Origin of the sequence: Pseudaestuariivita atlantica, from assembly GCF_001205715.1 — a bacterium.
GTDB lineage: Bacteria > Pseudomonadota > Alphaproteobacteria > Rhodobacterales > Rhodobacteraceae > Pseudaestuariivita > Pseudaestuariivita atlantica.
In genome coordinates this window covers 221,162-278,617 of sequence record NZ_AQQZ01000005.1, presented here as the reverse complement: position 1 = coordinate 278,617, position 57,456 = coordinate 221,162, and the positions used below count along the sequence as shown (strand labels likewise).

Sequence of the window (57,456 nt, the reverse complement as noted above, 5' to 3'; positions counted from 1 at the left end):
CGTGAATGTGCCTTTTCGGCGCAAACCGCGTCGGTCATCACCAGATCCCTCGAAGCGGATGGTCTGATCGCGTTCGGCGATCCGGTGAAGGGCAAGGTGGGCAAGCCGTCTGTGCCCGTGGCCCTGTCGGCGGAAGGGGCCTATGCGTTCGGTCTGCGGATCGGGCGGCGCGGGGTGGAGATCATCCTGCTGGACCTCCTGGGCCAGATTCGCGGCTCGGAACGGTCGGAATACGATTTCCCGACGCCCGAGAAGGTCGACCAGTTCGTCGAGGGCGCGATCGGGCGGTTGTCGCAGAGGATACCGGCGGCGCGGCGTGACCGGATCGTCGGGATCGGTGTCGGTGCGCCGTTCGAATTGTGGAACTGGCTGGACCTTGTGGGTGCCCCGATCCGCGAGATGGCCGCGTGGGAAGGTCATTCGTTCCACGAGGCATTCGCGCGCTTCACCGACCTGCCGGTACTGGTGGGCAACGACGCGACGATGGCGTGCAACGGGGAGCGGGTCGCCGGGATCGGCCGTCACAAGCCCAACTTCGCCTACATCTATATCGGACCGCTTCTGGGGGGCGGGATCGTCCTGAACGGGGAATTATTCGAAGGGGCCTCGGGCAACGCGGCGGCACTGGGCAGCTTGCCTGCGGGCGGTGCGGGCGCGGGACAGATCAACCGGTATGGTTCGATCCTTCTGCTGGAGCGTCACCTTGCCGAACAGACCGGCAAGCGCGTGTCGCTGTGGGGGAACGCGGCCGCTTGGGCCGAACATGCCGAACTGATCGAGCCATGGATCCGCGCAACGGCGCTGGCGCTGGCGCAGGCGGCGGTCACCGTCAGCTCGATCCTCGACTTGCAGGACATCGTGATCGACGGGAGCTACCCGCGCGACGTGGCCCAGCGGATCGCGTCAGACACGCAGGCGGCGTTGACCGAGTTCGATACGCGCGGCATCCATCCGCCCAGCATCCTGTGCGGCACGCTGGGTGCGCGGGCCGGTACGCTGGGCGCGGCGCACCAGCCGATCATGGCCGCGCATTTCCTTGACGGATCGCAGATCGCCGCGCGCTAGCGGTACTTGGCGGCGGTGATGAATTCGCCGAACGCCTCGCACCAAATCAGGACGGTGGTGTAGGCGGTGATGTCGATGCCCGCCGGCACATCGAGGATCAGGCCGTCGAAGGTTTTCACGTCCCCGACGATCACGGATGCGGATTTGAGCGGGGCGAATTCCGCCTCGTCCTCGACGAATTCGGGCACGAGGTACAGCTTGTAATCCGGTCCCGGCGCCAGCTTGCCTTCATGCACGATGCGATCGGCGCCTAGGCTGATCTTGCCTTCGCCCCAATGCAGGAAATCGCTGCCCTTCAGGTCGCGCGTGAACTCTGCCGTGAACTCGGCATCCTGCGCCATTTCCTGCAGCATCGCGCGGTCGGGCGAGGGCGGAGCGGTGAGGATCGGGAGAAGGTAGACGCCAAGCGCGAAACCGATGGCGAGCGCGATACCGTGGGTGACAATTCGAAAGAGGAAGCGGACCATGCGCGGCAATCCTTATGATACGAAAACGCCGCGACTATGCCGGTGGACCGGCCACGCGTCCAGTCAGCGCATCACGAAGGGATTGGCCATCGGCGCGTCCGAGGTGTTGATCCATGTCGTTCGGGTGCGGGTGTAGTCGTGGATCGCCTCCATCCCCGCCTCGCGTCCGTAGCCCGATTGCCCGAACCCGCCGAACGGCGCGATGGGAGAGATCGCGCGGTAGGTGTTGATCCAGCAGATCCCGGCGCGCAGGCGGTTCGACACGCGGTGCGCGCGGGCGAGGTTCTGGGTGAACACGCCTGACCCGAGGCCGTACAGGCTGTCATTGGCCAGCGCGATGGCGTCTTCCTCGGTGTCGAAGGGCAGGATGGACATGACCGGGCCGAACATCTCGGTCTTGAGCGTGGCGGTGTCGGGCGAGGTGCATTGCACCAGCGTCGGCGCCATGTAGTTGCCGGGCCGGTCGACGGGCGCACCCCCGGTATGGATCGTGGCGCCCTGGTCCTGCGCGGTGGCGAGCGTCGCGACGATCCGTTCGATCTGCGCGCGGGTGCACAGGGGGCCGACATGGGTGTCGGATGCCAGCGGGTCACCGATGCGGATGTCGCGGGCGCGGTCGGTCACGCGGGCGATGACCTCGTCCACGATGCCACGCTGCACCAGCGCGCGGGACCCGGCGACGCAGGACTGCCCCGACGCGCCGAAATTGCCCGCGATCAGGCCGTTCACCGCGCTGTCGATATCGGCATCCTCGAAGACGAGGATCGGGCTTTTCCCGCCGAGTTCGAGCGTCGTGACGGCGAAATTGTCGGCCGAATTGCGCACGACGTGCCGCGCCGCATCCGGCCCGCCGGTGAACGCGATGCGGTCCACGTCCGGGTGGCGGGTGAGCGGGATGGCGCAATTCTCGGCGTCGCCGGTGATGACCGACACGACACCGGGCGGAAAGCCCGCCTCGTGGATCAGCCGGGCGAATTCCAGCATCGGCACGGGTGCAAGCTCGGACGCCTTCAGCACCACGGTGCACCCGGCAGCGAGGGCCGGGCCCAGCTTGGTCGCCGTCAGGAACATCTGGGCGTTCCACGGCACGACAGCGGCCACCACGCCGATGGGCACCCGTTTGGTGAAGACGTGCATGTCGGGCTTGTCGATGGGCAGCACCGCGCCTTCGATCTTGTCGGCGAGGCCCGCGTAATAGCGGTAATAATCCGCCACGTATCCCGTTTGCGCCGCCGTTTCGGTCAGGAGCTTGCCGCTGTCGGTCGTCTCCAGCCGCCCCAGCGTATCGGCATTGTCGGCGATCAGGTCGGCCAGCCGTGACAGCATGCGCCCGCGCGCCGTCTGCGTCATGTCGCGCCATGCCGGATCTTCAAGCGCCGCGCGGGCGGCGGCGACGGCGCGTTCGACGTCACCGGGTGCGGCGCAGGCAAAACTGGCCCATGCCTCGCCCGTGGCGGGATTGGTGGTTTCCATCCGCGCGCCGGTACTGCCTTCGCAGAATTCACCGGCGATGTAGAGCGGGTAATGGGGCAGGTCGGTCATCGGGGTGTCTTTCACTTGTCAGGCAAAGGCCGGCATCACGTCGTCGATGAACCGCGCCAGCGAGGAGCGCTTGCGGTCGTTCGACATCCCACTGTCGATCCAGAAGGAGAACTCGTCAAACCCGAGGTCCTCGTACCGCTTGATCCGGTCAATCACCTCCTGGGCGGTGCCGATAGTCAGGTCGCGGCGCATGGCTTCGGGGGACATCATCGGGTTGGCCGCGATCTCGTCATCCGTCAGGGGCGCGATCTGGCCCTGCGACACGGGGCGCTTGTTCTGGAACCACGCGCCGAAATAGCAGTAGAACCGGTTCAACTCGTCCGCAGCGCGCGCGGTGTCGTCATCGTCCGCTGCGACGTAGGTATGGTGCAAAAGCATGATCTTGGGCCGGGGTTTGCCGTGGTTGGCGACGGCATCGGAGAAACGGCCCATCAGCGTCTCGATTTCCTCGATCCCCTGCCAGAGCGGCGTGACCTGCACGTTGAAATCGTTCGCCACGGCGAAATCGTGGCTGGCGGGGTCGCGGGCGGCGATCCAGATCGGCGGGCCGCCCGCCTGAACCGGTTTCGGGGCCGAGGTGGTGGCCGGAAAGTTGAAAAACTCGCCTTCATGCGCGCAGTCGCCGTTCCAGAGCGCGCGCAACAGCGGCGCGGTTTCGCGCATCCTCTGCCCGGCTTCCCACGCATCCATGCCGGGGCGGAGGCGTTCGTATTCGAAGGAATAGGCGCCGCGCGCGATCCCCATTTCCAGCCGCCCGCCGGTCATCAGGTCGGTCGCTGCCGCTTCACCCGCCAGCTTGATCGGATGCCAGAAGGGCGCGATCACGGTGCCGGTGCCCAGCTTCACGTTTCGCGTGTGGTGGGCGAGGTCGACGATGGACAGGAACGGGTTGGGCGCGATGGTGAACTCCATCCCGTGATGCTCTCCCGTCCAGATCGCGCGCATCCCGCCGTCATCGGCCATGCGGCAGAGGTCGAGGAAATCGCCGTACATCTCGTCATGCGCCTGTCCGGCATCGCGGCGTTCCATGTGGGCGAAGAGCGAGAAGTCCATGGTCTAGGCTCCGGTGAAATGGCGGGTCAGAAGGGGAGTCAGCGTATCGGCATGGGTCATGGGCAGCATGTGCGCCGCCCCGTCGATCACGTGCGCCGTGCCGCCGGTCGCCGAGGCGAGCGCGCGGGACATGTCCGGGGTCGAGTTCGGGTCGTCCGACCCGGTGACGCACATCACGGGCGCCTTGATCGCGTGGAGTGGGACATCGCCCGCATCGTGATGCGCGAAAAGCGTGTAGGCCTGATTGTAACCGGTTGCCGGGGCGGCGCGCAGCCACCGCTCGCACGCGTCGCGGGCGGCGGAGGGCACGGCACCGAACCAGCGATCCAGCGGGGCAGAAGGGTCGGGGGGCGCGTCGTCCGACATGGCGGCGGCCCGCGCCCGGATCGCGCGGGCGGCATCGGGCGGGCGCTGGTAGACCGCGTTCACCGCCGTCACGGATCGCGCAAGGTGCGGATAGCGCGCCGCAAGATCGAGCGCGATCAGGGCCCCCATCGAATGACCCACGAGGTGTGCGGGGGTGTCCAACGCCTCTGCCACGCGGTCCGCGTAGTCGGCAAGCGCGGGCGATTGGCTGAACCCGGCGCTATGCCCATGCCCCGCCATGTCCGGTGCGATCACTGTATGGCGCGGCGCAAGGGCGTCGATCTGGGCGGCCCACGCCTCGGCCCGCAATCCCACGCCGTGCAGCAGCAACACGGTTGGTCCTTCGCCGTCGCGGATCGCGGCAAGCTGGCCGAAAGCGTCCCGCGGGCGGTCGCGCCATGTGGTGTCGGGTGCCATGCGGCAACCGTGCAAAGCGCGCCGGTGATTTACAAACGACGGATTGTCGGTCAGAGGTATTAGCAAAGCTAATGACAAGGTTGATGCTGTGGCGCGCGCCCTTCCCCCGCTGTCGTGGTTCCGCAGTTTCGAGGCATCCGCCCGGAACCTGAGCTTCACCGCCGCGGCAGAGGAGCTTGGCCTCACGCAATCCGCGATCAGCCAGCAGGTAAGGCACCTTGAACAGCGGCTGGGTGTCACCCTGTTCCAGCGCCAGCCGCGCGGATTGGCGCTGACGGACGATGGACGGCGGCTCTTGCCGTCGGTCGGGCGGGCCATCGACGGTTTGCGCGCCGCCACGCAGGCGTTCGAGGCCGGGCCGACGCAGGATCTTGTGACGGTGGCGACCTCGGTCAGCGTGGCGCAATGGGTGATCCAGCCTGCGCTGTCGGGTTTCCTGTCGGACCATCCTGACGTGCGCCTGCGCCTCGTTAGCACGATCTGGCCCGATGATTTCACCCGCGCCCTTGCCGATGTCGAAGTGCGGTTCGGCAGCGCCGCGCAGGTCGGCGCGGGGGCCGAACCGTTCGGGTCCGATCGCCTGATCGCGGTGTCGCGGTCGGGGGCACAGGCAGACCTTGAGCGATTGCCGTTGATCGAGGCGGTCGGCGTCTCCGCCGGGTGGGCGCAATGGCCCGACCCGGTGCCGCAAGCGCCGCGCGTACACGTGGACAGCTATGGCGCGGCGCTGGACCTTGCGGTGCAGGGGGTTGGGGCCGCCCTGACCTCGCAGCTTCTGGCCGAAGGGCCGATTGCACGGGGAGGGGTGCGGCGCATCGGGGAGACCGCGATGCCGGGGGTCGAGCGGTATTTCCTCGCCTGCCGCAGCACTGCGCCTGCTGCCCGCGCCTTCGCCGCGTGGTTGCAGGCACGCGCCTGATCTTTCACATTGCGCGCCATGCTCCGTTTCTCTGCCAATCTCGGGTTTCTCTGGGCCGACCGGCCCCTGCCGGAGGCAATCCGCGCGGCGGCACGGGCGGGGTTCGACGCGGTGGAATGCCATTTCCCCTATGCCGACCCGGTGGACGATATCCGCGCCGCACTGGATGAAACCGGTCTGCCGATGCTGGGCCTGAACACGCGTCCGGGCGACCGGGATGCCGGTGAGTTCGGCCTGTCGGCCCTGCCGGGGCGGGAGGAAGAGGCGCGCGAGGCAATCGACCAGGCGGTTGATACGGCTCTCGCGCTTGATGCCGGATCGGTGCACTTGATGGCCGGTCGCGCGCGTGGACCCGCCGCGCGGGAGGCGTTCCTGCACGCGCTGGACCACGCCGTGACGCGCATGCAGGGCACCGACCTGATGCTGCTGGTCGAACCGCTGAACGCGGGTGACGTGCCGGGCTACCACTTGGGCACCACGGCAGAGGCAGCAGACGTGATCCAATCGGTAAACGCGCCGAACCTGCGGCTGATGTTCGATGCCTACCACGTGGCGCGGACCGAGCGGGATGTCGTCGCAACGCTGAACGCCGTGGCGCCGCTGGTCGGACACATCCAGTTCGCCGACGCGCCGGGACGGGGAAGGCCCGGTAGCGGAACGCTCGATTTCGAGGGGTTTTTCGCGGCGGTCGCGGCGCTGGGGTGGTCACGCCCGATTGGCGCGGAATACCTGCCCGGCGGGCCGACCGGTGACAGCCTTGACTGGCACCGCGCGCAGCTTGCCGCGCGCTGACCGTCACCCGAATTGCGATGAAATGGTCGGAGTGGCGAGATTCGAACTCACGACCCCTGCCTCCCGAAGGATCGGGCCTGACCTTAAGTCTCTGTAATCATTGTTGTATAGTCTCATTTATCTGCTCCTTTGTTCACGTTTGTACCGATCTATTTCCGGATTTGATCCGGACATCAGATTGCGTCCGCTGCGCCTCGCTGGTGGTCCGGGTGATGATGTCCATAGTTCTTTTCGAGCGTCTCGAGGGTCATCCCGAGAAAGCCACAGGCGTCCCACTTGGGCGCGCCCTTCTGCATGAGCCAAGTTGCGCAGGTGTGCCTCAAGATGTGCGGCACGACTTTCCGGTCTCCGTCGGTCTCGAGACCAGCGGCTACAACGGCCGTCCGAAACGCACGTTTGATGTTCTGCAATGACTTTCCGCGATGCGTGATGACGAATTCGTCCTCAGGAAATCGCCTACGCCTGCGCAACAGGTATTTCCTCAGGCGCGCGGGCAACCTTGAGCTCGGGCGCTCTTTTTTGGTGCGTCGTCGACCGATCGGGTTCCAGTAGATGATGTTGCTGTCGAAATCGATGTCGGACCAGCGCAGGGACAGGATGGCTTCCTTCCGCTGGCCGGTCAGCAATCCGATCCGGAGAAACAGGGTCAAGTGTTCGGTCTTCGACTCCGTCGGCACACCGTCCTGCAAAGGACTGTCGAAGCTCCGCGACACCCGGATCAGCGTTAGCGCTTCTTCGCAGGTCAGAAAGCGGATGCGTCCCTCGGGCTTTGGCGGAAGCCGTACCGCGATCTTGCGCGTGATCAGCTGGTCTTCTTCGGCCCGCCGGATCGCGGTGGACAACAAGCTGAGCTCTCGCCTCAGAGTTCCGTCTTTGAGCCCCTTGTCGCCCCGACCCTTTCGGCGTTTCTGGCAGTACTCCTTGATGAGTGCATCGTTGATGTCGCCCACGGAGTACCCATCAAAAAACCGAATGATCGGCTTGGCAGCATTGGCCAGTCGCTCCGGGTCGGTGACGTCATCAAGCCGCTTCGCAAGGTAGTGCGAAATGGCGTCGGCAACATAGAATTCATGCGGCTCGACCGCACGCTCCGGCCTGAAGCGTCTCAGCTTCCATTCTGCGAAGTAGAGTTCAGCCTGGTCGCGATCCCCAGTGCCAGTCGAGTGCTCGCGGCTGCGTCTCCCCTCGGTCCAGTAGATGTACCAGTTGCCCTCGGACGGGCGCTTGCGGTCACGCTCGAGGCGCGGCGGGGATGATCTTCTTGGCATGCCTTCACCGTGAAATTGTCAACGTATCGCTCCCATGCGCCGGAAGGGATCTTCGGGTTTCGGCGTCCTGGGGCCGTATAGATGTGGTCCAGCATGTCCTCGCGGATCAGGTAACGCACATTGGACACCGGAATGCCGATGCGCTCGGCCAGTTCTTTTGGGGTTTCCAAGAGCTTTTGCACGTTTCGCCTCCTCAAACTTTGTGCTCACAAATCGAGGCAGGCGATTTCATTTTGCGTTCAGAATGAAACAAACATACGCTGATCTTACGTGAATCGAGCGCATTGCCGCGATTTATGGTCATATGTGATTCATATAACCAGCTTTGTGGTCAATGCAACCAATAAGAAGGTTGTGTATGACAGTTCCCGGCTTGGGGTACCGCCTTGCGGCTGTGCGAGGCGAAGCAAACCTCTCCCAAGAGGAGATGGCGCAGCGCCTCGGCACTAGTCGAAGCGCATACCAGTACTATGAGCGCGGCCAACGTGATTTGACGGCCTCCTTGCTGCTGAAAGTCTACGAGGAATTCGACGTCGATCCACTCTGGATGCTTGAGGGCGACACCACTGACGGCAAGAACCGCAGGCACGAACAGATCGCCGCCGCCAATCGAAAGATCGGCATCGCCGTTGAGCGCCGGATCATTGATCGCGGACTGACCGTGACCCCCGAAAAGAAATGGGACGCCATCGATTTCCTCTTCGATGAGTTCATGAACACCGATGTCCTGGCCGCAGGCGGCGAGGAACCGGACACCACGCGAATTGACAGCGTTTTGAGGTTGGTAAGCTGATGCTGGACGAAAAACTCCCCGACGACGTGAAGAACCTACGCCCACGAAAGCTACGGCTCAGCAAGGATGCGGAACGCCTGCTTGCAGGCGTCACCGAGGCAGAAGCCGACCCAAAGCGCCAACAACGGGCTAGTGGCTTGCGCCCAAACGCCGATAGCGTCAATGCCGCGCGCTGCGTTGGTTGTGGCCAGATCGAATACATCACGCGTGAGTATTGTCGCTGCGGGCACTACCTCGCTGGCCAGATCGAAGATGAATACCTCGCGTGGGAACAGAACCTGGCCGAGACGCATGAGCGTTTAGTTGAAGAGGCCGAGCAACGGATGAAGCCAGTCAGATGGGCCGCTTCAATTTCATTTCCGTTCCTACTTTGGCCGCCCCTTCAGCTCCTGCTGTATGGTGAAGGCATGCCATTTTCTACCTGGCTATGGATTATCCCTGGCGCGGCCATCTTGGGACTGTTTGCCGTGGCGGAAAAGCTCATCTCCGCAAAACGTGACGCCAGCGCCCTCGAAGTCCAAACAGCTTCATTCGAGGGCTTTCTGAATGAGCGGCTGCAGATGGGCAACGGCGCTAGTTTCCAGATGGGGGCGGAATGAACGGCCTCAGCGAACGAGATATTTGCAGCAAGTTCGTCACCCCGGCCCTTGTGGCAGCGGGCTGGAACCTGAATTCTCAAATCCGCGAAGAAGTGAGTTTGACGGCAGGTCGCATTATAGTTCGCGGCAAGCTGACTTCGCGCGGACAACAGAAACGCGCAGACTACGTTCTCTATCACAAGCCCAACATCCCGATTGCTGTAATCGAAGCGAAAGATGCGACGCACTCGGTGGGCGCAGGCATGCAGCAGGCGCTAGAGTATGCCGAATTGGTCGACGTGCCGTTCGCCCTTTCGACGAACGGTAGAAGCATCCTGATGCACGACAGGTCGGTTTCGGACGGCACCGTCGAACAAGAAATCTCGCTCCAAGAAATGCCTTCGCCCGAACAACTTTGGCAGCGTTACGCAGCCTGGAAAGGCATCGCGTCTGCGCAAAATCCTGTCATCAATCAGGACTATTTTGATGACGGTTCCGGCAAGGCCCCGCGCTACTACCAAACGCTTGCTGTCAACCGCGTGATCGAAGAAACAGCAAAGGGGCGTGATCGGCTTTTGCTCGTCATGGCGACGGGTACGGGCAAGACGTACACCGCATTCCAGATAATCTGGCGCCTCTGGAAGGCCGGTGCCAAGAAACGCATCCTGTTCCTTGCGGATCGCAACATCCTCGTTGATCAGACCAAGACGAACGACTTCAAGCCATTTGGCGGAGCGATGACCAAGATCAGCAATCGCCAGGCCGACAAATCCTATGAAATCTACCTTTCGCTTTATCAGGCGGTCACGGGAACCGATGAGGCGGCGAACATCTACAAGCAGTTTTCGCGTGATTTCTTTGATCTGGTGATCATCGACGAGTGTCATCGCGGAAGTGCCGCTGCAGACTCTGCCTGGCGCGAAATCCTCGAGTACTTTTCCAGCGCGACACAAGTCGGGCTGACCGCCACGCCGAAGGAGACAAAGGACGTCTCCAACATCGATTACTTCGGCGAACCGGTTTACACCTACTCACTGCGCCGAGGTATTGAGGACGGCTTTCTCGCTCCTTACAAGGTCATCCGTTATGACTTTGACAAGGACCTCACCGGCTACCGACCGGAAGCCGGAACGCACGACAGGTTCGGTCACGAAGTCGAGGATCGCATCTATAATCAGCGCGATTTCGACCGGACCTTGGTGCTGGATCGGCGCACGAAACTGGTTGCCGGCAAGATCACTGAACTCCTCAAAGCAACGAACCGGTTCGACAAGACAATCGTCTTCTGCGAGGACACGGAACACGCCGAACGCATGCGTCAGGCACTCGCCAATGCGAATGCCGATCTGGTCGCTGAAAACCATCGCTACGTCATGCGGATCACCGGAGACGATGCGCTTGGCAAAGCCGAACTGGACAATTTCATCGACCCGAAGGCCCGCTATCCTGTCATCGCCACAACGTCGAAACTGCTGACAACCGGAGTCGATGCAAAGACCTGCAAGCTGATCGTTCTCGATCAGCGCATTCAATCCATGACCGAGTTCAAGCAGATCATCGGGCGCGGCACGCGCATCGATGAAGAGCACGGCAAGCATTATTTTACGATCATGGATTTCAAACGGGCAACCGAATTGTTCGCCGATCCCGACTTCGACGGTGATCCGGTACAGATTTATGAGCCGGGCGCAGACGATCCACCGCAACCGCCCGATGACGACGATGTCCCAGTCTCGCCAGGCGAAATCGACGAAACCGATCAGCCTGAGATCATTGGGGGCGTGCTGGGTAATCCGTTTGGTGATGAACCGCCGCCGCGCAAGTTCTATGTCGATGGTGTCGAGGTGAATGTGCTGTCCAAGCGCGTCCAGTATCTCGGGCCCGATGGTAAGCTGATCACGGAATCGCTGCGCTCCTACGCCAAAAAGACACTGCAAAAGGACTACAAGACGCTAGATGAGTTCCTGCGTCGGTGGACCGATGCGGAGAAAAAGCAGGCAATCATCGAGGAACTGGAATCACTTGGTGTTTTGCTGGATGGGCTTCGTGACGAAGTGAAGAATGGCGAGACCTTCAGTGCCTTCGATCTCTTGTGCCATGTTGCCTACGGCCAGCCGCCGCTTACCCGCAAGGAGCGGGCCGAACAGGTCAAGAAGCGCAACTATTTTGCCAAGTACGAGGGCAAGGCGCGCGCGGTGCTGGAGGCGCTGCTCGACAAATACTCAGATGAAGACTTTGGGCCGCTGGAAAACGCCAAGGTGTTGCAGCTGAAGCCCTTCGATGAGATCGGCACCCCGGTTGAAATCGTGAAAGGTGTCTTCGGGGGCAAATCAGCTTATGAGGCGGCGGTCAAAGAACTACAGCAAGAACTGTATCGCGAGGGGGCGTAAGGCGTGTCGAATGTATCGGGAGTAATCAAGTCCATCCAGGACATCATGCGCAAGGATGCCGGTGTCGATGGTGACGCACAGCGCATCGGTCAGCTGGTCTGGATGTTCTTCCTGAAAATCCTGGACGACCAGGAAGAGTCGCTGATGTTGCTTAGCGACGACTACAAATCCCCGATCCCGGATCAACTGCGCTGGTCTACTTGGGCGACGGACCCGGAAGGCATCACAGGTGATGCGCTGCTGGATTTCGTCAACAACCAGCTTTTTCCGAAGCTGAAAAACTTGCCGATTGAAGGTGAGGAGCGCAACCGCGCGATCGTCATCCGAACCGCCTTCGAGGATGCCTACAACTACATGAAGAACGGCACCCTGATCCGGCAGGTGATCAACAAGATCAACGAGATTGACTTCAACAGCACCGGCGACAAGCATGCCTTTGGCGATGTCTACGAGCAAATCCTGAAAGACCTGCAGAGCGCGGGCAATGCTGGTGAGTTCTACACGCCCCGCGCAGTCACCCAGTTCATGGTCGATATGCTCGACCCGAAGCTGGACGAGATGGTGCTTGATCCAGCGTGTGGTACGGGCGGATTTTTGGCCCATGTGATGGACCACAAGTCAGATCATTACGTGCAATCGACTGATGATGCCGAGACCGTCCAGAAGACCATCTTTGGCGTGGAAAAGAAGGCGCTGCCGCATCTGCTCTGCGTCACCAATATGATGCTGCACGGTATCGAGGCCCCAACCAACATCGCGCATGACAACACGCTCTCCACGCCACTCAAGGACCACAAGTGGCGCGGCAAGGTCGATATCATTGTCACCAACCCGCCCTTTGGCGGCATGGAGGAGGATGGCATCGAGAAAAACGTGCCGCAGGCCTTCCAGACCCGTGAAACGGCAGACCTGTTTCTGGTTCTGATCATCGAATTGTTGAAGGAAGGCGGGCGAGCTGCCGTGGTCCTGCCCGATGGCACGCTGTTCGGCGAAGGCATTAAGACGCGCATCAAGGAAAAGCTGATGACGGAGTGCAATCTGCACACCATCGTCCGCCTGCCGAATGGCGTCTTCAACCCATATACGGGCATCAAGACGAACCTGCTGTTTTTTGAAAAATGCGAGCTCGACGGAGACAAGAAACCGAAAAATCCGACAAGCGAGGTCTGGTTCTATGAGCACCCCTATCCAGAAGGCTACAAGAGCTATTCAAAGACCAAGCCGATGCGAATCGAGGAATTCGAGGGCGACGGCAGCGAAAAGGCCTGGTGGGGCGATCTGAAAACGCGAGACGGCCGCAAAGTGAATGACCGTGCCTGGAAGGTGAGTGTCGAAGATATCAAGGCCAATGGGTTCAACCTCGACATTTCCAACCCCCATCTGGAAGAGGAAGGGCACAAAGACCCGGCTGAGTTGCTCGAAGCTTGGACCGAGAACCGCAAACAACTCGTTGCCACCCAAGAGAAGCTGAAAGCCGCTCTGGCTGAGGCGCTCACCAAGACTTCGGCTGCATGATGCATTGGGAGACCTTTCTCAGAGAGTTTGCTCCGTTAGCAAGTGGCCCCGGCGGGGTCCAGAAACTGCGTGATTTAGTGCTGCGATTGGCAGTGCGCGGCAAACTCGTGCCGCAGGATGCTTCTGAAGAGGATTCGAAAACGATTCTCGAAGAAATCGAAAACGAGGCAGATTCAGCCGTCAAGAAACGCATTGTCAAATACGCAATCCCCGATCCAATCTACCAGGTTCCTAGCAACTGGGTCTGGACGGCAATCGGTAGAATGAGCCGCGATTGGGGGCAAAAAGTCCCTGAAAAGCCATTTCAGTACGTAGATGTTGGCGGAATCGACAACCTCAAAGGTCAGATTGGTCAAAGTCTGAAACTGATACAGCCCGAAGACGCCCCGTCTCGGGCTCGCAAGCTCATCAGTCGCGGCTCGGTCATCTACTCGACCGTTAGACCGTATCTTAAGAACATCGCGGTTGTGAACCGCGAATTTGCGCCTGAAGCAATCGCAAGCACTGCCTTTGCAGTTGTGCATCCGCTCGGTGGCATCATCCCTGAGTATGTCTTCTACTATCTTCGTTCGCCTGAATTCGTCCGGCATGTCGAAGGCCAGATGATGGGAGTTGCATATCCAGCCATCAACGATGGCAAATTCTTCGCTGCCCCGATTCCACTCCCACCCCTTGCCGAGCAAAAGCGGATTGTCGCCAAGGTCGATGAGCTGATGGCGCTGTGCGACGAGCTAGAGGCACGGCAGGCGGAAGAAACCGGGCTGAAACGCACGGCCGCCGCCTCCGCCCTGCATCACCTGACCGAAGCCAAGACACCCGAAGAGACTGCTAACCGCTGGTCCCTCTTCGCTCCCCGGTTCGGCGAACTGTTCGACGATCTGGAGACGATCAAGACGTTGCGGGGCGCGATATTACAGTCCGAAACAGCGCCGGACAACGCTGCTTTGTGCAAAGTTGGAGAGGTGTGCGATATCCAGAATGGATACGCATTCAAGAGCAGCGAATTCGAGAAGAAGGGAATCCGGCTCGTTCGAAACATAAACATTGGGCACGGCCAAATCGACTGGACCGAGGCCGCATTTCTAGACTCCACGCGAACAAGTGAATTTGAAAGATTCCTGCTAAATGAGGGCGATGTCGTCCTTACTTTGGACCGTCCGGTAATCTCAACCGGCTTGAAATTCGCGGTAGTTACAGAAAATGACCTGCCGTCGCTTTTGCTACAGCGAGTCGCTCGGATTAGCCCAAAGCCTTTGGCCCTGGACCGGGCTTACTTTTGCTACTGGCTGCAATCGGCGAATTTTATCGACAAAATTGATCCGGGAAGAAGCAAAGGGGTGCCACACATCTCCACTAAGGAAGTAGCCAATCTGGAGATCGTCCTTCCACCCCTCGCTGAACAGAAACGCATTGTGACCAAGGTCGATGGGCTTATGCTGCTATGTGACCGGTTGGAGAAGCGGGTGCGCGAAGGAGATCGGCTGAACGCCGAGCTGATGGCCTCGCTTGTCCATGCGCTGACTGAGACTGACCCAGATGGCGGCGGCGCTGTGGAACCCGTGGGCTTGCAAGTGCCTGCGTCCGAAGTTGCCGCAACGAACCAGGCCAATCGGGAAACACCCGAGAGACCTGAGACGGAAAGCACGCTAGGCCCTGTGCGACCTGAGCTGGGAGTCCAAACCGCCCCGGATCGGGCACCGAGCGTCGATACCAAGTTCCAAGAGGCCGTGCTGGTCGCAGCCATCGTCAACACGTTCTTCCAGGCTGGCGGCGAACCAATCGGCAATTTCCGCCTGCAGAAGGCCGTCTATTTCGCTCGCCGCAGGATGGGCGAGCATGTGGACGAGATGGCCTATCTCAAGAAGGCCGCAGGCCCTTACAACCCGTCCATGAAGTATTCCGGCGGCATCGCCATCGCCAAACAGAAGAACTGGCTGCGCGAAGCGCGTGGCCGCTTCGGCTTCGGCCATGTGCCGGGACCAGACGTTGGCGAGGCAGGCGAATGGATTGACACCTACGGCTACGCTGCCCCGGCCCGCTGGGTGGCCGAGCATTTCCGCTACAAGAAGAACGAAGAATGGGAGACGCTCGCGACCGTCGATTATGCCATCGAGCACCTACAGGCGCACGGTATCGAGCCCGACGCCGCGCAAATCCTCCAATACATCGCCAGCGATTCCGAATGGCGCCCGAAGATCGACAAGCTGGGGCTAACTGAGATGTCGGTTGGAACGGCAATGCTTGAAGTGAAGGCGCTATTCAGCGCGCAAGGCGAGGGAGGCGCAGCGTGATCATATCGCCGTTGGAATATGCGCACGATTTTCAGAAGGTCTTTGGGCTAACGCGGCTGGCGACGACCCTCGACAAGGCAGAAGCAGCGTTGGAGACCCTTGAACCGGAAACCATCGACTACTGCAAATGCGTCATCGAGATCATCTGCAAGCACATCCTCTCTGAGCGGGGAGAACCCTATGAGGACCTCAAGCTGCCCAAGCTCGTCAAACAGGCCCTGGCATCATGCGGCTTCGAAAATGACGGGATTGCCGGCAACTTGTCCGGGATAGTCGGCGCTTTGGCTGAAATCCGCAACCGCACCAGCATCGCAGGACATGGCCAACACGATAGCCAGGAATTGCCGTCACAAACGGATATCCGCATCTTCGTCTCGATTTTCGAGAGCGTAATCAGCCTTCTCTGGCACGCCTTTAACAAGTTCAACATCGACCTGACCCTGACAAAGCTGCGCTTCGACATGATCGAACAACGCCTGGAGCTTGCCACGTTCAACGAGTCTTTGGACCTGACGACATCGATAGCCTACGATCAGGATGAAGGGCGTATCTATATTAACGGCAAGGAAGTGAGGCCATCTGAGCTTCTGTTCATTTTTGACCGGAACTCATACTCGGAGGAGCTCAAGAAGTTCCGGATTTCTGAGGTCAATTCTGAAGCTGTCGAAGTTGCAGAAAGCGCCTGATCGATGACTGGGCTCTCCCGTGAGCAATCCCGTTCGTTTCCCGATTCGTCCGTTGCGGGGACGCCTATTGAAACTCAATCGATGATCCGTCCTCATGCATCTCGGCGGCCTGAGGCGCTGCCAGGCGGCCAGCCCGACGTTCGCCGCTGGCGGTCTAGGTGCAACCGCCCAACCAGTCGAAGAAGAAATCTAGGTCAATTGTGGCAATGCATCTTCTTGAATCGCGCGCGTCGACATGGATTCCATAAATTCGGCCTGAAGGTGACTTGTGCGAATGCAAATTCCTTGTGCAGCAAAGACTTACGTAGCACCATAGACGCACGCGGAAAAAGCCATGGATCGATTGGCGGTCGATCAACGAACAAGAATGGGAATGATCATGACCGATCCAAATGACGCGGAAGCTGAAACTTCGAAGTTCATAGAAGACTTCGTGCAGCAGCACTGGGACGAGCAAGGTTCCGCATGCTACTTGAGTAACCTTGGCTTCAGGTTGAAGAACGATGTGCCCGAGAGCCAGAGGGTTATTGCCGATGGCCTTCACGAATTTCTTCGGCGAAACCCTGTAGTCAGAGTAGTCCAGCATCCTGAAATCCCTCAAAAGATCGGTGCAGTTCCATTATCCGTTGCGGTTCCTGACCAGATCGAAAATTTGTTTTCGAAGAAGGTAGGCTCAGGTTCCGATAAGAAATGGGGATCATATGAGCAGGTCTTCTGGGATGCGTTCATTAAGCCGATCGACGGCGAGGCCCGTTTTGTTTGTCTTGATGACACAGGATTCGAAGTTTCTGATGGGCAGGCTTCTGAAATGAAAGAGGGTTGTTACGAAATCACCCCGCAAGACCTAACAAAGGACCTCGTTGGGGCGACCATTTCGGAGCGTGTTGCGGCGACGCATGAAGCGATAAACGCTTGGTTGGAGAAGAACTCTCTCCAGCAAGAAGCGTTCTCAGCACCCAAGAAGAACCTTCGACGACGCGGTGGTGATCGGCTGGATGATTTCTTCAATGTGTTTGAGGGCTTGTCAGAAGATGACTTGTCCCGAATCACTATACCTTTGGACATCCTTTTTAAGTTAAACGCGAAGAAGTGAGTCTTGAACACTACATAGTTTTTATCGGAGCGAATGCGGCCTTATCGACGGAGCTCGGCTCAATAAGGGCTCGCATTGAGGGCGCTCGTGTTGTCGCACCAGCGGTGAAAAAGAAGCAGGTGGGCGCGACACAACCTGCTATCTTGCTGGCAATGAATTCACTTGTGGAGGAACTGGCGAAAGCTGAAAGCCACTCCGAGCCAGCTCGCTTGTCACTATGGCTGTACGAGCCCGAGAAGGCTGATCAGTTTCGCGAAGTCTGGAGCGCATTTGGGCATTCTGCATGGGTCGAAATGGTTCCCAGGTCTCTCGCAAACAAGATGCGGCCGACTAGGGAGTACGTTGAGAATCGGATCAATGCAGTTCGCCCATTGCTTCATGAGGTCTCAACCGCTGCTTATGCAAACAGAAAGACTTCACCGCTGCCCCTTCCACTTCGAAATTTCAGTTCGTCTATTACCAACGAACTCAAAACTTACTGGTACAATGACCTGGACGTTGGAAAATTATCAAAACAAATCAAGTCATTGAGGATGCGCTTTCGTCAGACGCGAGACAGGACCCTCGGTGGGTATGAGGATGACAAGGCGTTGATCTTTAAGCCGGCCAAAGACAATGAGTGCCACGGTATTGCTCATCCAATTGGGACTAGCGGCAAGGCTTTCGCATGCGGTCGATTTCGTTATGGCGTCGCATTGTTCCCTGGCTTTCACTATGACGTAACGGCTGCAAAATCGCCAACTTTAAAGGTTGATCTCAAGACTTCGTCTGGGTCAGTTCGCTCTTTGAAAGGTGAGAAGCGAAGCTACATCAATATTTTCCCAAATGATCACTTGCTGCCTGAAAAATAGAAAAACGGAGTATGAAACCATACTCCGTTTGGAATTACTCTGAGTTCCATGCCACGGATTCAACTACATCGTAGTCGATCGCCGAGTGCAGCAATCCAGCTTTTTGATCATAGCTGGCGCGGCACTTACGCGGTCCCCTCTAACTCGTTCAACTCAGAATCACGGTTAGAGCTTTCCGCCGGATAAGGCTGTTGAGAAGCTTATATGCTAAAAACAAAGGAAAAGTCAATGCCGAAGCCCGGCTCCACGCCACTTCTTAGACTACCCCTGAGCGCTCCGTCCATCTGATATGTATGCAGTACGGTAGAGCATTTCAATGCGTCAGCCCCCGGTCCATATCCCGATCCCGTACCTCTAGCTCTGTCTCAGCCTCTCTTCGGCGGCCTTCGCTAAGGTCAAGCTCTCGTTCAACCTCGCGTCCAGCGCGTTGTAGGTGGCCTCTTCGCTCAGCAAGCCACGCAACGCCTGCATTGACGCGATCTGCGAGCGTATGAGCAGCGTCGCGCAGCCCGCGATACCATCCAACTGGGCTTGCAGCCTCTTCGTCGAGCGCGCTTCCAAGCCGCTCAATTCCGCGGCTGAGGTTTCGCAGGCCGTCACCAACCGCTCGACGCAGGCGAGCAAGTCGCGCTCCAAGGCTGTCAGGGGCGTCGTCATTCATCTCTCCTCGATCTTGATGCAGATGACCGGCGTCCCGGCCAGCGTGCAGGTCTTCAGCTCGGTCCTGTCCGGGTCCAGCGTCAGCCAGGTCTGTTCCCCCTGCTCGATCCGCGTCAGGCCCAGCTCCGCCATCTCCGAGCGTGTCAGCAGGGCCGTCCAGAACCAACTCGCGGCCATCATCGAGGCGATCCCCGTCACGATCAGCCCCGAGATCACCCAGGGCGAGATCGTCAGCCAGCGCCTGATCTGTTCGGTCCGCGTCTCGAACAAGCTCCTGTTCTCGTTCAGGAAGTGGCGCGTATCGCTCTCGATGGTACGCTGCGCGTCGCTCGCAATACCCGTCAAATCGTTCCTGAAGCTCTCCAGCTGGGATGCCATCGAGGCGGCGTAGTCCTGGCGAATCGTGTCCAGCTCCGCGTTCAGCTTCTCGCTCAGCCGGGTCGGCTTGCCAGTCTTCATGGAAAATCTCTCCTTTCAGGCGCCAGCGTTCGCCGGTCTCGGGGTCTTGCGCGGTCAGGTAGGCTTTGCCCGTGCGGGGCAGGTCGAAACCCGCGTCGGTGAGCGCCTCGACCATACTGGCGCGATCCTCGATCAGACCCATCGATATCTGATCCAGGATCCACGCATGGAGCTCGTCGCGGCCTTGGGCGCGGGTCGGTGCCTCGATGGTGTCGCGGACTTCCTGGGCGCGCTCCAGTTCCATCGGATCGGCCCAGCCGTAGCGTTGGTTCATCAGGTCGCGCAGGCTGTCATAGGCGTCCTGGTAACCCGGTGGCGCGATGTTCAGGCTGCACCCGGTTGTCAGCTCGAGACGCGGGGTGCAGAAGTGCAGCTCAACACGGTCCTCGTGGCTATGACGGACCCAGAGCATGTCGTACTGCTCGCCGTCCAGCCCTGCGAAGGCCAACTCTTCGAAGGCGTCCATGACTGCGGCCTGCTGCGCCTCGCTCGGCGCATCCTCGGCGGCAAAGCTGATCACGCCCGCGCGGTAGGTCCACTGGTGGCGGCTGGCGTCAATCAGGGCCTCGGTGCGACTGGGGTCACCGCGCAACACCTCGGGCAAGGGATCGCGCTTCACGGTCTGGGGCTGGCCATCAGCATCGCGGACCAGGTCGCGGTTGCCGTCATAAGCCAGCACGCGCTCTGCCACGAGATAGCCAACCGGACCCGCACCCGCGCCCTTGCCGTTTGGGAAGAACTTGATCAGCACCGCCGCGCCTCTTCGAGGAGCTGGGCGAGCTGGCGTTCGATCACCAACAAGCGGCGGGCGACGGTCAGGCTGTCGAGGTCGGTGTGGCCCACTAGCATCGCGCGGTTCAGCCAGCGCGCAATCTGGTTGAGGTTGCCGCCGATGCGCCCCACGGCCAGCACCAGCGCCGGATCGACGCGCGGCACAGGCTTGCGGCGGCGCGCCTCCGTCAGGCCAAGCGCCTCGCGCAGGAGCGTCGCGGCTGGCAGGCCAGCGGCCTCGGCCTTGGCGCGCAACTCGGCCTTCTCAGTGGCCGTGCAACGGAAGACGAAGGTCTCCGTCAGCGGCTCCTTTGCGCCGGGCTTGCCCGCGCCGGTGGGGTTCGAAGGGGAGGCTTGCCGCCCCTCGCAAGGTCCCGTGTCATCCGCGCCAGCGTATGACATGGGTCGCCTTGCTGTTTGCTCAGATCGCATGGCGATGCTCCGCGTTTGCAGACGTCTCGCGGATCAAATCTCTGAGCAAATGGAGTTGATCTTGCCATTCCGGACTGCCGACTGGGGCTGGTGTCCGTGCTGGAAGCCAGAAGCCCAGGTGGTGCTCGTGCGCGGAAAGGGACAGGCTGCGTTCCAGCGTGGTCATGCCTTCCCTGGCCAATCTCTCGTTCCAATCCCGGACAAAGCAGATTCCCCTCGGGACGAAGACCAGCCGCTGGCCACCAGGGCTGCATTGCGAGCGCGTTCCGCCGGATTGCCCTTCATCGGGCAAATCCGGCGCGGACGCGCGCCCTCGTTCTTTTCTAAGTTCTTGTTCTCTGTTCGGGGGGCGATCCTGTCCCTCTTTCGCGGACAGGTCTGTCCCGCTTTGCGGACGGGATTGTCCCCCTTTGGCGCGGCTAAGCGGGACAACCTTGTCCCCCTCCCGGCGGCGATCCGTGGCCCGTTTCAGGGCCGCCTCGGTCGGACGATAGCGCGACGAGTTCCCCTTGTTGGTCCCGCGCTCGACGGTCATGTAACCTGCCGCCTCAACCTTGTTCAACGCCCGCTTGACCGACTTGGCGTGCTTGCCGATGGCCGCGCCGATTGTCTCGAAGGATGGGCGGCTCTCGCCGGTCTCATGGTCGGCATGTGCAAGCGCCAGGTAGAGCGCCACGCGCAGGGCGTTGTCGTCCATCTCATGGTCGGTGACCATCTCGAGCAAATATTGCAGCTTGATCTTGCAGAAGGGCAGAAGCTCAGACATCGGCCCCTCCCGCGATTGCGATCACGCCCGCGATCTGGTATCCATTCTGGGCAAACTTTTCGATTTGGCCGTTGACACGGGTGCCAGCCCAGTCAGCGGCCTTTCGGTTTCTGGGGCGAAGAGACTCGGGGAAACCCGCTTGAAAAGCCGCATAATCCGGATCAAATCCGGACCGGCCCTGAACAAGTGTCAGAACAACATGCGCTAAGTATCTGGAATTATTGGTCGGAGTGAGAGGATTCGAACCTCCGACCCCTGCCTCCCGAAGACAGTGCTCTACCAGGCTGAGCTACACTCCGACACCGGGGGGAGGTACTCTGCCCGTCGCGGCTTGGCAAGTCCCTGATGCAGCTTTCCACGGGTCTTGTCTTGCCTTCATGGTGCGGGCCCGGTTCCATGGGGTGACGGGAGATCGGGAATGCGGGTTCTGCTGTTCGGCGCGACCGGAACGATTGGCAAGGCGACGGTCCGCGCATTGATCGCGCCGGGCCACGAGGTGCTGTGCGTCTGCCGGCCCGGTTCGGGTGCGGACCTGCCTGATCGAGCCGAGCGTGTGGAGGCGGACGTGACCTCTGCCGCGTCCGTGAAGGCCGCGTTCGAGGCCGTGGGCAAGGTGGATGCGGTGATGTCGTGCCTCGCCTCCCGGACGGGATCGCCCAAGGACGCCTGGGCCATCGATCACGCGGCGCATGTCGTCATCCTGAAGAAGGCCGTCGCAGCAGGGGTGCCACGGTTCGTCCAGCTGTCGGCCCTGTGCGTTCAGAAACCCGCGCTTGCCTTCCAGCATGCCAAGCTGGCTTTCGAGGACCAGTTGAAGTCCAGCCCGCTTGACTGGACGATCGTGCGACCGACGGCGTTCTTCAAATCGCTGTCGGGCCAGTGGGACAGGGTGCGCGCGGGCAAACCGTTCCTTTTGTTCGGGGACGGGACGCTGACCGCGTGCAAACCGATCAGCGACCGTGACCTTGCGGCGTTCATGGTGGCCTGCCTCGACGATCCGGCGGCGCGGAACGCGGTGATGCCTGTCGGCGGATCGGGTCCGGCGATCACGCCGCACGCGCAGGCGCGGCTGTTGTGCGCGGCGGCGGGCGTTCCGGTGAAGACGCGAAAGGTGCCGGTTGCGATGATGCACCTGATCGTGGGTGGCCTGACGCTGGCGGGCAAGATCAGCCCGCGCCTTGCCGAAAAGGCAGAGCTGGCGCGGATCGGGCGATACTACGCGACCGAATCGATGCTGGTCTGGGATGGGGAGGCGGGCCGCTATGACGCGGAGGCGACGCCCGAGACGGGCAGCGACACGCTGGCCGGTCACTACGCTCAGATGGCGCGGGGCGAGGTCGGTGACGAGCGCGGCGCGCACGCGGTGTTCTGAGGATCAGTCCTCGGGCCGGTCGCGCGACCCGTTGAGGAAGGGAGAGATGCGGAAGGACGATCCGTATCCCCGCGCGCGGGTGCGCAGGACCGGCGTTTGCGACCCCGGCGTGCGGCCCTCCCGCAGGACGATGTAGAGGCCCGAGGCGATGATGATCCCCGCGCCGATCAGCGTCGGGCGGTCGATGGTCTCCCCGAACAGAAGATAGCCATAGCCTGTGGCCCAGAGGATCTGGCTGTATTGCATCGGCGCGACGATGGCGGCCTCTGCCCGCTTGTACGCCCCGATCAGCACCAGCCCCGCGCTGAACCCGAGGGCCGAGATCACGCCGACCAGCGCGAGGTCCTCCAGCGGCATCGGGATGTAGACCGCGGGCAGCAGCGCCGCCATCAGGATGAAACTGGCGATCATCGGGTAAAGCAGCAGCACGATGGAGCGTTCGTCGCGCCCGATCTTGCGCACGATGACGGACGCCGTCGCACCGAAGATCGCCGCGCCCAGCGCGGCGAGGTGGCCGAATGTCAGGTCCGTCACACCCGGCCGCAGGACGACGATCACCCCGGCAAGGCCCACCAGCACCGCCACGCCGCGACGCCACCGCACGGGCTCTCCGAGGATCGGGATGGCGAGCACGGTGATCAGCAGGGGCGCGGCGAACAGGATCGCGTATGTCTGGGCCAGCGGCAGGACGGAAAAGGCGTAGAACGCCAGCAACGCCGTGGCCACCGCGCAGGCGGTGCGCAAAAGCGTCCACCACGGGTGGACCGGCTGCAACGTGGCGCGGGACTGGTCGCGGATCAGCATGAACATGACCAGCGGGAAGGACAGCAATGTCGAGAAAAAGATGATCTGGATCGGGGAATAGACCCCGCCCAGCGTCTTCACCACCACGTCATGCGTGGCGAAAATGCCGAAGGCGATCAGCGCCAGCAAGGCGCCCCGAGCGTTCGGTCCCATGATGATACCTACAAATCCGTTTGCGGTAACAAGACCGCAGACAGACGGCCCCGGCAAGGGCCGCCTGTGCATGGCAGGGTTGCGTCTGGATCAGAGGCTGGCGTCGAGTTTCGCCAGAACCGCGTCACCCATTTCCGAGGTCGAAACAGGCGTGCCGCCATCGGCCTGCATCAGGTCGGCGGTGCGGACACCATCGGCCAGCACATCCTGCACGGCCTGTTCCAGCCGGTCGGCCTCGGCACCCTGGTCGAACGAATAGCGCAGCGCCATCGCGAACGACAGGATGCAGGCCGACGGGTTGGCCTTGCCCTGGCCCGCGATGTCGGGGGCCGAGCCGTGCACGGGTTCATAAAGCGCCTTGGGCCGGCCGTTTTCCATCGGTGCGCCCAGCGACGCGGACGGCAGCATGCCCAGCGACCCGGTCAGCATCGCCGCGCAATCTGACAGGATGTCGCCGAAGAGGTTGTCGGTATAGATCACGTCGAACTGCTTGGGCGCGCGCACCAGCTGCATCGCGCCGTTGTCGGCGTACATGTGCGACAGCGCGACCTCGGGGTAATCCTTTGACACCTCGGTCACGACGTCGCGCCACAGAATGCCCGATTCCATGACGTTGGCCTTCTCCATCGAGCACAGCCGCTTGTCGCGTTTCATCGCCAGTTCGAAGGCGGCGCGCGCGCCGCGCTCGATCTCGGCCTCGGTATAGCGCTGGGTGTTCACGCCCACGCGCATGTTGTCTTCCATGAAGATTCCGCGCGGTTCGCCGAAATACACGCCCGAGGTCAATTCGCGCACGATCATGATGTCGAGGCCGGACACGATATCGGTTTTCAGGGACGAGAAATCGGCCAGCGCGTCGAAACACTGCGCCGGGCGCAGGTTGGCGAACAGGTCCATTTCCTTGCGCAGGCGCAGAAGGCCGCGTTCGGGCTTCACGCTGAAATCCAGATCGTCATAGGCCGGGCCACCCACGGCCCCGAGCAGAACGGCGTCGACCTCTTGCGCCTTGGCCATCGTGTCGTCGTGAAGCGGCACGCCGTGCGCGTCATAGGCCGCGCCGCCGACAAGATCCTCGCTCACGTCGAAGGTCAGGCCGCGATTGGCACCGAACCAGTCGATGATCCGGCGGACCTCGGCCATGACTTCACGGCCAATGCCGTCACCCGGCAGGATAAGAAGCGAGGGGTTGGACATGGGGTGTCTCCGTCAAATGCGTCGCGGGATGCGGTAGCGGGGTGGCCCCTTGGGGTCAAGGCGGGGTTGGTCGGCTTGGGGGGGGGGCGGGGCGCCTTGCGCCGGTCGCGGTATCGGCTGTCCGGCTTGGGAGGCACGCCCGTGCATCGCGGGCATCACGCCGGATGAAAGCGGCTTTCGCAGGCCCGGAAAGAGTGTCATCTAACGGAATGGTTTTCCGCCTTGCAAACGACTCCGATGCATCCAGCATCGCCGCGATCTCGATCGAGGTATGGGTGGGTACATACCTCAAAAACGGCGTCAGCGCGTTCTTCGCGGATTACGCGCTGCAAGAGTTCACGGTCGAGAAAACCAGCCGGCTCATCCGCGATCCCGACCAGTTCATGCTGGTGTCCGAGAATTCAGAGGGCCTAGACGGCTTCATCAGGGTGTCCGCCAACAGCCCCGCGCCGGTATCCGGTTGTTCCGAGGTGGAGATTTCCACCTTCTACGTTCAACCAAGGCATCACGGCAAAGGCATCGGCACGTGTCTTTTGTCCGCGGCGCTCGACCACTGCCGCGATGCGTCGGTCGGCTCGGTCTGGCTGGCGACGAACGCGGAAAACGATCCCGCTATCGCGTTCTACCTCGCGGCGGGGTTCGAACATGTCGGCGAGACACATTTTCGCATCGGGGATCAAGGCTATTTGAACAACGTCTACCGGCTTTCGTTGCCCTGATCGGAAGCGTCGGGATCATCTCGCGAATTTGGCCCGGAAAGACCGCCCGTGCGGCGCACGCCGACCTTCAGCCCCCACTCAACACCGGCTTCAACCCCTCGGCCAGCATGTCCCACACCAGCCGGATACGGGGCGTGCGGCGCATGCCTTCGTGGGCGGCGAGCCATACCGGCAAGCCAGCGATGGGAATGTCGGGGAAGAGGTGCACCATTTCCGGGTCGCGCTGTCCGACATCGACCTGGGCAAAGCCCACGCCGCATCCCGCGCGGACCAGTTCCCAGTAGACAGGGTGCATGTCGCACCGGGTGGCGAACCAGTCGCGCGTCGCGGGCCAGCCCATGTCGCGCATGCCGCGGATGATGCGCTCGTTCTTGTCGTATCCGACAAGGTCCATCTCGCGCAGGTCGTCCATCGTTTCCGGCATCCCGACCCGGTCGAGGTAGGACCGGGTGGCAAAGATGCCGATCTGCAATTCGCCCATGTGCTGCGTGATGATGTCGAGCTGTTCGGTCCGGTACATGCGCACGGCGATATCGGCTTCGCGGAACAGCAGGTTTTCGGACGTGTCGGTGGGCACCAGTTCCACCGCGATGCCGGGGGCTTCCTCGCGGATGCGGGCGATGATCTGCGGCAGGTGATGCAGCGCGGTGAAGATGCTGGCGGTGATGCGCACCGTGCCTTCCAGCCGGTCCGACTGCCCGCCGGCGGCCAGCGCGATGTCCCGCATGGCGACCTGCATCGCGCGCGCCGGTTTCATCAGCGTCTCCCCGGCCGGGGTCAGCGACAGGCCGCGCGACTGGCGCTGAAACAGGGTCAGGCCGGTCTGCTCCTCGATCTGCCTGATCTGGCGTCCGACGGTCGGCTGGCTTGCGCCAAGCGCCCGCGCCGCCGCCGAAAGGGAGCCGGTTTCGGCCACGGCGAGAAAGGTTTGCACCAGCGACCAGTTGAGATCAGAGACACGCGCATCCATTCATTCATGAATACATGCTCTGCGGAATTGGGCAATTCCTATTCATTACTAATGCCGTCATTGTGGCCGGGAGATGTGAGGAAAGGACGGACCATGACGGGCAAAGTGTTGATCCTTGGCGGGACGGGCCGGTTCGGCCGCCACGCTGCCGAAGCCTTCTGGAATGCAGGGTGGAGCGTGCGCCTGTTCGACCGCGCGCAGGATGATCTGACCTCGGCGGCGCTGGGCGTCGACGTGATCGTGAATGGCTGGAACCCGCGCTATCCCGACTGGGCGACCGAGGTGCCGCGCCTCACCGAAGAGGTGATCGCCGCCGCGCAATGGAGTGGCGCGACCGTCCTGATCCCCGGCAACGTGTATGTCTACGGCGAAGGTTCGGATGCGACGCTGGGCACCGAAACGCCCCGTGCGGCCAAGAACCCACTAGGCCGGATCAGGATCGAGATGGAAGAGGCCTATCGCCGCGCGGGGGTGCGCACCATCGTGCTGCGCGCCGGCGATTTCATCGATACCGAGGCGTCGGGCAACTGGTTTGACATGGTCCTGACCAAGCATCTGGCGCGGGGGTGCATGACCTATCCCGGTGACCTCGACACCCCCCATGCATGGGCCTACCTGCCCGACATGGCCGAGGCCGCGGTCGGGCTGTGCGCGATGCGGGATGACCTGCCGGACTTCGCCGACATTCCCTATCACGGATACACGCTGACCGGTCGCCAACTGGCCAAGGCGCTGTCCTGCGCGTTGGATCGCCCGGTCAAGGCGCACCGGATGTCGTGGCTGCCGCTTCGGCTGATGGCGCCGGTCTCGCCGATGATGCGCGCGCTGTGCGAGATGCGGTACCTGTGGGACATGCCGCACGCGCTTGACCCCGAACCGCTGGCAGACCTGCTTCCCCGGCATCGGCCCACGCCGCTGGTCGCCGCGCTGGCATGTGCGGTCGGGGTGGACGGGCCGCGCGCGGCGAATGTGGCCGGAGGCGCGGTGCCGGACGCGGCCTGAGGCCGCCCTCACCACTCGATGTCGACCCAGACGGGAAAGTGTCGCGACCGTTCGGATGGCGGGGCATCCTCTGGCCACGCAACACCGCTGCCGGTGACGCGCAGGTCCGCCGATGGCAGGACATAGCTTGTCCGCAGGTTTCCCGGCACGGGATCCCTGAAATCGGCATTGTCCCGCGCGGGTGGGCCGCGATGCTCCGGATTGGCCGCCGCCAACCCGCCCGGACCTTCCGGGGCAGGGTCCTGCAGGCGCGGATCGGCAAGCAGGGTCGCGATGACCTCGCGCCGTCCGTCCCCGTCGAAGGGATCGAGGTTGGCGTTGCCGATGATCGTGAATGGCGGGCGCGGGGCTGTACCGACCGCACCGTCCAGAACGTGCTGCCACAAGGCGATCTCGTCGGCGTTGCGCAACCCGTTGCGGTCCTCGGGCCCGTCGAAAACCGGGGGACCGGCAGCAAAGGCCAGAAGCGTCAGGGTGTCATCGTTGACCGTGACCGGGACGATCCAGTGCCCGGAATGGGACAGCCGCAGGATGTCCTGTGCCTCGGGACCGAAATAGTCCATCGGCATGCGCGACCCCGGCACGTCGCGCCAGAGGAGACCCGACAGGTCGCGCACGTCCGCCGTGGCGATGGGGTGACGGGACAAAAGCGCCATGCCCGCCTGTCCCTGGAACCGTCCGAACCCCTGCGCGTCGCGTCCCTCCCCGAACCGCCCGTTGCGATCAAGGTCCAGCCCGGTTGGCACGCCCGTGTTTGGAGGAAGTGCGAACAGGTGATCGTAGCGCCAGCCGCTCTCTGCCACCGCATCGCGCAGCGCGGTCAGCGCGAAGAGGTCGAGATCGAAATCGATCGAGGTCAGCAGCAGGATGTCAGCGCGCAATTCGGCGATCTGGCGGATGGCCGCGTCCGCCTTGCCGCGCTGGATGTCACGGATCAGAACGCCGGGACCGTCGCGCGACAGGGGTGCGTGCCAAGTGGCGATGCGAAGACGTTCGGCAAGCGCGGGCACGGCGCACAGCGCCAGCGCGACGGCGACGATCAGGCGTGCGCCGCCTCTTCGGATTGCGCGTAGGTTTCCTTGCGCTTTTCCTCGATCAGCTCGGCGACGCGACCCATCGCGATGCCGCGCATGATCATCGAGGAAGGAAGAAAGGCCCATGCGGTCGTCGTCCAGATCAGCGTCGAGGGATCGGCCAGCATCATCGGGTCGATCAGGTTCGACGTCAGCTTTACCACAGCGGGAATAAGGAAGGGCAAGAGCAACCCGAGCGCGATATTGATACTCGCGTCACGCTTGAGCCGGTGCAGCACGTCGCCGCCTGCCGTGGGGTCGAACAGCGGAAGGTTGATCCAGACGTTGAACGCGCCGGACCGGACCGGCCAGTCCAGCACCCGCACCGACACGATGAAGGACATCAGCAGGACGAGCGAGGCGATGTAGCTGATGCTCGCCGCCGCGCGAATGTCGAACAGCAGCCACGCGGGCGCGCTGTCGGGCATCATCAGCACGACAAGCCGCACCGGGGAAAACGGGAAATCGAGCGCCGATCCAAGGATCGTCCCGATGGAATGCATCGCCTGCGTTGCCTGTGTCGGCGCGATGTCGTGCTTGGCCATCAGCGTCAGCGCCAGCAGCATCGTGGCCACACCGAAATACCGCAACCTGTTGTAAGGCGGCGCATTTCTGAATTCGACGATGCTGGGCGATTCCGAGTAGTACTCGATGAAGATCAGCACGGCGGCGATGATCGCGGCCATGGTGACAAGGAATGAGGGCTCGGTGCCGGCAGGCGTCAGGAATGCGGAAGGTGCACAGATGATAAGGGCCATGAGAATAGCCCGGCTTAACGCCCCGATGGTTCGCGTCACGCGCACTCTTGCCCCCTCAAACTGGCCCGTCGCGATACCGTGCCGCGACCGTGTTCCAACTTGATCCCGCCGTTTGTGGCGGATTGCCTCATTCTTGCCCAACTTTTGCCCTCTTTCGCCAAACCGGTAAAGACGCCATTCAGGCTTCGCGCGATTTTGTGGCGGTTTGAGGGAGGGAGTGGTGCGAGATTACATCAATGTCGCGACGAAAATGCCGCGCCAATGTGTAATAAAAGAGGCCCGCCCGGTGTGGGCGGACTTTTTCTTGTTGTGAAACTTGATCTTACGCCCAGGGGCGTTCCGCCGCGGCCTTGGCTTCGAACGCGTCGATGGCCGAGGCCTTCTCCATCGTCAGCCCGATATCGTCGAGCCCGTTCAGCAGGCAATGCTTCTTGAAGGCGTCGACTTCGAAGGCGAAGACAGCCCCGTCGGACGAGGTCACGGTCTGCGCTTCGAGGTCCACGGTCATGCGCGCGTTCGCACCCTTCTCAGCATCTTTCATCAGGACGTCCACCGCCTCTTTCGGTAGGACGATGGGCAGGATGCCATTCTTGAAGCAGTTGTTGTAGAAGATGTCGGCGAACGAGGTGGAGATGACCGCCTTGATCCCGAAATCCTTCAGCGCCCACGGCGCGTGTTCGCGCGAGGAGCCGCAGCCGAAGTTGTCGCCGGCGACGATGATCTCGGCCTCGCGGTAGGCGTCCTTGTTCAGAACGAAATCGGCAATCTCGTTGCCGTCCTGATCGTAGCGCATCTCGTCGAACAGGTTCACGCCCAGCCCCGACCGCTTGATCGTTTTCAGGAACTGCTTGGGGATGATCATGTCGGTGTCGATGTTCATCAGGGGCATCGGCGCGGCGATCCCGGTGAGCGTTTCGAATTTGTCCATTTGGTCCTCCAGTGTGCCGTTCCGGCACGTCGGTATTACGTCGGTATTGCGTCGATGCGGTCAGGCCGGGCGGTCAGCGCACACGACAAGGCCGTGCCCCGGCAGAGGGGCACGGCCTGTTTGTTCAGGATATGAGGCGTGGTTACGCGGGCGTTTTCGCCGCAGCGTTCTGCGCCTGCGCGTTCAGTTTTTCCGGCACCGGGCGCATCAGGATGAGCGCCACGCCGGTCGAGATCAGCTCGATCGCCAGCATGATGCCCGGCACGGTGGCCGCCGCCGTGAAAAGGTTGAACGCGATCAGAAGGGCGAGGCCCACGGACAGCACGCCCGACACGACCAGCATCCAGACCGAATCCGTCTGGCGCCGTTGCCACGCCAGCCACAACTGCATCAGCCCGGTCGAGAAGAAGAGCGCGCCCAGAACGATGGCCAGCGACAGCATGCCCGACAGCGGGTTGATCAGGAACGAAAGGCCCAGCAGCACGGCGAGGAGGCCGAAGCCCGTGTTCCACCAGCGATGCTCGGTCGTGCGCCATGCCTCGACGCCGTGGAAGATCCCGGCAAGGATCAGCGTCCAGCCCACGATCAGCGTCGCGGTGAGCGAGGCAAGCCCCGGAAGCACCAGCGCGAACACCCCGCCAATCAGCAGGATGATGCCGGACAGGATCATCATGATGCGCGTACCCATATCGTTCCTCCGTTCGGATGGTCCGTTCGGAAGCGCAACGCGCGATATGGGTGGCGGGTTTCATGCCGAGTCGTCCCGGTCGGTCTGTTCGACAACGATGGCGGCGGCCTTGAGCACTCGGCTGGCCGTGACAGACCTGTGTGCCGCAGGGACCAACGCACCGCGCAGCACTATGCGGTTCATCAGACCTTGAGCGCGGGTCAGTGTGAGGCCGAGGCGCGAGGCCAGAGCCCGCGCGGACAGGCCACCCGAGGTTTGCGCCTGCTGAACCGCCAACCCGTAGAGCAGGCGGTTATAGCCCGCGTACCCGGCAGCCGCCCGCGCGCCGGCACGCCGCCCGACCCATGCACCGGGCAAGGCGGGCGCAAGGGCCGATCCGGCGATCATCGCAAGGAGTGAGCGGCGTGTGGGCATCGGTTTCCCTCTGGGTGCGCCGGGCCGAAGCCCGGCAAGTGCGCTTACATCATCTCGCGCACGTCGGTCAGTTTGCCGGTCACCGCCGCTGCCGCCGCCATCGCGGGCGACATCAGGTGGGTGCGGCCTCCGCGACCCTGACGGCCTTCGAAGTTACGGTTCGACGTGGCCGCGCAGCGTTCGCCCGGCTGCAGCTGGTCGGGGTTCATTGCAAGGCACATGGAACAGCCCGCAAGCCGCCATTCGAAGCCCGCATCGCGGAAGATGTCGGCGAGGCCTTCCTCTTCGGCCTGCGCGCGGACGAGGCCTGATCCGGGCACGACCATCGCGCGTTTCACGGCGACCTTCTTGCCCTTGAGGATCGCGGCGGCGGCGCGCAGGTCCTCGATCCGGCCATTGGTGCAGGAGCCGATGAAGACCGTGTCGATGGCCACGTCCTCAAGCGGCGTGCCGGGCTTCAGCCCCATGTAGTCGAGCGAACGCTGTGCCGCGTCGACCTTGCCGCCTTCGAAATCCGACGCGGCGGGGACCGCGGCGGTGATGGGCAGAACGTCTTCGGGCGAGGTGCCCCATGTCACGACGGGGGCGATGTCTTCGCCCTTCAGCGTGATGACCTTGTCCCAATGCGCATCGTCATCCGAGAAGAGAGTGCGCCAGTACGCTTCCGCCGCTTCCCATGCCGCACCCTTGGGCGCATGCGGGCGGCCCTTGCAGTATTCGAAGGTCTTTTCGTCCGGCGCGATCAGGCCCGCGCGCGCGCCGCCTTCGATCGCCATGTTGCAGACTGTCATGCGGCCTTCCATTGACAGATCGCGGATCGCCTCGCCGCAATATTCGATGACGTAACCTGTGCCGCCCGCCGTGCCGGTCGCGCCGATCACGGACAGGGTGATGTCCTTGGCCGTAACACCGGGGCGCAGTTTGCCCGTGATCTCGACCTTCATGTTCTTGGACTTCTTCTGGATCAGCGTCTGCGTGGCCAGAACGTGCTCCACCTCGGACGTGCCGATGCCGTGCGCCAGTGCACCGAAGGCGCCGTGGGTGGCCGTATGCGAGTCACCGCAGACAACGGTCATGCCCGGCAGCGTCCAGCCCTGTTCGGGGCCGACGATGTGCACGATGCCCTGCCGCACGTCCGTGACGGGGTAATAGTGAATGCCGAAATCCTTGGCGTTCTTGTCGAGCGCCGCGACCTGGATCGCGCTGTCCTCGGTCATGTTGGACGGATCCTCGCGACCCGCCGTCGTGGGCACGTTGTGGTCCGGCACGGCAATGGTCTTTTCCGGCGCGCGCACCTTGCGGCCCGCCATGCGCAGCCCCTCGAAAGCCTGCGGCGAGGTCACCTCGTGCACGAGGTGGCGGTCGATATAAAGCAGGCAGGTGCCATCTTCGGCTTCGTGGGCGACATGGGCGTCCCAGATCTTGTCATAGAGCGTTTTGGGGGACATGGGTCCTCTCCCGTGATGTGGCGATGGGTATGGGCTGGTCGGATCGGGGGATTACGCGGCAAGCCGCGCGGTGACCGCGTGGGCGGCCCCGAAGAAGCGTTCGCGCAGGCGGGCGCGGTCACCCATGTCGATCCGGAACATCATGGGCGCAGATCATACTTCGCGCACGCCGCCCCTTCAAGCGGGCAGTGCGGCAAGCCGGGTCACTGTGCGGCGACCATCGCAAGCAGCGCGGATTTGAGAGTGGCAAGGCGTGCCAGCACCTGGTCGCGATTGTCCGAGCCGTATTTGGCGTTGATCGCCGAGCTGTAGAAGAAATCCGCGACGCCTTGAGGGTCGGCGACATCGGCATCACGAAACATGGTCGCCAATACGTCAACCCAGTCGGCGCGGGCGGCGATCATTTCGTCCGGGGCGGTGGCCGCCATTTCATCGACCAGTTCGGCCATTTCCGGCTGCGTCGTGATCATGTCGTAGATCGCGACGGGGACGGCGGTGAAAAAGGCGTCGATCCGCTCATCCAGAGTGTCGACCTGTTTCCACGCATCGACAACCTTGTCCTGCATCGTGACAGTCACATGTTTCACGACGGCGCGCAGGATATCAGGCTTGCTGTCATAAGTGTTGTAGACCGTCGCGCGGGCGACCTTCGCCTCGCGCGCGATGTCGGTCATCGTCGTCTTGGCATAACCGTACCGCGAGAAACATGTCAGCGCGGCGGTCAGGATCGTGTCGTCGTGGCGCGCCATGCCGCACCTTTACAAATCGGCGAAGTGATGTAAATTGTACCGTAAGACTAATTTTGTCCAAATATCTATTTCACCACACCAGCAGGGCCCCGCGCCCGTCAGGAGAGACGGATGAAATTGACTGTGAACGGACAGGCCCACGAGGTGGATGTCGAGGACGACATGCCGCTTTTGTGGCTGTTGCGCGACGAACTTGGCGTGACGGGTGTCAAGTATGGTTGCGGCATCGCGCAATGCGGCGCCTGCACGGTGCATGTCGACGGCATGGCCGTCCGCTCGTGCCAGGTCCCGGCGGCGGCTGTGGACGGGGCCGAGGTCACGACGATCGAGGGGCTGGGTACGCCCGACGCGCTGCACGCGGTGCAGGCCGCGTGGATCGACCAGCAGGTCGCGCAGTGCGGGTACTGCCAGTCGGGCCAGATCATGCAGGCGGCGGATTTGCTGGACCGCATCCCCGACCCCACGGATGAAGAGATCGACCGCGCGATGTCGGGCAACCTGTGCCGCTGCGGGACCTATCCGCGTATCCGCGCCGCTGTGAAGCTGGCCGCCACCAAGCTGCAGGAGGCCTGAGCCATGGGAGCCGTCAAGACCTTCACCCGCCGTGCCTTCCTTGTCGGATCGGTCGCCATTGCCGGGGGCGTCGCCTTTGGCACCTACCTCGTGCGCCGCGATCCGGCGAACCCGCTTGCCGATGACCTTGCCGCCGACGAGGCGACGTTCAACCCGTGGGTCAAGATCGGCAAAGACGCCATCACGCTGATCACGCCGCATGTCGATCTGGGGCAGGGCTCTGCCCATGCGCAGGCCATCCTGATCGCCGAGGAGATGGACCTCGAACCCGGCCAGTACCGCACGTCTTTCGGTCAGCCGTCGCCGGCCTACTGGAATACCGCCCTTGCTGCGGAAAGCGCGCCTTTCCGCCAGACTGATACCAGCTTTCCGGCACAGGCCGCGCGGCAGGCCATCGGGGCGCTGGGCAAGGTGCTGGGGCTTCAGGTCACTGGCGGGTCGTCCACGATGCCCGACAGCTACCAGAAGCTGCGCGAGGCCGGCGCGGTGGCGCGCGAAACGCTGAAAAAGGCGGCGTCCGTGGAAACCGGTATCCCGGTCGACAAGCTGGCCACCCGCGCGGGTGCGGTCGTGCTGCCGGACGGGACCGAGCTTGCCTACACGTCGCTGGCCGAGGCCGCTGCGCGGATCGAACCCGCGCGCGACGTGCCCCTGCGCGATCCGTCGACCTACCGCCTGATTGGCAAGCCGACGCAGCGGGCCGACATCGTGGCGAAGTCCACGGGGACGCTGGACTACGGCATCGACCTGTCCATCGACGCCATGGTGCACGCCGCCGTCCGCATGTCGCCGCGGCGCAGTCCCGTTGAACGCCATGATGCCGAAGCGGCGCTTGCCATGCGCGGCGTTCAGGGTGTGTACGAGGTGACGAACGGTCTTGCGGTCGTCGCCGACAACACGTGGCGCGCGATGAAAGCCGCCGCGGCTCTGGACGTGACATGGGCCCCGGCGCCTTACCCGGCGGAGCAGGCGGATCACTGGGCCGAGGTGGAGGCCTCCTTCACCGAGGACCGGCTCGACCAGGAGTGGCGGAACGACGGTGACGTGACCGCCGCCACCGGCGACGTGGTGGAGGCCGAGTATCGCTGCCCCTACGCTGCGCACCAGCCGCTTGAACCGATCAACGCCATCGTCCGCGTCACCGACGACACGGTCGAGGTCTGGTCATCGCACCAGATGCCGCGCTTCCTGCAACAGCAGGTCGCCGGCGTGACCGGGCATGACGCGGACGCGGTGATCTTTCACAACCAGTATGGCGGCGGGTCGTTCGGTCACCGGCTGGAGTTCGACAACATCACGCTGGCCGCCGAGATCGCCAACCAGATGCGCGGAACGCCCGTGAAGCTGACCTTCAGCCGCGAAGAGGATTTCGCGCAGGATTACGTGCGCCAGATCGGCATGGCGCGCGGGTCGGCGCGGGTCAGGGACGGGAAGGTGGACGCGGTCGACCTGCAGGTCGCGACGGTGTCGGCCTCGACCTCGCAATTCGGGCGGCTGGGCATGGCCATGCCGGGACCGGATGCGCAGATCGTGGCGGGCGCATGGAACGCGCCCTACGCGATCCCGTCCTTCCGGGTGCGCGGCTACCGCGTGCCGGAACTCGCCCCGTCCTCCTCGTGGCGATCGGTCGGTGCGGTCACGAGTGGGTTCTTCATGGAAAGCTTCCTTGACGAGGCGATCCACGCAGCCGGTGCGGATCCGCTGGAAGAACGGTTGCGCCTGTCGGACTGGGACGTATCCCGCAAGGTGCTGGAAGCCGTCGGAGAAATGTCGGACTGGGGCAGCGACCTTGGCCCGAACAGGGGCAGGGGCCTTGCCATGGTCGAAAGTTTTGGCGTGCCGACGGCAGAGGTCGTCGAGGTGACCGCAACCGAGCGCGGCATCAGGATCGACAAGGTCTTCGTCGCCGCCGACGTGGGCCGCGTGGTCGACCCGATCAACTTCGAGAACCACATGCAGGGCGGCGTCGTCTGGGGCCTTGGCCACGCGATGAACGCCGAGATCACCTATCGCGACGGCATGCCCGAGCAGCTGAACTACCACGCGCATGAAGGCATGCGGCTGTACCAATGCCCGGAAATCGAGGTACGCGGGCTGGAAAACAACGACGTGGTCAAGGGCATCGGGGAGCCGCCGACACCGCCCGCCGCCCCGGCGCTGGCCAACGCGATTTTCGCGGCCACCGGAAAGCGCCTGCGGTCGATGCCGTTCCATTCACAGATCGACTTCGTTTGAGGAGGCCCCGATCATGAAAAGGTACCTGACCGCCCTCACCCTTGCCGTCGCCATGCTGACCACACCCGTGTTGGCCGAAGGTGAACACGGGCTGACCGTCACCGCTCCCGACCCGGTCAACGTGTCCCGCAGCGCGGGACTGGCGGCGTGGGACAGGCTGCACGAGGTCTTCGTGCATCCGCGGTGCGCGAATTGCCACGTCGATGCCGAAGGCGTGCCGATGTGGACGGGCCCGTCCTATGGCGCGCCGGGACCGCATGGCATGGCCATCGTGGCCGGCGAAAGCCGCATCGGGGCGGAAACGCTGCCGTGCCAGACCTGCCATGTGACCTCGACCCAACCCAACACGGTGGCGCATGCCGCGCCGCATACCGGGATGGAGTGGCAACTGGCCCCGGTGGAATTCCAGTGGGTCGGCAAGTCGCCGCAGGACATCTGCGCCCAGGTCCGCGACCCGGACCGCAACGGCGGACGCGACGGGGCGGGGCTTGTCGAACACATCCTGCACGACGCGGCCGAGACGGGGTTCATCACATGGGGGTTCAATCCCGGAGGCGGGCGCGAACCCGCGCCCGGTGACCTGCAATCCCACCTCGACGACACCATCGCTTGGGTCGCCGCGGGTATGCCCTGTCCGGAGGACGGCCAATGACCGACATGCGCGGCCCCTACGCCCCCGCCGCTCTCTTCATCGCGCTCAGCGGCGTGTTGCACCTTGTCGCGTTGCCCTTCGGCGCGTGGGAGGCGTTCGGCCTGATCTTCGTCGCCATTGCGGTGTTCTATGCCGCACTTGCCTGGGGGCTGGTGCAAGGCTGGCGCTGGGTCGCGTGGCTCGCGTTTTTCTGTATGCTGATCGGCGGGATCGGAGCCTTTTCCGAAACCTTCGCCCGCATCCCGGCATGGCCCCACTGGGCGATCCTTCTGGCCGATGCCAGCGCGGCGGTCCTGCTCTTCCGCGCCCTTTGGTGGCCCGCCCACACCGTCTGAGCGGGCGCACAATTTTCGTACGAAAATTGTGGCCGCCTCAGATCACCGCCTTTTCGATGATCGGAGCGTTCCGCGTGATGCGGTCGTAGTTGAAGGGCGTCAGGTCCAGCGACCGGTATGCGCCAAAGGTCAGCCACTCCGCCGTGCCCCGCCCCATCGCGGGCGATTGCTGCAACCCGTGGCCGGAAAAGCCGTTGAGGAAGATGAAGTTCTCGACCTCCGGGTGCGGTCCCATGATCGCGTTCTGGTCGAAGGTGTTGAAGGCGTAATGCCCCGCCCATTCGGTCACCACGCGGATCGCCTCGAATTGCGGGATGCGGGTGGCGATGATCGGCCAGACATGATCCTGCCAGCGCGCGTGATCCATCGCGAAATCATCCGGCTCCACCGCCGGGTCCGGATCGGCAGGGCAGCCCGCCAGGTAGGTCGTCGGCCCGTCTTGCCGGAAATGCACGCCCGACGGATCGATGGTCAGCGGCAGATCCTGATCGAGAGGTTTCTCGGCCGAGAAAATCCACGTGAACCGCTTGCGCGGCTCCACCGGCAGATCAACGCCCGCCATTGCCGCAGTCCGCGCACCACGCGGGCCAGAGGCGTTCACCACCTGCCCGCAGGACACGACCTCGCCACTTGCCAGCGTCACGCTGTCGATGCGCCCGCCGGTGCGGGTGATCGCGACCACCTCGTTCTGAATATACTCGACGCCCCGGTCACGGGCCGACCGTCGCCACCAGTCGAACACGGTGCCGCCGTCCCAGTAGCCTTCGTCCTTGCGGTTGATCGAGCCCAGCACGATGTCATCAACGTTGTAGAACGGGTACCGCGCGGCTATTTCGTCCGCCGTCAGCAACTCCGTCTCGGCCCCGGCGGCCAGTTGCACCTTCTGGTTCTCGCGCAGCGTCGCCGCGAACCCCTCGGTGTCGGCAAGGTACAGGTAGCCATAGCTCTGGATCGTCTGGTCCGGTACTCGGTCGTCCCCGATCCGGTCGCGCAGGTTCGTGACGAAATCGGCGGCGAACTGGCTGATCTGCACGTTCAGCGTTTCGGAAAACTGCTGCCGCATGCAGGAATTGGTGTGGGCCGTGGAGCAAGCGGCATAGGTCATGTCCCGCTCCACCACCAGCACGCGCCCGTCGAAATCCGGTGTCTCGGTCAGGAACCACGCGGTCGACGATCCCATGATCGCGCCGCCGATGATGATGACGTCATAGGTGTCGTGCCGTGGTGCCTGCATCGTCATTCGTCCCCCGCCTCGGCCCTGGCCTGAATCTCCGAGATGGTGGCGGGGTCGATGCCGTAAGTCGATGCGGCAACTTCGGCAGAGACATAACCCCGCGCAAGGTCCCGCCGCACCGCCGCCGGGTCGCGTCCGGACGGATCGCCATGACCCGCGCCACCGGGGAAGGCCATCAGCACCCGCGCCCCGTGCGGCACGAACTGCTTGCCCTTGCCGCGCATCGCCTCGCCATCCGACCGGGCGATCGTCGTCGCGCCCCCCGGCGCGCCTCCGCGCCGCCCGCGTGCCGGATGATGCACCCGGTCGAACATCGCCTGGATATCGAACTCGTGCCCCTCCTGCGCACCAACTTCCATGTATTGCCCGAGGCCCCCGCGCGTGGTGCCGGCCCCGCCACTGTCGGGCCGCAACTCCTTGCGCCAGATCATCACGGGCCCTGCGTTTTCCGTGGCCTCCACCGGCATGGTCATCACGCCCGAAGGAAAGGCCGTCGCGTTCAGCCCGTCGACCGTGGGCCGCGCCCCCGATCCGCCGGAATTGAACGTCAGCACCTCGGACCGCCGCGCATGGGCCGGTGCGGGCGCGTCGGTGCGGGGCCGAAGCGAGACCTGGAAATTGCACAGGCACCCGGCCCCTTCGGCGGGCACCGTGTCAGGCAAGAGCAGATCCAATGCGGCATAGACCGTGTCGGGCACGAAATGCCCAACGATATGGCGCAAGGCGACGGGCGCGGGGTGGACGGCGTGCACGATGGTGTTTTCCTCGGCCACGATTTCGAACGGGGCGAGGGAGGCGTGGTTGTTCGGGATCTCCGGCGCGATGGCGCATTTCAGGGCGTAGCAGGCGTAGGCCTTGGTGTAGACGAGCGGGCAGTTGATGCCCTTCTTGTCGACGCCGGTGGTGCCGGTGAAATCGCTGATGATGCGGTCGGCCTCGATGGTCAGGCGCACGCGCAGGGTGATGGGGGCAGAGAACCCGTCCACCGTCATCTCGCCCGCAGCACTTCCCGGTGTCAGCGCCGCGATCCGTTCGATCGTGGCGCGGCGCGAATTGTCGAGGATGAAGGCCGCGATACCCGTCAGATCGGCGAGGTCGAACTCGTCCATCATGCCCGTCAGGCGGCGGTGGCCGACCTCGTTGCAGGTCGCCAGCGCGTAGACGTCGCCGATCAACTGGTCCGGCTCGCGCACGTTGCCCCGGATGATCCGGGTCAGCGTCTCGTCCACCTCGCCACGTTCGGCGAATTTCATGATCGGGATATAGAGGCCTTCTTCGTAGACAGAGTTCGCATCCGCCCCGAACCCCCGCCCGCCGATATCGACGATATGCGCGGTGCAGGCGAAGAAACCGACCAGCACGCCGTTCCGGAACGAGGGCGTGACCATCGTGATGTCGTGCAGGTGGCCGGTGCCTTCCCAAGGGTCGTTGGTGATGTAGACGTCACCTTCGAACATGGTCTGCCGCCCGATGCGGCGGATGAAATGCGCGACCGCGTCAGCCATGGCGTTGACGTGGCCAGGGGTGCCGGTGACCGCCTGCGCCAGCATCCGCCCCTCGGCATCGTAGACGCCCGCCGACAGGTCCCCGGCCTCGCGCACGCTGGTCGAGAAGGCGGTGCGCACCAGCGCCTGCGCCTGCTCCTCGACGATGGAGATCAGGCGGTTCCACATCACCTGGTATTGCACGTCAGACGGCATGGGCGGCTCCTGCGGTGTGATGTGCTTGCTGTGCAGCTCGACCGTCTGCCTGGCGGGCACCGCCAGGTCGCGCCTGCCTGCCCCCCGGCAGGCGCGTTCGACCTGTCCGCTTGTCGCAACGTGGCGCTTTGTGCGCACCATCGGTCACTTGTTGCGGTTCCGCTTCCGCGCCTACCCAGGCAGGCGCGACCTTCATCGCGTATCCGGTCCGGGGCATCATCCGGCCTCCCGCACCGTCAGGTCGATGCACCCGTCCGGCTGCGCCACGGCACGCATCGAGACGGGTACGATGATCGTCGTCTCATCCTCGGTGATCGCAGCGGGGCCGTCGGTGGTCGCTCCCCGCACCATCTCTCCGCGCGGCACAACGCCTGCATCGACAAACGCACCGGACACCGGATCGAACAACGCCCGCCGTTCTGTCGCGTTTCGAGCCACCCCCGGCTCCTCCTGATCGATCGCCGCAACCGCCTCCTTCGGCGTCGTCGCGTTCACCGCCCAGACGGTGATCTCCACGTCCAGCCCCGCAACGGGCCGCCCGAAGAGCCGCGTGTAATCGGCGTCGAACAAGGCCTGGAATGTGTTGCTGTCGGGGTTCGCGGCCTGTTCGGGTGTCAGTGTCACCGGGATCTCCCAGCCTTGCCCGGTATAGCGCATGTAGACCTTCACATCCGTCTCGACCGTCGCATCCGGCGCGCAAGTCCGCACGAAGCCCGTCGCCTCGTCGCCCAGCGTTTGCAGGATCTCCCGCACCGCGTCCGCATCAAACTCCGCCAGGCGCATGTAGACCGAGCGCGTCGCCTCGAAACTGAAGGGCGCGCGCAGGAAGCCGATGGCGCTGCCCACACCCGCGCCCGGCGGCACCAGCACGCGCGAGATCCCAAGCTTCTGCGCCAGCCGCCCGGCGTGCAGCGGCGCGGCGCCACCAAAGGCGATCATGGTATAGCCCGCCAAATCCTCGCCATTCTCCACCGCGTGCACGCGGGCGGCGTTGGCCATGTTCTCGTCCACCACTTCGGCCACGCCGAAGGCCGCCGTTGTGGCGTCCATCCCCAACGTCTCGCCCACATGCGCCGACAAGGCGGCCTCTGACCGGTCAGGATGCAAGGGGATCGTACCGCCCGCGAAATTGTCGGGGTCGAGCTTGCCCAGCACCAGATCGGCATCCGTGACACCCGGACGTTCGCCGCCCCGCCCGTAACAGGCCGGCCCCGGCTCGGACCCCGCGCTTTCCGGCCCCACCCGGATCTGCCGCAGCGCGTCCACGTGGGCGAGCGACCCACCGCCCGCCCCGATCTCCACCATATCGATCACGGGGATCGAGATCGGCATCCCCGACCCCTTCTTGAACCGGTAGGAGCGGGCCACCTCGAACACGCGGGAGGTCTTGGGCGACTGGTCGCGGATCAGGCAGATCTTGGCCGTCGTCCCGCCCATGTCGAAACTCAGCACGCGATCAATGCCGTACCGCCCCGCGATATGCGCCGCGAAGACCGCGCCACCCGCCGGGCCGGACTCCACCAACCGCACCGGAAACTCCGCCGCACTTTCGATGGAGATGATGCCGCCGCCCGAATGCATCAGGAAGATGTCACAGCCCGCACCCTCCGCCGCCAGCCGCTCCCGCAGCCGGCCCAGATAGGACGCCATCAGCGGCTTGATATAGGCGTTGGCAACCGTGGTGTTGAACCGCTCGTATTCGCGCATTTGGGGCGACACGTCCGACGACAAGGACACCGACAGCCCCGGCAACCGCCGCGCCAGCACGTCCCGCACCATGCGTTCGTGCACCGGGTTGAGGTAGCTGTGCAGGAACCCGACGGCGACGCTGTCGTACCCCGACGCCTCCAGCTTGCCCGCCAGCGCCTCGACCTCGGCCTCGTCCAGCGGGATCAGCACCTCGCCCCGCGCGTCGACCCGCTCTTGCAGCACCAGCCGCCGCTGGCGGGGCAACAACGGCTCGGGCAGAACGAGGTTCAGGTCATACTGCTCGAACCGCGACTCGGTCCGCATCTCGATCACGTCGCGGAAGCCCTTGGTGGTGATCAGCGCCGTCTTGGCCCCGCGCCGCTCGATCAGCGCATTGGTGGCCAGCGTGGTGCCGTGGATGATCTGCGTCAGGTCTCCGGGCACCAGTCCCGCCTTGGCGCAGACCTTGTGCATCCCGTCGATGATCGCGTCCTCGGGCGCGGCATAGGTCGTCAGCACCTTGACGGAATGCAACGCGCCCTCCGCCTCAAGCACCACGTCGGTGAAGGTGCCCCCGATATCCACGCCCAACCTGTAAGCCATGTTTGCCCGATCCCCTGCTTCGGCATGACGCTACCCAATGCACATCCATTCGTTCAAATTATTTGATGCTATGATAGCGATAGCATTTCTTTATCGACCTCGTCGTGCCCGGCGTGATCATGGGCGACTTCGGCGGCCAGTTCGGCGGCCTGCCGCACGTGCCGTGGCGCGGCATCCGCATGGAAGCGGGCGGCGAAGGACAGGGGTGCGGGCAACCACCCGACATCGAAGGCAACAAGCCGCCCCTGCGCAAGGTCGTCCAAAACAAGCGCATGGGGCACAAGCGCCACGCCCAGCCCGTCGCGCGCCATCTGCGCGCAACTGGCCACCGAGGAGGACGGCGCCACCCGCGCGCCATCAAGCCCCGCATCCGACAAGAACCGCTGCAATTCGTCGAACGCCTTGGTCTTGCGCGGCTGGGTCAGGATGGTGCACCCGGCCAGTACGCCCGGACCTTGGCCCAAGACCTGCCCCGGAGCCGCGACCCAGACGTAAGGGCAGTCGCCCAGCGGGATCGACTGCGGGTCGTCCGAGGCGAACGGGCGATTCTGCAGGACGAGGTCGAGCGCGCCGCGCGACAGGTCCTGTTCCAGCGCGCGGGACAGATCGACCGTCAATTCGACCGCAAGCGCGGGAAACCTGCGCGACATTTCGCGCAGGAAGGCGTGCAACCACGTGCAGGCGATCAGTTCCGACACGCCCAGTCGCAACCGCCCGGTGACCAGGTCGGGGCGTGCGGCGATCTCGGCCAACTCCTCGGTCGCGTCCAGCACGCGCGCGGCGGCGGCGCAGATCCTTTCGCCTTTCTCGGTCAGGCGGACATGGCCGCTATCGCGCAGAAACAGTTGCGTTTTCAGCGTGTCTTCGAGCGTCGCGATGCGGACCGAGACATTGGGCTGCGTCGTCCCCAGCTCTTCGGCCGCGCGCCGAAACGACCGCAGCCGCGCGACGCAGACAAGCGTTTCAAGCTGCTTCAGCGTGAGCGATGCATGGATCACCGCGTGGTCCCCGTAAGCCGAAGGTTAAGGAATACCTTACTTAACACGTGACGACATTAGGGCACATGGTCTATCCATTGCTCCATACTCCTGCCACTTTTCATTAATATTTTCCGAAATCGGGTGGCGGTATTTGTTTTAAGGTCCTTGGGGGGACTTCCATGCCTGACAACGCCCAGATTACCGCATTCGAGCACACCGATACGCCTGTCTGCTGCTGCCCTGCCTGCGCCGCGCAGCCCTATGATGGCGAGATCGACCCGTCGAACCCGAATGGCGGCAATGTCGGCGGCACGCAGAACGGTCTTCCGATCTGGAGCGCCTATCGCACCGCCATTCACATCGCACGCGGCAGCAGCACCTATGCCGATGACAACAATGACCCGAATCCGGGCATCGTCGAAGTCACCTACCGGTTCCAGGACGCGGCATCCGCGGGCGGCGCGCAATACGTGTTCGAGGCGGAAAACCAGGTCCTCACCCGCGACCTGCTGGACGAATACGAACAAGTTGCGCTGATCGAATTCACCGAGCTTGCCGGCAACGACACAAGCGCCGATATCTCGTTCCGCTACCGCGACGGCAACAGCGGCGGCGGCTACTGGAACGGGTCCGAGGTGGTCGTGTCCCGCGTCAGCTGGGAACCCGAGATGGACGTGGGCACCTACAACCGCCGCCTGATGCTGCACGAGGTCGGCCATGGCATGGGGCTGAGCCATCCGGGGCCCTATAACGGGTCCGGCTTCACCTATGCCAACGACGCCGACCACTGGAACGACAGCCGCCAGTATTCCAACATGTCCTACTGGCTGGAAACCGAAACGGGTGCCGATTTCGGCAACATGTCGACGCTGGCGCTGCATGATATCCTCGCCATCCAGATCGAGTACGGCATCAACTGGGCGACCCGGTCGGGCAACGATACCTACGGGTTCAATTCCACGGCGGGCGACAGTTACGATTTCACGTCGACGCGGACCACGTCCAGCGGCGGCGAGACCCAGAACCTCGACATGGCGTTCTCCATCTGGGACGGCGGCGGGATCGACACGCTCGACTTCTCGGGCTCGGCTTCCGGGACCGAGCTTGACCTGCGCGAAGGCGCGTTCAGTTCGGTCAATGGCCAGATCTACAACGTGTCCATCGCCTATGGCGCGGTGATCGAGAATGGCGTCGGATCGGATCATGCCGACGACATGCGCGGCAACAACCACGACAACCTGATCGAGGGCGGCTTTGGCGATGACACCATCGTCGGTGGCGACGCCGCCGCGCCCACGGCGCCCACGGGCGACCTGTTCCTTGGCATGTCCCTGAACGAGGCCCCGACCGAGTTCAGCCAGCACATGGAAGCGACCGGCATCACCGCGTTCAGCGGCGCGGCCTTCACCGTCGAGATGATGGTGAACATCACGCGCATGTCGGCCAGCCTGACGCCGCTGATCTCCTATGCCTCGTCGGGATCGTCGAACTCGCTGATGGTCGAGTTGGACAATGACGGGACGAGGCTCGTCTACATTGACGGGTCGTTCATCGATACCGGCATCCTGACCGAGACGCTGATCGACGGGGAACCGCACCGCTTCTCGATGACATGGGTGCAGGCCACCGGCGCGCTCGAGGTGTTCATCGACGGGGTTTCGGCCTTCCAGGGCACGCACCAGGCGGGCGCGACCATCGGGTCGGGTGGTACGCTGGTCTTCGGGCAGGAACAGGATTCGGTTGGTGGCGGGTTCGTCATCACGGAAACCTTCCAGGGCACCATGGGCGATATCCGCATATTCGACGCGGTGCGCAGCGATGCACAGATCGCCGCCAACCATGATGTCGAGTTGCCGAACACGCCTTCCACGCTTGTCCATCACTGGGAGGTGCAGGCGGGCGACACCACCACCGTAACCGACAGCAGGGGAAGCGCCAACCTGACGGTCGTCGGCGGAGCCACCGTGGCCGAGGTCAATCCCGGCCCGGTCATTACGCAGGATGACGACACGCTGATCGGCGGTGAAGGGTCCGACAACATCGATGGCGGCTTCGGCGACGACTCGATCGAAGGCGATGGTGGCACGATCCGCGACGCGCCCGAAGTCTTCAACCTTGTCCGGCTGGACAAAGGTTTGGGCGACCAGATGTCGTCCACCTTCACGCTGGGCGGATCCGGGTCCTTCACGATCGAATTCATCGTCGACCAGGACGATCTGTCCGATGTGGGGTATGACCTCGACGTGCTCGGCATGAGCCTGTACCGGTGGAGCGACGGCACGATCTCGCTCTTGGTGGGCAACGTGCTGAACGGTCAGGAAAACTGGCACTACAACGCGTTCCGCGACGATTACTGGGACGAAACGGCGCCCGCGCGCCTCAGCATCACCTACGATCACACGACGGGCATGCTGCGCACCTACGTGGACGGCACAGAGGTCTATTCCTACCAGTACCAGGTCGGTGCCCTGATCCCGGCAACGGCGGGCAATCTGCAATTCAACCTCGATGACGCGCCGTTGGGCGACATCCGGATCTATGACCGCGCGCTGTCGGCGGCCGAGGTCGAGGCGACGGCGCTGATCAGCCTCGACACGCCGAACTCGGTAGCGGGCCTCGTGCAATACTGGACGTTCGACGCGGCCGGCGCGGCCACGCAGGAGGTGACCGGCGGTGCCGCGATGACGGTTTCGGGCGGCACGCCGGAACAGACCGCGCTGTGGACGCAGACGCTGAACGATTCCCTGTTTGGCGGTATCGGTGACGACACGCTGATCGGCGGCGCCGGCAACGACACGCTGGATGGCGGCGCGGGCACCGACAGCATGGTCGGCGGAGAAGGCAACGACCTCTTCGTTGTCGATTCCGCGACCGATGTCGTGCGCGAACTGGCGGGCGAAGGTGACGACACGATCGAGTCGGGCGTCAGCCTCGACCTGCGCGGCGGCCTTGCCAATTTCGAACATCTCACGCTGACCGGGACGGGCGGCAACAGCGGAACGGGCAACACCGGGAACAACGTGATCACGGGCAACGACGCGGGCAACCTGCTGCGCGGGGCCCCGGGCGATGACACGCTGATCGGCGGCGCTGGACTCGACACGCTGGTCGGGCAGGCGGGCAATGACAGCCTGATTGGCGGCGACGACCGGGACATCCTGTCGGGCCTTGGTGGCAGCGACACGATGGTCGGCGGGCTGGGCAACGACATCTACCAGGTGCGCGACCTGACCGACGTGGTCGTCGAGGCCGCGGGCGAAGGCATCGACCGCGTGCAGTCGACGGTCGATTACGACCTGTCCGTCAGCGCCGTGAACGTCGAGAACCTGACCCTGCAGGCGATGGCCGCCAACGGGACCGGCAACGCCCTAGGCAACCAGGTCTACGGCAACACGGTCGACAACCTCCTGTCGGGCCTCGCGGGCGACGACACGCTGCGCGGCCGGCGTGGAGAGGACACCCTTCTGGGCGGCGGCGGCAATGACAGCCTGTTTGCCGGGGACGACAACGACACCCTCGTGGGCGGAGACGGGGACGACACGCTCCACGGCAACGCGGGTGCGGATACGTTCCGCTTTACCGGCACCTTCGGCGATGACCGCCTGATCGATTTCGATGAGACCGAGGTTGGCGAGGTGATCGAACTGATCGGCGTGGCCGGGATCACCGATTTCACCGACCTCATCACGAACCACGCGACGCAGGTGGGAGGCAATACGCGGATCGACGACGATGCCGGCAACTCGATCATCCTCGTGAACGTGACGCTGTCGGCGCTGCAGGCGGACGATTTCGCCATCACGTGACGACGTCCGCCGCACGGGACGGGGCTTTGCCCCGACCCGGCGATGTGGTTGTGTCGCGGCATGACGCGCCTTAATCCCGACCGCCTGTTTCCCGCCGATCCCGCGACACGCACCGTGGCGCGCGCGCTGTATGACGCGGTGCGCGATCTGCCGCTGGTCTGCCCGCACGGCCATACCGATCCGGCATGGTGGGGCACCGATCCGGCCTTTGCGGATGCCGCGCAACTCTTCGTGACGCCGGATCATTATGTCGTCCGGATGCTCGTCAGCCAGGGCGTGACGTTCGAGGAGCTTGGGATCGGGCCGGGTGCGGAAAAAGATGCCCGCAAGGTCTGGCGCAGCTTCGCCGAAAGGTACCACCTGTTTCTCGCAACCCCGTCGCGGCTGTGGATCGACCACGCCCTGCAGGAGGTGCTGGGCATCGTGGAGCCCTTGGGCGGGGACACGGCGGATGCGATCTTTGACCAGATCGGCGACAAGCTGGCGCAGCCCGAATACCGGCCGCGCGCCTTGTATGACCGCTTCGGGATCGAGGTGATTGCAACGACCGACAGCGCGCTTGACGACCTTGCGCACCACCGGGCAGCGGCGGCCGAGTGGCACGGGCGCGTGGTTCCGACATATCGGCCCGACGCAGTGGTGGATCCGGATTTCGAAGGGTTCACGGACAACCTCGCCACCCTTGCCGATCTGACCGGGTGCGACACGGGCAGTTGGGAGGGTTACCTAGACGCGCATCGCGTGCGGCGGGCCGAATTCGCGCGGCACGGCGCGACGGCGACGGACCACGGCCACCCGACCGCGCGCACGGCGGACCTGTCCCCGGAGGATGCCGCCGCGCTTTATGCGACGGTCAGGCAGGGCAAGGCGACGCCGGCAGAGGCCGAAACCTTTCGCGCGCAGACGCTGACGGAAATGGCGCGCATGTCCTGCGAGGACGGGCTGGTGATGCAGCTTCACGCAGGGTCGCGCCGTAACCACTCGGACACGGTATTCAGGCGCTATGGTCGCGACCGGGGATTCGATATCCCGACGCCCACCAACTGGGTCGACGCGCTGCACCCGCTGTTGAACGCCGTGGGCATGGACCCGCGATTGCGGCTCATCCTCTTCACGCTGGACGAAAGCGTCTATGCCCGCGAACTGGCGCCGCTTGCCGGGGCCTACCCGTCCCTGCGGCTTGGGCCTCCATGGTGGTTTCACGACAGTTTCGAAGGCATGCGCCGGTTCCGCGAGGCGGTGACCGAAACCGCCGGGTTCTGGAACACCGCCGGGTTCAACGACGACACCCGCGCGCTCATGTCCATCCCCGCGCGCCACGACGTGGCCCGCCGCTGCGATTGTGCCTACCTTGCCGATCTGGTCACGACCCACCGCCTGACCGAAGCGCAGGCGCATCAGGTCGCCCCCCTGCTGGCGCGCGACCTCGCCAAAGAGGCCTATAACCTGTGACGCCCGTGATCCTGCATCTGGGCCTTGGCGCGTTCTTCCGGGCGCAGCTCGCGGATTATACGCAGGATGCGGGCGGTTGGCGGATCGAGCCGGTGGGCATGCGGTCGGACCGGCTGGTGCGCGCGATGCGCGATGCCGAAGGTTACGGGGTGATCCTGCGGGCGCCGGACGGGCCGCGACTGAAGCGCATCACCTGCTGCACCCGACCATGGCACCTGCCGACGGAGGCCGAGGCGCTCGTGTCCCGGTTCGCCGATCCCGAGGTGCGGATCGTCAGCCTGACCATCACCGAGAAGGGATACGGGGCGGCGTTGTCCGAGCGGCGGCTTGACCCTGAGGCGGATGTCATTGCCGCCGATCTGGCCGCGGCAAACCCGCCACAAGGCGCGATCGGGTTGATCGTGGCGGGCCTTGCCGCGCGGCGGGCCGCGGGGCGGGGCGGGTTGACGCTGATGTCCTGCGACAACCTGCCGGACAATGGTGGTCTGCTTGCCGCGCTGGTCGGCGAGTTTGCCGAACGGCGCGACCCTGACCTTGCCCGCTGGATCGCGGAGACCTGCACCTTTCCCGCGTCGATGGTCGACCGGATCACGCCGGCGACCACGGAGGCCACGCTGGCAGAGGCCGGGGCGCTGGGCGGTGCGCCCGATCCCCTCGCGGTCGAAACCGAACCGTTCCGGCAATGGGTGATCGAGGATCGCTTTGCCGGTCCGCGCCCGGCTTGGGAGGATGCGGGGGCTGAATTCGTGGCCGACGTGGCCCCGTACGAGGACATGAAGCTGCGCATGCTGAACGGCGCGCATTCGCTTTTGGCCTATCTCGGTTGCCTTGCGGGGCTGGAAGCGGTGCGGGACGTGATGGCGCATCCCGTCGCGGCGCTCGTCGACCGGCACATGGCCGCGGCGGCGCGGACGGTGTCGCCCGACCTGGATACCGATGCCTATCGCGCGGCGCTGCTCGACCGGTTTGCCAACCCGGCCATCCGCCATCTCTGCCGCCAGATCGCGTCGGACGGCAGCCAGAAACTGCCGCAGAGGCTGCTCGCCCCCGCCGGGATCGCGTTGCAGGCCGGTGAATCCCTCGACACCTACGCGCTGGCGGTTGCGGCTTGGCTGCGGTTCGTGGCCCGCGAAGGACTGGACGTGGCCGACCCGTTGGCCGCGCGTCTGGCCGCGCTGCCGGCGGGCTACCCGGATCGGCTGGATGCGGTTGCCGCGATCTTTGGCCCGGATCACGCCAAGCTGTTCGCCGCGCCGACCTTCAGGACTGCCGTGTTCGACGCTGACAGGCTGCTGGAGAGCCAGCCCCCGGAGGCGTGGAGTGGTTGCGCAAGTAACTAGCATCGCGCAAGGTGCCGCCATGAGCGATGACAGCAATTTCGAGATGCGGGATTTCCTGCCTTACGTGCTGGCGCAGGCGGCAGAGCAGGTGAGCCTTGAATTCGCGGCGCATTACCGCAACCGGTACGGGATGTTGCGCACGGAATGGCGCGTCCTGTTTCACCTTGGCCGGTATGGCCCGATGACGGCGACCGAGATCGGCCGCCGCGCCCGTCTGCACAAGACCAAGATCAGCCGCGCCGTGGCCAAGCTGGAGGCGCGGCGCTTCCTGACCCGCGCCACGCGGGAGGACGACCGCCGCTGGGAAACGCTGAGCCTGACGAAGATGGGCGAGGCCGCCTATGACGACCTGCGGCGGCTGGCCGAACGCTATGACGCCGAGTTGATGCAGCAGCTCGACCCGGCAGAAAGGGACGTGCTGCGCAGCGCGCTGTTGAAGCTCGCACAGCTTTAGGCCGGGCTTTGCGGGACGGGAGGATGCGATGATCGAGACATGGCGCTGGTACGGCCCGCATGACGCCGTCAGCCTGAGCGACGCGCGGCAGGCAGGTGCGACGGGCATCGTGACGGCCCTGCATGACGTACCCGTGGGCGAGGTCTGGACGCGCGACGCCGTTGCCGAACGCCGGGCGATGATCGAGGCGGCGGGCCTGCGCTGGAAGGTGGTGGAGAGCCTGCCCGTCCCTGAAACCGTCCGCGCGGGCAGCGGTGACCGCGACGCGCATATCGAGGCGTGGATCACAAGCCTGCACGCGCTGGCCGCCGAGGATGTGCGCGTCGTCTGTTACAACTTCATGCCGGCTTTCGACTGGACGCGGACGGACCTGGCTCACCGCCGCCCGTCGGGTGCGACGGCGCTGCGGTTCGACTACATCGACTACGTCGCTTTCGACCGGCACGTGCTGGCGCGCAGCGGGGCCGACTACCCCGACGTGGTGGCCGAAGCGGCCGACAAGCGCGCGGCCGGCTGGAGCAATGCCGAACGCGAGCGCATCTGCGCCACCATCCTCGCCGGGTTGCCGGGGGCGACCAGCGGCTGGACGCTGGACGAGTTCCGCGCGCGGCTTGCGCCCTTCGCGGGCGCAACGGCGGAGGACCTGCACGGCAACCTGCGCCATTTCCTGCAGGCCGTCGTGCCCGAGGCCGAGGCGCTGGGCATGCGCCTGTGCTGTCATCCCGACGACCCGCCATGGCCCCTGTTCGGCCTGCCGCGCATCCTGTCGACCGAGGCGGATTACCAGCGGCTGGTCGACATGGTGCCAAGCCCCGCCAACGGCATCACGCTGTGCACCGGGTCGCTGGGCGCGCGGCCCGACAACGACTTGCCGGGCATGGTGGAGCGGTTGGGCGACAAGGTGCATTTCCTGCACCTGCGCAACGTGCGGCGCGAGGATGGAACGGTGCCGGGGTCGTTCTTCGAAGACGATCACCTCGCGGGCTCGACCGACATGGTGGCCGTGCTGAAGGCCGTTCACGCCGAAGAGGCGCGGCGCCGGGCCGAGGGGCGCGCGGATGCCGACATCCCGATGCGGCCCGATCACGGGCAGGTCCTCTTGTCGGACGCCGATCACCCGCACGCACCGGGATACCCGGCCATCGGGCGGCTGAAGGGGCTGGCCGAGTTGCGGGGCGTGTGGACGGCGTTGCAGCACGGATGAGGGCTTGCACGTCCACGCCGCACCCGTCAGCATGATGCGTGACGCAACGACACGCGCGATCAGGGACATGACAGACCGATACGACACCGGCATGCAGGTGCGCCGCGCCGTTCTGGGCGATGCGCATGTCGACCGCGCCGAGGCGGCAAAGTCCGACTTCGACGCACCCTTCCAGGACCTCATCACCGAAGCCGCGTGGGGCACCGTCTGGGCGGACGACACGATCAGCGCGCGGGAGCGGTCGATGCTGACCCTCGCGCTGCTGGCCGCCACGGGAAATTTCGCGGAAATCCCGATGCACGTGCGCGCCACCGCCCGCACCGGTGCCAGCCGCGAAGACATCCTTCAGGCCTTCCTGCACGTCGCGATCTATGCCGGCGTGCCCAAGGCAAACCACGCGATCAAGCTTGCCAAGGACACGTTCGCAGAGATGGACGGCACCCCATGACGACGAAGCCGCCCGGCTACAAGACCCGCGACCGCCAGTGGCACCCGCCGGGCCTGACGCCGGCCTACAAGACCTCGGTGACCCGGTCGCCGACGCGGGCGCTGATCTCGATGCCGACCTCGGCGGGGGAAGAGGCCGGGCCGGTCTTTGGTCACGACATTCTTGGCCCGATGGACAACGATCTGATCCTCAACTGGGCCGCGCCGGGCGAGATGGCGATGGGACCGCGCATCCTTGTCCGGGGCCGGGTGACCGACGACAACGGCCGCGGCGTGGGCAACACGCTGATCGAGGTCTGGCAGGCCAATGCGGGCGGACGGTACCGCCATGCGAACGAAGGCTACCGCGCGCCGCTTGACCCGAATTTCGGCGGCTATGGCCGGGTGATGACGGATGCCGAAGGGTATTACGAATTCCGCACCGTCCAGCCCGGCCCATACCCGTGGCCGAACGGGATGATGGACTGGCGGCCCTCGCACATCCACTTCTCGCTTTTCGGTCATTCCTTTGCCCAGCGTCTCATCACGCAGATGTATTTCGAAGGCGACCCTCTGATCTGGATGTGCCCCATCGTGGGTGGCATCGACGACGCGGAGGCGATCAAGTCGCTCGTCGCCGCTCTCGACATGGCGGAAACGCTGCCGATGGACGCGCGCGTCTACCGGTTCGACATCGTCCTGCGCGGGCGGCGCCAGACCTTTTTCGAGAACCGATGGGAGGGGCTGTGACATGGTGCAAAACCACCGCATCCTGAAGGAAAGTCCGTCGCAGACGGCGGGCCCCTACGTGCATATCGGCTGCACGCCCAACGCCGCGGGCATCGGCAAGCCGTGGGCCGAAGACCTGGGCGCGACCATGATCACCGGCGCCGCAGAAGGGTCGCGGATCCGGATCGTCGGGAACGTGATCGACGGCACAGACGGGATCGTGCGCGACGCCATGGTCGAGATTTTCCAAGCCGACGCGCAGGGCCGCCTGAAATCCGCCGACGAGGCCGCCGATCCGCACTTCACCGGCTGGGGGCGATGCGCCTGTGACCTCAAGACCGGTGTGTATTCCTTCGACACGGTCAAGCCCGGACGCCTGCCATGGGTGGATGGCAAGCTGCAGGCCCCGCACGTCACCGTCTGGGTCGTGGCGCGGGGGATCAACATCGGCCTGCACACCCGCCTGTATTTCCCCGACGAAGAGGCCGCCAACGCCGAGGACCCGGTGCTGAAGCGGATCGAACACGCGCACCGCATCCCGACCCTGATCGCGCGGGCCGAGGGCGAGGGCACCTACAGGTTCGACATCCGCCTGCAGGGCGGGGATGAAACCGTCTTTTTCGACATGTGAGGCCGCGGCATGACCCAACCGTGCATCATCTGCGTCGCGATCACCGGATCGGTGCCGCAGAAATCCGACAACCCCGCAGTCCCGATCACCGTGCCGGAACAGGTTGAATCGACCCATGCCGCCTATGAGGCAGGGGCCGCAATCGCCCATTGCCACGTCCGCAACGACGATGGGTCCACGACCTCGGACCCCGAGAAATTCGCGCGGCTGAAGGAAGGAATCGAAGCGCATTGCCCGGGCATGATCGTCCAGCTGTCGACCGGCGGGCGGTCCGGCGCGGGCAAGGCGCGCGGCGGGATGCTGCCCTTGCGGCCCGACATGGCCTCGCTGTCGGTGGGGTCGAACAACTTCCCCACCCGCGTCTACGAAAACCCGCCCGATCTTGTCGACTGGCTGGCCTCGGAAATGCTGAGATATGACGTGAAGCCCGAGATCGAGGCGTTCGACCTAAGCCACATCCTGCGCGCGCGCCAGATGGCCGATGCGGGCCAGCTTGCGGGCACGCCTTACGTGCAATTCGTGATGGGCGTGAAGAACGCCATGCCCGCCGACCGGGAGGTGTTTGACTTCTATGTCAAAACGGTGCACCGCCTGTTCGGGACAGACGCGCCGTGGTGCGCGGCGGGGATCGGGCGGCACCAGATCGAGCTGAACGACTGGGCCATCGCGGCGGGTGGCCACGCCCGCACCGGGCTGGAAGACAACGTCAGGCTGGATCGCGAGCGGCTCGCACCGTCCAACGCCGCGCTGGTCGAGCGCACGGTCGAGATTTGCCAGAAGTACGACCGGCCCGTGGCCAGTTGTGCCGAGGCCCGCAGGATTTTGGGATTGAGGAAGGTGGCGTCATGAAAAAGGTGTATGGCAGCGCGCAAGAGGCCCTCGACGGGCTGTTGTTCGACGGGATGTTCATCGCGGCAGGCGGGTTCGGCCTGTGCGGCATCCCCGAACTGAGCCTCGAAGCGATCAAGCAGGCCGGAACGAAGGACCTGACATTCGCGTCGAACAACGCGGGCGTCGATGATTTCGGCATCGGCATCCTGTTGCAGACGCGGCAGGTGAAGAAGATGATCTCGTCCTACGTGGGCGAAAATGCCGAGTTCATGCGGCAATACCTGTCGGGTGAGCTTGAGCTGGAATTCAACCCGCAGGGCACGCTGGCCGAACGCATGCGCGCGGGCGGTTGCGGCATCCCCGGTTTCTACACCAAGACCGGCGTCGGCACCGTCATCGCCGAGGGCAAGGACCACAAGGAGTTCGACGGCGAGACCTATATCATGGAGCGCGGCATCGTCGCCGACCTCGCCATCGTGAAGGCGTGGAAGGCCGACACGACCGGCAACGCGATCTTCCGCAAGACCGCCCGCAACTTCAATCCGCCCGCCGCGATGTGCGGCAAGGTCTGCGTGATGGAAGTCGAGGAAATCGTCGAACCCGGCGAACTGGATGGCGACCATATCCACCTGCCCGGCATCTACGTGCACCGCATCGTGCAGGGCAAACACGAGAAACGGATCGAACAGCGCACGACCCGACCGGCGGCCTGACCTTCTGGCAGATGGCGAACCCGTACGAGTCCCTTCCGGATGACGCGTTCTGGCGAACGGGGGTGGCGGCGCGCGACCCGCTGGACCCTGGCAACCTCTATCAGCCCAAGTTCGCGATAGAGCCGAAAAAGCGGATCGCCACGGCGGGATCGTGTTTCGCGCAGCATGTCGGGCGGGCCCTGAAATCGGCGGACGTCAAGATGCTGGATGTCGAGCCGGCCCCACGGGTCGCCGACCCGGCCATCGCCGCTCGGTTTGGCTATGGTCTGTTCTCGGCCCGGTACGGCAACATCTACACCGCGCGGCAGCTTCTGCAGCTGGCGCAGGAGGCATATGGCGAATTCACACCCGCGAACGCGATCTGGGAACGGGACGGACGGTATTTCGACGCGCTGCGGCCCGGTGTCGAACCGGAGGGGCTCGGCTCCCCGGAAGAAGTCATGGCGCACCGGGCCAAGCACCTCGAAGCGGTGAGGCTGCTCTTCAAGCGATGCGATGTCTTCGTCTTCACCTTCGGACTGACCGAGACGTGGTGCCACGAGGAAAGCGGCACCGTCTATCCCATGGCGCCGGGCGTGATCGCGGGGGACTGGAACCCTGACGAGACCGTGTTCCGGAACCTGACCTATGAAGACGTGATGCGGGATTTCTGCGCGTTTCGCCGCCTTCTCGATTCCGTCCGTCCGCGCCGCTATGTCGTGACCGTGTCTCCCGTACCGCTGACGGCCACGGCCTCGGGCAAGCATGTCGAGGTCGCCACGACGCATTCCAAGGCCATCCTGCGCGCGGTCTGCGGGCAGTTGGCCGAACGGTTCAGGAACGTCGACTACTTCCCGTCCTACGAAATCATCACCTCGATCAATGCGCGGGGCGCCTACTACGCGGAAAACGCAAGATCCGTGACCACGCGCGGGGTCGAGACGGCGATGACCCTCTTTCTGAACGCCCATGGTCTGGCACCGGTCGCGCCCGCGTCCGGCACCGACCTGTCCGAAGACGAGAAACTCGAGCGCGCATTCGAGGAGGCGGATGACCTCTTTTGCGACGAGGCATTGCTGGAGAAATTCCGGTGATGGGCCCCTCATTCCAAATTCTCGGAACGTCGCACGCCGGAAGCTGGAAGGATTTCGTCGAAGGGGATGACTGGCCCGGTGAGGACTACGCGCGGTTCAGCTTCTTTTCTCTCTCGGGCAAGTATTTCGGCGACCTGACCTATGACATCGAGACCGGAAGGTTCGGAACTTTCGAGGAGGATCCGCCGGCGATCGTCGTCGAGAAACTTCTGGAAAATAACGAAAGCCTCAATGTCCCGGTCGACCCTGACGTGCCTGTCGTCTTCCTTGGTGTCCATGACGGGCGCGAAAAGGCGCTGGAATGCCTGCTGTTCCACAGGCTTCACGGGGGCAAGGAGCCCGGAGACGATGTTGCCCTGATATCCGAACCGTTCTTTCGCACGGTGGCGCGTGACATAGTGTTCGCGACGCTGTCAGACCATGTGAAGAATTTTCGTGACGGTCAGAATACCATCGTCATCCCGAAACCACGCAGGCTCACGCGGCACTTCCACTCGAAGCCGAAATTCGCCGGGTTGCTTGACGCTGACGAGGCCCTTGCAGAAGCCAACGCCATCATCGATGAGATCATCAAGGAATGGGCGCGCGGCGAAGGGGTCGAACTGATCATGCAGCCGAAAGAGACGATTGACCCGAACGGCATGACGAAAGAGGAATACCGCAAGGAACCGACGCACAAACTCAACGCGGCGGGCGAATTGTTCGAAGACACGGCGCATATGAACGTGGAGTTCGCAAAGCTGATGATCGAAGAACTGCTCGCGCATACGGGATCAAGAGGAAAGGACGCTTAATGCCCTGGGATCGCAACCAGATGGCCGCACGGGCGGCGGAAGAGCTTGAAGACGGCATGTACGTGAACCTCGGCATCGGGATTCCGACGCTGGTGGCGAACTATGTTGGCGACAAGGACATCACCCTGCAATCGGAAAACGGGATGCTGGGCATGGGCCCCTTCCCGGTCGAGGGAGAGGAAGACCCCGACCTGATCAATGCCGGCAAGCAGACGATCACCGAACTGCCCCGAACGGCGTATTTCGACAGCGCCACGTCCTTCGGCATGATCCGGGGCGGCAAGATCGCTGCGGCGATCCTTGGCGCGATGGAAGTGGCCGAAAACGGGGACCTCGCGAACTGGATGATCCCCGGCAAGCTGGTGAAGGGCATGGGCGGTGCGATGGACCTTGTTGCAGGCGTGGGCCGGGTCGTCGTGGTCATGGACCACCAGAACAAGCACGGCCAGTCCAAGGTCCTGAAGGAATGCACGCTGCCCCTGACAGGTGCGGGCGTCGTCGACCGGATCATCACCAACCTCGGCGTGCTGGACGTGGTCGAGGGCGGGTTGAAGAT

The 57,456-nt window shown here is 63.8% G+C and carries 53 protein-coding genes and 1 tRNA gene (2 of these 54 only partly in view); 31 read left to right on the top strand and 23 right to left on the bottom strand.

All coding sequences use genetic code 11. From position 1 onward, the window contains the following. A protein-coding gene (locus ATO11_RS13350; RefSeq protein WP_082176305.1) for an ROK family transcriptional regulator crosses the window boundary here: on the top strand, positions 1–1,065 show its 3' portion. It extends 141 nt beyond the left edge of the window; 1,065 of the gene's 1,206 nt are visible here — the last part of the coding sequence; its start codon lies beyond the left edge, outside the window; its stop codon occupies positions 1,063–1,065. On the opposite strand, the gene ATO11_RS13345 is transcribed toward ATO11_RS13350, so the two are convergent. From ATO11_RS13345 to ATO11_RS13330, 4 genes are all read right to left on the bottom strand, one after another. After that, the gene (locus tag ATO11_RS13345; protein ID WP_050531382.1) at positions 1,062–1,532 is read right to left on the bottom strand and encodes a DM13 domain-containing protein; all 471 of its coding nucleotides are present in this window, start codon (positions 1,530–1,532) and stop codon (positions 1,062–1,064) included. The two genes, ATO11_RS13350 and ATO11_RS13345, sit on opposite strands and share 4 nt — an antisense overlap. Positions 1,533–1,595: 63 nt before the next feature. Next, complete coding sequence (locus ATO11_RS13340; RefSeq protein ID WP_050531381.1) at positions 1,596–3,074, bottom strand: aldehyde dehydrogenase; 1,479 nt, start codon at positions 3,072–3,074, stop codon at positions 1,596–1,598. Between the two features lie 18 nt (positions 3,075–3,092). Continuing rightward, on the bottom strand, positions 3,093–4,127 hold the full coding sequence (locus ATO11_RS13335) for an LLM class flavin-dependent oxidoreductase (RefSeq protein WP_050531380.1): 1,035 nt from the start codon (positions 4,125–4,127) through the stop codon (positions 3,093–3,095). A 3-nt stretch (positions 4,128–4,130) separates the two neighbouring features. Further along, on the bottom strand, positions 4,131–4,910 hold the full coding sequence (locus tag ATO11_RS13330) for an alpha/beta fold hydrolase (protein ID WP_050531379.1): 780 nt from the start codon (positions 4,908–4,910) through the stop codon (positions 4,131–4,133). Positions 4,911–4,998: 88 nt separating this feature from the next. Between ATO11_RS13330 and ATO11_RS13325 the strand changes: the two genes are divergently transcribed. Both ATO11_RS13325 and ATO11_RS13320 read left to right on the top strand, forming a co-directional pair. Continuing rightward, positions 4,999–5,829: a LysR family transcriptional regulator gene (locus ATO11_RS13325; RefSeq protein WP_050531378.1), complete on the top strand. Its 831-nt coding sequence runs from the start codon at positions 4,999–5,001 to the stop codon at positions 5,827–5,829. An 18-nt stretch (positions 5,830–5,847) separates the two neighbouring features. Continuing rightward, positions 5,848–6,621 (top strand): hydroxypyruvate isomerase family protein, encoded by a 774-nt coding sequence (locus ATO11_RS13320; protein ID WP_050531377.1) that lies wholly within the window; start codon positions 5,848–5,850, stop codon positions 6,619–6,621. Between the two features lie 173 nt (positions 6,622–6,794). Here the strand turns inward: ATO11_RS13320 and ATO11_RS13315 are convergent, their stop codons facing one another. Then, positions 6,795–7,889 (bottom strand): tyrosine-type recombinase/integrase, encoded by a 1,095-nt coding sequence (locus ATO11_RS13315; RefSeq protein ID WP_050531376.1) that lies wholly within the window; start codon positions 7,887–7,889, stop codon positions 6,795–6,797. Between the two features lie 334 nt (positions 7,890–8,223). On the opposite strand from ATO11_RS13315, the gene ATO11_RS13310 reads away from it, so the two are divergent. From ATO11_RS13310 to ATO11_RS21825, 8 genes are all read left to right on the top strand, one after another. Then, positions 8,224–8,682 (top strand): helix-turn-helix domain-containing protein, encoded by a 459-nt coding sequence (locus tag ATO11_RS13310; RefSeq protein WP_082176304.1) that lies wholly within the window; start codon positions 8,224–8,226, stop codon positions 8,680–8,682. Next, complete coding sequence (locus tag ATO11_RS13305; RefSeq protein ID WP_050531374.1) at positions 8,682–9,281, top strand: hypothetical protein; 600 nt, start codon at positions 8,682–8,684, stop codon at positions 9,279–9,281. Before ATO11_RS13310 ends, ATO11_RS13305 begins: the two co-directional genes overlap by 1 nt. Continuing rightward, a complete protein-coding gene (gene hsdR / locus ATO11_RS13300) occupies positions 9,278–11,650 on the top strand; it encodes an EcoAI/FtnUII family type I restriction enzme subunit R (RefSeq protein WP_050531373.1) in 2,373 nt (790 codons plus the stop codon). Before ATO11_RS13305 ends, hsdR begins: the two co-directional genes overlap by 4 nt. Before the next feature lie 3 nt (positions 11,651–11,653). After that, positions 11,654–13,165, top strand: a complete 1,512-nt coding sequence (locus ATO11_RS13295; protein ID WP_082176302.1) for a type I restriction-modification system subunit M — start codon at positions 11,654–11,656, stop codon at positions 13,163–13,165. Next, entirely contained in the window at positions 13,162–15,456 is a 2,295-nt protein-coding gene (locus ATO11_RS13290; protein WP_050531371.1) for a restriction endonuclease subunit S, read from the top strand. Before ATO11_RS13295 ends, ATO11_RS13290 begins: the two co-directional genes overlap by 4 nt. Next, positions 15,453–16,142, top strand: coding sequence for a hypothetical protein (locus tag ATO11_RS13285; protein WP_050531370.1), 690 nt, complete (start codon positions 15,453–15,455; stop codon positions 16,140–16,142). The genes ATO11_RS13290 and ATO11_RS13285 overlap by 4 nt, the downstream gene beginning before the upstream one ends. Before the next feature lie 334 nt (positions 16,143–16,476). After that, positions 16,477–17,235, top strand: coding sequence for a hypothetical protein (locus ATO11_RS13280; RefSeq protein WP_134643117.1), 759 nt, complete (start codon positions 16,477–16,479; stop codon positions 17,233–17,235). Between the two features lie 104 nt (positions 17,236–17,339). Continuing rightward, positions 17,340–18,086 carry a hypothetical protein gene (locus ATO11_RS21825; RefSeq protein WP_134643116.1) on the top strand — a complete coding sequence of 249 codons (747 nt, stop codon included), beginning with the start codon at positions 17,340–17,342 and terminating at the stop codon, positions 18,084–18,086. 313 nt (positions 18,087–18,399) lie between these two features. On the opposite strand, the gene ATO11_RS21250 is transcribed toward ATO11_RS21825, so the two are convergent. From ATO11_RS21250 to ATO11_RS13255, 4 genes are all read right to left on the bottom strand, one after another. Next, on the bottom strand, positions 18,400–19,956 hold the full coding sequence (locus tag ATO11_RS21250; protein WP_082176301.1) for a relaxase family protein: 1,557 nt from the start codon (positions 19,954–19,956) through the stop codon (positions 18,400–18,402). After that, on the bottom strand, positions 19,950–20,378 hold the full coding sequence (locus ATO11_RS13265) for a plasmid mobilization protein (RefSeq protein ID WP_242601416.1): 429 nt from the start codon (positions 20,376–20,378) through the stop codon (positions 19,950–19,952). Before ATO11_RS13265 ends, ATO11_RS21250 begins: the two co-directional genes overlap by 7 nt. 19 nt (positions 20,379–20,397) lie before the next feature. Next, entirely contained in the window at positions 20,398–21,174 is a 777-nt protein-coding gene (locus ATO11_RS13260) for a helix-turn-helix domain-containing protein (protein ID WP_050531366.1), read from the bottom strand. 222 nt (positions 21,175–21,396) lie between these two features. Next, positions 21,397–21,473, bottom strand: a tRNA-Pro gene (locus tag ATO11_RS13255). Between the two features lie 119 nt (positions 21,474–21,592). Between ATO11_RS13255 and ATO11_RS13250 the strand changes: the two genes are divergently transcribed. Then, entirely contained in the window at positions 21,593–22,546 is a 954-nt protein-coding gene (locus ATO11_RS13250; RefSeq protein ID WP_050531365.1) for an NAD(P)H-binding protein, read from the top strand. A gap of 3 nt (positions 22,547–22,549) precedes the next feature. Here the strand turns inward: ATO11_RS13250 and ATO11_RS13245 are convergent, their stop codons facing one another. Both ATO11_RS13245 and leuB read right to left on the bottom strand, forming a co-directional pair. Then, entirely contained in the window at positions 22,550–23,503 is a 954-nt protein-coding gene (locus ATO11_RS13245; protein WP_050531364.1) for a DMT family transporter, read from the bottom strand. Between the two features lie 90 nt (positions 23,504–23,593). Then, positions 23,594–24,697 (bottom strand): 3-isopropylmalate dehydrogenase, encoded by a 1,104-nt coding sequence (gene leuB, locus ATO11_RS13240; protein ID WP_050531363.1) that lies wholly within the window; start codon positions 24,695–24,697, stop codon positions 23,594–23,596. A gap of 164 nt (positions 24,698–24,861) precedes the next feature. On the opposite strand from leuB, the gene ATO11_RS13235 reads away from it, so the two are divergent. After that, the gene (locus ATO11_RS13235; protein ID WP_423212710.1) at positions 24,862–25,416 is read left to right on the top strand and encodes a GNAT family N-acetyltransferase; all 555 of its coding nucleotides are present in this window, start codon (positions 24,862–24,864) and stop codon (positions 25,414–25,416) included. A gap of 67 nt (positions 25,417–25,483) precedes the next feature. On the opposite strand, the gene ATO11_RS13230 is transcribed toward ATO11_RS13235, so the two are convergent. Beyond that, the gene (locus ATO11_RS13230) at positions 25,484–26,386 is read right to left on the bottom strand and encodes a LysR family transcriptional regulator (RefSeq protein WP_050531361.1); all 903 of its coding nucleotides are present in this window, start codon (positions 26,384–26,386) and stop codon (positions 25,484–25,486) included. A 93-nt stretch (positions 26,387–26,479) separates the two neighbouring features. Between ATO11_RS13230 and ATO11_RS13225 the strand changes: the two genes are divergently transcribed. Continuing rightward, positions 26,480–27,388 carry a Rossmann-fold NAD(P)-binding domain-containing protein gene (locus tag ATO11_RS13225; protein ID WP_050531360.1) on the top strand — a complete coding sequence of 303 codons (909 nt, stop codon included), beginning with the start codon at positions 26,480–26,482 and terminating at the stop codon, positions 27,386–27,388. Positions 27,389–27,396: 8 nt separating this feature from the next. On the opposite strand, the gene ATO11_RS13220 is transcribed toward ATO11_RS13225, so the two are convergent. The 7 genes from ATO11_RS13220 to ATO11_RS13190 form a co-directional block, all read right to left on the bottom strand. Further along, complete coding sequence (locus ATO11_RS13220) at positions 27,397–28,398, bottom strand: endonuclease/exonuclease/phosphatase family protein (RefSeq protein ID WP_165586969.1); 1,002 nt, start codon at positions 28,396–28,398, stop codon at positions 27,397–27,399. Between the two features lie 29 nt (positions 28,399–28,427). Next, complete coding sequence (locus ATO11_RS13215; protein WP_050531359.1) at positions 28,428–29,219, bottom strand: hypothetical protein; 792 nt, start codon at positions 29,217–29,219, stop codon at positions 28,428–28,430. Positions 29,220–29,541: 322 nt separating this feature from the next. Further along, positions 29,542–30,147: a 3-isopropylmalate dehydratase small subunit gene (leuD, locus tag ATO11_RS13210; protein ID WP_050531358.1), complete on the bottom strand. Its 606-nt coding sequence runs from the start codon at positions 30,145–30,147 to the stop codon at positions 29,542–29,544. A 142-nt stretch (positions 30,148–30,289) separates the two neighbouring features. Beyond that, complete coding sequence (locus ATO11_RS13205) at positions 30,290–30,835, bottom strand: HdeD family acid-resistance protein (protein WP_050531357.1); 546 nt, start codon at positions 30,833–30,835, stop codon at positions 30,290–30,292. A 60-nt stretch (positions 30,836–30,895) separates the two neighbouring features. Then, positions 30,896–31,249, bottom strand: coding sequence for a hypothetical protein (locus ATO11_RS13200; protein ID WP_134643115.1), 354 nt, complete (start codon positions 31,247–31,249; stop codon positions 30,896–30,898). 44 nt (positions 31,250–31,293) lie between these two features. After that, a complete protein-coding gene (leuC, locus tag ATO11_RS13195) occupies positions 31,294–32,697 on the bottom strand; it encodes a 3-isopropylmalate dehydratase large subunit (protein WP_050531355.1) in 1,404 nt (467 codons plus the stop codon). Between the two features lie 203 nt (positions 32,698–32,900). Continuing rightward, positions 32,901–33,446, bottom strand: a complete 546-nt coding sequence (locus tag ATO11_RS13190) for a TetR/AcrR family transcriptional regulator (RefSeq protein WP_050531354.1) — start codon at positions 33,444–33,446, stop codon at positions 32,901–32,903. A 111-nt stretch (positions 33,447–33,557) separates the two neighbouring features. Here ATO11_RS13190 and ATO11_RS13185 point away from each other — a divergent pair, with 111 nt between their 5' ends. From ATO11_RS13185 to ATO11_RS13170, 4 genes are read left to right on the top strand one after another with little or no spacing between them, the layout of a single operon-like run. Beyond that, entirely contained in the window at positions 33,558–34,019 is a 462-nt protein-coding gene (locus tag ATO11_RS13185) for a (2Fe-2S)-binding protein (RefSeq protein WP_050531353.1), read from the top strand. Between the two features lie 3 nt (positions 34,020–34,022). Then, positions 34,023–36,254: a xanthine dehydrogenase family protein molybdopterin-binding subunit gene (locus ATO11_RS13180; RefSeq protein WP_050531352.1), complete on the top strand. Its 2,232-nt coding sequence runs from the start codon at positions 34,023–34,025 to the stop codon at positions 36,252–36,254. A 13-nt stretch (positions 36,255–36,267) separates the two neighbouring features. Beyond that, positions 36,268–36,906: a hypothetical protein gene (locus tag ATO11_RS13175; protein WP_050531351.1), complete on the top strand. Its 639-nt coding sequence runs from the start codon at positions 36,268–36,270 to the stop codon at positions 36,904–36,906. Continuing rightward, positions 36,903–37,241, top strand: coding sequence for a hypothetical protein (locus ATO11_RS13170; protein ID WP_050531350.1), 339 nt, complete (start codon positions 36,903–36,905; stop codon positions 37,239–37,241). The genes ATO11_RS13175 and ATO11_RS13170 overlap by 4 nt, the downstream gene beginning before the upstream one ends. Positions 37,242–37,278: 37 nt before the next feature. On the opposite strand, the gene ATO11_RS13165 is transcribed toward ATO11_RS13170, so the two are convergent. The 4 genes from ATO11_RS13165 to ATO11_RS13150 form a co-directional block, all read right to left on the bottom strand. Further along, positions 37,279–38,475 (bottom strand): NAD(P)/FAD-dependent oxidoreductase, encoded by a 1,197-nt coding sequence (locus ATO11_RS13165; protein ID WP_050531416.1) that lies wholly within the window; start codon positions 38,473–38,475, stop codon positions 37,279–37,281. 2 nt (positions 38,476–38,477) lie between these two features. After that, positions 38,478–40,175: a hydantoinase B/oxoprolinase family protein gene (locus ATO11_RS13160; protein WP_050531415.1), complete on the bottom strand. Its 1,698-nt coding sequence runs from the start codon at positions 40,173–40,175 to the stop codon at positions 38,478–38,480. Between the two features lie 216 nt (positions 40,176–40,391). Further along, positions 40,392–42,467 carry a hydantoinase/oxoprolinase family protein gene (locus tag ATO11_RS13155; protein ID WP_050531349.1) on the bottom strand — a complete coding sequence of 692 codons (2,076 nt, stop codon included), beginning with the start codon at positions 42,465–42,467 and terminating at the stop codon, positions 40,392–40,394. A 68-nt stretch (positions 42,468–42,535) separates the two neighbouring features. Continuing rightward, positions 42,536–43,465, bottom strand: coding sequence for a LysR family transcriptional regulator (locus tag ATO11_RS13150; RefSeq protein ID WP_050531348.1), 930 nt, complete (start codon positions 43,463–43,465; stop codon positions 42,536–42,538). 161 nt (positions 43,466–43,626) lie between these two features. On the opposite strand from ATO11_RS13150, the gene ATO11_RS13145 reads away from it, so the two are divergent. The 13 genes from ATO11_RS13145 to ATO11_RS13085 form a co-directional block, all read left to right on the top strand. After that, positions 43,627–47,253, top strand: a complete 3,627-nt coding sequence (locus ATO11_RS13145) for a M10 family metallopeptidase C-terminal domain-containing protein (protein ID WP_050531347.1) — start codon at positions 43,627–43,629, stop codon at positions 47,251–47,253. 60 nt (positions 47,254–47,313) lie between these two features. Continuing rightward, positions 47,314–48,705, top strand: a complete 1,392-nt coding sequence (gene uxaC, locus ATO11_RS13140; RefSeq protein WP_050531346.1) for a glucuronate isomerase — start codon at positions 47,314–47,316, stop codon at positions 48,703–48,705. A gap of 5 nt (positions 48,706–48,710) precedes the next feature. Then, positions 48,711–50,045, top strand: a complete 1,335-nt coding sequence (locus ATO11_RS13135) for a mannitol dehydrogenase family protein (RefSeq protein WP_207382970.1) — start codon at positions 48,711–48,713, stop codon at positions 50,043–50,045. Positions 50,046–50,064: 19 nt separating this feature from the next. Next, positions 50,065–50,499, top strand: coding sequence for a MarR family winged helix-turn-helix transcriptional regulator (locus ATO11_RS13130; RefSeq protein ID WP_050531344.1), 435 nt, complete (start codon positions 50,065–50,067; stop codon positions 50,497–50,499). Between the two features lie 28 nt (positions 50,500–50,527). After that, positions 50,528–51,703: a mannonate dehydratase gene (gene uxuA / locus ATO11_RS13125; protein WP_050531343.1), complete on the top strand. Its 1,176-nt coding sequence runs from the start codon at positions 50,528–50,530 to the stop codon at positions 51,701–51,703. Between the two features lie 67 nt (positions 51,704–51,770). Further along, the gene (gene pcaC / locus ATO11_RS13120) at positions 51,771–52,151 is read left to right on the top strand and encodes a 4-carboxymuconolactone decarboxylase (RefSeq protein ID WP_050531414.1); all 381 of its coding nucleotides are present in this window, start codon (positions 51,771–51,773) and stop codon (positions 52,149–52,151) included. Then, entirely contained in the window at positions 52,148–52,879 is a 732-nt protein-coding gene (gene pcaH / locus ATO11_RS13115) for a protocatechuate 3,4-dioxygenase subunit beta (protein WP_050531342.1), read from the top strand. The genes pcaC and pcaH overlap by 4 nt, the downstream gene beginning before the upstream one ends. 1 nt (position 52,880) lies before the next feature. Then, the gene (gene pcaG / locus ATO11_RS13110; protein ID WP_050531341.1) at positions 52,881–53,489 is read left to right on the top strand and encodes a protocatechuate 3,4-dioxygenase subunit alpha; all 609 of its coding nucleotides are present in this window, start codon (positions 52,881–52,883) and stop codon (positions 53,487–53,489) included. A 9-nt stretch (positions 53,490–53,498) separates the two neighbouring features. Beyond that, entirely contained in the window at positions 53,499–54,338 is an 840-nt protein-coding gene (locus tag ATO11_RS13105) for a 3-oxoadipate:acetyl-CoA acetyltransferase (protein WP_050531340.1), read from the top strand. Then, the gene (locus ATO11_RS13100) at positions 54,335–55,033 is read left to right on the top strand and encodes a CoA transferase subunit A (protein WP_050531339.1); all 699 of its coding nucleotides are present in this window, start codon (positions 54,335–54,337) and stop codon (positions 55,031–55,033) included. The genes ATO11_RS13105 and ATO11_RS13100 overlap by 4 nt, the downstream gene beginning before the upstream one ends. Positions 55,034–55,044: 11 nt before the next feature. Next, entirely contained in the window at positions 55,045–56,106 is a 1,062-nt protein-coding gene (locus tag ATO11_RS13095; RefSeq protein WP_050531338.1) for a GSCFA domain-containing protein, read from the top strand. Next, complete coding sequence (locus tag ATO11_RS13090; RefSeq protein WP_050531337.1) at positions 56,106–56,900, top strand: hypothetical protein; 795 nt, start codon at positions 56,106–56,108, stop codon at positions 56,898–56,900. The genes ATO11_RS13095 and ATO11_RS13090 overlap by 1 nt, the downstream gene beginning before the upstream one ends. After that, positions 56,900–57,456 carry the 5' portion of a 3-oxoacid CoA-transferase subunit B gene (locus tag ATO11_RS13085; protein ID WP_050531336.1) on the top strand. Its footprint extends 67 nt past the window's final position, so 557 of the gene's 624 nt are visible here — the first part of the coding sequence; it begins with the start codon at positions 56,900–56,902; its stop codon lies beyond the right edge, outside the window. Before ATO11_RS13090 ends, ATO11_RS13085 begins: the two co-directional genes overlap by 1 nt.

Coding starts and splice junctions, on each gene's coding strand:
- uxaC (WP_050531346.1), top strand. CDS start 47,314: ATGACGCGCCTTAATCCCGACCGCCTGTTTCCCGCCGATCCCGCGACA.
- ATO11_RS13160 (WP_050531415.1), bottom strand. CDS start 40,175: ATGCCGTCTGACGTGCAATACCAGGTGATGTGGAACCGCCTGATCTCC.
- ATO11_RS13100 (WP_050531339.1), top strand. CDS start 54,335: ATGAAAAAGGTGTATGGCAGCGCGCAAGAGGCCCTCGACGGGCTGTTG.
- ATO11_RS13205 (WP_050531357.1), bottom strand. CDS start 30,835: ATGGGTACGCGCATCATGATGATCCTGTCCGGCATCATCCTGCTGATT.
- leuC (WP_050531355.1), bottom strand. CDS start 32,697: ATGTCCCCCAAAACGCTCTATGACAAGATCTGGGACGCCCATGTCGCC.
- ATO11_RS13130 (WP_050531344.1), top strand. CDS start 50,065: ATGAGCGATGACAGCAATTTCGAGATGCGGGATTTCCTGCCTTACGTG.
- ATO11_RS13230 (WP_050531361.1), bottom strand. CDS start 26,386: ATGGATGCGCGTGTCTCTGATCTCAACTGGTCGCTGGTGCAAACCTTT.
- hsdR (WP_050531373.1), top strand. CDS start 9,278: ATGAACGGCCTCAGCGAACGAGATATTTGCAGCAAGTTCGTCACCCCG.
- ATO11_RS13265 (WP_242601416.1), bottom strand. CDS start 20,378: ATGTCATACGCTGGCGCGGATGACACGGGACCTTGCGAGGGGCGGCAA.
- ATO11_RS13235 (WP_423212710.1), top strand. CDS start 24,862: ATGAAAGCGGCTTTCGCAGGCCCGGAAAGAGTGTCATCTAACGGAATG.
- ATO11_RS13330 (WP_050531379.1), bottom strand. CDS start 4,910: ATGGCACCCGACACCACATGGCGCGACCGCCCGCGGGACGCTTTCGGC.
- pcaC (WP_050531414.1), top strand. CDS start 51,771: ATGACAGACCGATACGACACCGGCATGCAGGTGCGCCGCGCCGTTCTG.
- ATO11_RS13090 (WP_050531337.1), top strand. CDS start 56,106: ATGGGCCCCTCATTCCAAATTCTCGGAACGTCGCACGCCGGAAGCTGG.
- pcaG (WP_050531341.1), top strand. CDS start 52,881: ATGGTGCAAAACCACCGCATCCTGAAGGAAAGTCCGTCGCAGACGGCG.
- leuD (WP_050531358.1), bottom strand. CDS start 30,147: ATGGACAAATTCGAAACGCTCACCGGGATCGCCGCGCCGATGCCCCTG.
- ATO11_RS13260 (WP_050531366.1), bottom strand. CDS start 21,174: ATGTCTGAGCTTCTGCCCTTCTGCAAGATCAAGCTGCAATATTTGCTC.
- ATO11_RS13145 (WP_050531347.1), top strand. CDS start 43,627: ATGCCTGACAACGCCCAGATTACCGCATTCGAGCACACCGATACGCCT.
- ATO11_RS13245 (WP_050531364.1), bottom strand. CDS start 23,503: ATGGGACCGAACGCTCGGGGCGCCTTGCTGGCGCTGATCGCCTTCGGC.
- ATO11_RS13280 (WP_134643117.1), top strand. CDS start 16,477: ATGGATCGATTGGCGGTCGATCAACGAACAAGAATGGGAATGATCATG.
- ATO11_RS13155 (WP_050531349.1), bottom strand. CDS start 42,467: ATGGCTTACAGGTTGGGCGTGGATATCGGGGGCACCTTCACCGACGTG.
- ATO11_RS13320 (WP_050531377.1), top strand. CDS start 5,848: ATGCTCCGTTTCTCTGCCAATCTCGGGTTTCTCTGGGCCGACCGGCCC.
- ATO11_RS13250 (WP_050531365.1), top strand. CDS start 21,593: ATGCGGGTTCTGCTGTTCGGCGCGACCGGAACGATTGGCAAGGCGACG.
- ATO11_RS13225 (WP_050531360.1), top strand. CDS start 26,480: ATGACGGGCAAAGTGTTGATCCTTGGCGGGACGGGCCGGTTCGGCCGC.
- ATO11_RS13315 (WP_050531376.1), bottom strand. CDS start 7,889: ATGCCAAGAAGATCATCCCCGCCGCGCCTCGAGCGTGACCGCAAGCGC.
- ATO11_RS13310 (WP_082176304.1), top strand. CDS start 8,224: ATGCAACCAATAAGAAGGTTGTGTATGACAGTTCCCGGCTTGGGGTAC.
- pcaH (WP_050531342.1), top strand. CDS start 52,148: ATGACGACGAAGCCGCCCGGCTACAAGACCCGCGACCGCCAGTGGCAC.
- ATO11_RS13105 (WP_050531340.1), top strand. CDS start 53,499: ATGACCCAACCGTGCATCATCTGCGTCGCGATCACCGGATCGGTGCCG.
- ATO11_RS13165 (WP_050531416.1), bottom strand. CDS start 38,475: ATGCAGGCACCACGGCACGACACCTATGACGTCATCATCATCGGCGGC.
- uxuA (WP_050531343.1), top strand. CDS start 50,528: ATGATCGAGACATGGCGCTGGTACGGCCCGCATGACGCCGTCAGCCTG.
- ATO11_RS13215 (WP_050531359.1), bottom strand. CDS start 29,219: ATGGCCCTTATCATCTGTGCACCTTCCGCATTCCTGACGCCTGCCGGC.
- ATO11_RS13185 (WP_050531353.1), top strand. CDS start 33,558: ATGAAATTGACTGTGAACGGACAGGCCCACGAGGTGGATGTCGAGGAC.
- ATO11_RS13095 (WP_050531338.1), top strand. CDS start 55,045: ATGGCGAACCCGTACGAGTCCCTTCCGGATGACGCGTTCTGGCGAACG.
- ATO11_RS13170 (WP_050531350.1), top strand. CDS start 36,903: ATGACCGACATGCGCGGCCCCTACGCCCCCGCCGCTCTCTTCATCGCG.
- ATO11_RS13180 (WP_050531352.1), top strand. CDS start 34,023: ATGGGAGCCGTCAAGACCTTCACCCGCCGTGCCTTCCTTGTCGGATCG.
- leuB (WP_050531363.1), bottom strand. CDS start 24,697: ATGTCCAACCCCTCGCTTCTTATCCTGCCGGGTGACGGCATTGGCCGT.
- ATO11_RS13340 (WP_050531381.1), bottom strand. CDS start 3,074: ATGACCGACCTGCCCCATTACCCGCTCTACATCGCCGGTGAATTCTGC.
- ATO11_RS13345 (WP_050531382.1), bottom strand. CDS start 1,532: ATGGTCCGCTTCCTCTTTCGAATTGTCACCCACGGTATCGCGCTCGCC.
- ATO11_RS13190 (WP_050531354.1), bottom strand. CDS start 33,446: ATGGCGCGCCACGACGACACGATCCTGACCGCCGCGCTGACATGTTTC.
- ATO11_RS13305 (WP_050531374.1), top strand. CDS start 8,682: ATGCTGGACGAAAAACTCCCCGACGACGTGAAGAACCTACGCCCACGA.
- ATO11_RS13175 (WP_050531351.1), top strand. CDS start 36,268: ATGAAAAGGTACCTGACCGCCCTCACCCTTGCCGTCGCCATGCTGACC.
- ATO11_RS13335 (WP_050531380.1), bottom strand. CDS start 4,127: ATGGACTTCTCGCTCTTCGCCCACATGGAACGCCGCGATGCCGGACAG.
- ATO11_RS13290 (WP_050531371.1), top strand. CDS start 13,162: ATGATGCATTGGGAGACCTTTCTCAGAGAGTTTGCTCCGTTAGCAAGT.
- ATO11_RS13200 (WP_134643115.1), bottom strand. CDS start 31,249: ATGCCCACACGCCGCTCACTCCTTGCGATGATCGCCGGATCGGCCCTT.